This is a genomic window from Caldicellulosiruptor diazotrophicus, from assembly GCF_017347585.1.
In the GTDB taxonomy this organism is placed as follows: Bacteria; Bacillota; Thermoanaerobacteria; order Caldicellulosiruptorales; family Caldicellulosiruptoraceae; genus Caldicellulosiruptor; species Caldicellulosiruptor diazotrophicus.
In genome coordinates this window covers 2,320,515-2,378,185 of sequence record NZ_AP024480.1, presented here as the reverse complement: position 1 = coordinate 2,378,185, position 57,671 = coordinate 2,320,515, and the positions used below count along the sequence as shown (strand labels likewise).

The 57,671-nt window shown below is 34.1% G+C and carries 44 protein-coding genes and 2 pseudogenes (1 of these 46 only partly in view); 30 read left to right on the top strand and 16 right to left on the bottom strand.

Features of this window, described 5'->3' with window-relative positions; genetic code table 11:
• Positions 1-2,890, top strand: partial view of a hypothetical protein gene (locus CaldiYA01_RS11235; RefSeq protein WP_238480530.1) — the 3' portion only. 803 nt of this gene lie to the left of the window's left edge; only the last 2,890 of its 3,693 coding nucleotides appear in the window; the start codon falls outside the window, past its left edge; the stop codon is at positions 2,888-2,890.
• A 208-nt stretch (positions 2,891-3,098) separates the two neighbouring features.
• Positions 3,099-3,236, top strand: coding sequence for a hypothetical protein (locus tag CaldiYA01_RS11230; RefSeq protein WP_207179798.1), 138 nt, complete (start codon positions 3,099-3,101; stop codon positions 3,234-3,236).
• A gap of 61 nt (positions 3,237-3,297) precedes the next feature.
• Here the strand turns inward: CaldiYA01_RS11230 and CaldiYA01_RS11225 are convergent, their stop codons facing one another.
• The 3 genes from CaldiYA01_RS11225 to CaldiYA01_RS11215 form a co-directional block, all read right to left on the bottom strand.
• Complete coding sequence (locus tag CaldiYA01_RS11225; protein ID WP_207179796.1) at positions 3,298-3,633, bottom strand: DUF2752 domain-containing protein; 336 nt, start codon at positions 3,631-3,633, stop codon at positions 3,298-3,300.
• A gap of 16 nt (positions 3,634-3,649) precedes the next feature.
• Positions 3,650-4,042 (bottom strand): DUF4234 domain-containing protein, encoded by a 393-nt coding sequence (locus CaldiYA01_RS11220; protein ID WP_207179794.1) that lies wholly within the window; start codon positions 4,040-4,042, stop codon positions 3,650-3,652.
• A 182-nt stretch (positions 4,043-4,224) separates the two neighbouring features.
• Positions 4,225-5,397, bottom strand: coding sequence for a hypothetical protein (locus CaldiYA01_RS11215; RefSeq protein ID WP_207179792.1), 1,173 nt, complete (start codon positions 5,395-5,397; stop codon positions 4,225-4,227).
• A 355-nt stretch (positions 5,398-5,752) separates the two neighbouring features.
• Between CaldiYA01_RS11215 and CaldiYA01_RS11210 the strand changes: the two genes are divergently transcribed.
• Positions 5,753-6,034: an SHOCT domain-containing protein gene (locus CaldiYA01_RS11210; RefSeq protein ID WP_207179791.1), complete on the top strand. Its 282-nt coding sequence runs from the start codon at positions 5,753-5,755 to the stop codon at positions 6,032-6,034.
• Between the two features lie 71 nt (positions 6,035-6,105).
• On the opposite strand, the gene rbr is transcribed toward CaldiYA01_RS11210, so the two are convergent.
• The 5 genes and pseudogenes from rbr to CaldiYA01_RS11185 all read right to left on the bottom strand — a co-directional run bounded on the left by rbr (position 6,106) and on the right by CaldiYA01_RS11185 (position 10,832).
• The gene (gene rbr / locus CaldiYA01_RS11205; RefSeq protein WP_207179789.1) at positions 6,106-6,642 is read right to left on the bottom strand and encodes a rubrerythrin; all 537 of its coding nucleotides are present in this window, start codon (positions 6,640-6,642) and stop codon (positions 6,106-6,108) included.
• A 24-nt stretch (positions 6,643-6,666) separates the two neighbouring features.
• Entirely contained in the window at positions 6,667-7,077 is a 411-nt protein-coding gene (locus CaldiYA01_RS11200) for a Fur family transcriptional regulator (protein ID WP_207179787.1), read from the bottom strand.
• Positions 7,078-7,252: 175 nt separating this feature from the next.
• A pseudogene (locus CaldiYA01_RS11195) lies at positions 7,253-8,920 on the bottom strand (glycoside hydrolase family 13 protein).
• A gap of 189 nt (positions 8,921-9,109) precedes the next feature.
• Complete coding sequence (locus CaldiYA01_RS11190) at positions 9,110-9,736, bottom strand: glycerol-3-phosphate acyltransferase (protein ID WP_207179785.1); 627 nt, start codon at positions 9,734-9,736, stop codon at positions 9,110-9,112.
• 1 nt (position 9,737) lies between these two features.
• Positions 9,738-10,832, bottom strand: coding sequence for a glycosyltransferase (locus tag CaldiYA01_RS11185; protein WP_207179783.1), 1,095 nt, complete (start codon positions 10,830-10,832; stop codon positions 9,738-9,740).
• Between the two features lie 315 nt (positions 10,833-11,147).
• Here CaldiYA01_RS11185 and CaldiYA01_RS11180 point away from each other — a divergent pair, with 315 nt between their 5' ends.
• Entirely contained in the window at positions 11,148-11,393 is a 246-nt protein-coding gene (locus CaldiYA01_RS11180; protein WP_207179781.1) for a TM1266 family iron-only hydrogenase system putative regulator, read from the top strand.
• A gap of 21 nt (positions 11,394-11,414) precedes the next feature.
• Positions 11,415-12,848: a [FeFe] hydrogenase H-cluster radical SAM maturase HydG gene (gene hydG, locus CaldiYA01_RS11175; protein WP_207179779.1), complete on the top strand. Its 1,434-nt coding sequence runs from the start codon at positions 11,415-11,417 to the stop codon at positions 12,846-12,848.
• 18 nt (positions 12,849-12,866) lie between these two features.
• On the opposite strand, the gene CaldiYA01_RS11170 is transcribed toward hydG, so the two are convergent.
• Positions 12,867-13,253 carry a response regulator gene (locus tag CaldiYA01_RS11170; protein ID WP_207179777.1) on the bottom strand — a complete coding sequence of 129 codons (387 nt, stop codon included), beginning with the start codon at positions 13,251-13,253 and terminating at the stop codon, positions 12,867-12,869.
• A 158-nt stretch (positions 13,254-13,411) separates the two neighbouring features.
• Here CaldiYA01_RS11170 and CaldiYA01_RS11165 point away from each other — a divergent pair, with 158 nt between their 5' ends.
• Positions 13,412-14,134, top strand: a complete 723-nt coding sequence (locus CaldiYA01_RS11165; protein ID WP_207179774.1) for a tRNA1(Val) (adenine(37)-N6)-methyltransferase — start codon at positions 13,412-13,414, stop codon at positions 14,132-14,134.
• Positions 14,131-14,979: a 16S rRNA (cytidine(1402)-2'-O)-methyltransferase gene (gene rsmI, locus CaldiYA01_RS11160; RefSeq protein ID WP_207179772.1), complete on the top strand. Its 849-nt coding sequence runs from the start codon at positions 14,131-14,133 to the stop codon at positions 14,977-14,979. The genes CaldiYA01_RS11165 and rsmI overlap by 4 nt, the downstream gene beginning before the upstream one ends.
• Positions 14,980-15,061: 82 nt before the next feature.
• Here rsmI and CaldiYA01_RS11155 read toward each other — a convergent pair whose 3' ends face one another.
• Positions 15,062-15,304 (bottom strand): AbrB/MazE/SpoVT family DNA-binding domain-containing protein, encoded by a 243-nt coding sequence (locus CaldiYA01_RS11155; RefSeq protein ID WP_011917919.1) that lies wholly within the window; start codon positions 15,302-15,304, stop codon positions 15,062-15,064.
• A 583-nt stretch (positions 15,305-15,887) separates the two neighbouring features.
• On the opposite strand from CaldiYA01_RS11155, the gene CaldiYA01_RS11150 reads away from it, so the two are divergent.
• From CaldiYA01_RS11150 to CaldiYA01_RS11120, 7 genes are read left to right on the top strand one after another with little or no spacing between them, the layout of a single operon-like run.
• The gene (locus tag CaldiYA01_RS11150) at positions 15,888-18,743 is read left to right on the top strand and encodes an extracellular solute-binding protein (RefSeq protein ID WP_408612157.1); all 2,856 of its coding nucleotides are present in this window, start codon (positions 15,888-15,890) and stop codon (positions 18,741-18,743) included.
• Between the two features lie 53 nt (positions 18,744-18,796).
• Positions 18,797-19,690: a carbohydrate ABC transporter permease gene (locus CaldiYA01_RS11145; RefSeq protein WP_207179771.1), complete on the top strand. Its 894-nt coding sequence runs from the start codon at positions 18,797-18,799 to the stop codon at positions 19,688-19,690.
• Positions 19,691-19,726: 36 nt separating this feature from the next.
• The gene (locus tag CaldiYA01_RS11140; protein ID WP_207179769.1) at positions 19,727-20,590 is read left to right on the top strand and encodes a carbohydrate ABC transporter permease; all 864 of its coding nucleotides are present in this window, start codon (positions 19,727-19,729) and stop codon (positions 20,588-20,590) included.
• Positions 20,591-20,617: 27 nt separating this feature from the next.
• Positions 20,618-22,768, top strand: coding sequence for a YIP1 family protein (locus CaldiYA01_RS11135; protein WP_207179767.1), 2,151 nt, complete (start codon positions 20,618-20,620; stop codon positions 22,766-22,768).
• Positions 22,769-22,795: 27 nt separating this feature from the next.
• Positions 22,796-25,000 (top strand): DUF5696 domain-containing protein, encoded by a 2,205-nt coding sequence (locus CaldiYA01_RS11130; RefSeq protein ID WP_207179765.1) that lies wholly within the window; start codon positions 22,796-22,798, stop codon positions 24,998-25,000.
• An 8-nt stretch (positions 25,001-25,008) separates the two neighbouring features.
• Complete coding sequence (locus tag CaldiYA01_RS11125; protein ID WP_207179763.1) at positions 25,009-25,926, top strand: carbohydrate ABC transporter permease; 918 nt, start codon at positions 25,009-25,011, stop codon at positions 25,924-25,926.
• Between the two features lie 45 nt (positions 25,927-25,971).
• Entirely contained in the window at positions 25,972-26,991 is a 1,020-nt protein-coding gene (locus CaldiYA01_RS11120; protein WP_207179759.1) for a carbohydrate ABC transporter permease, read from the top strand.
• A gap of 136 nt (positions 26,992-27,127) precedes the next feature.
• Here CaldiYA01_RS11120 and CaldiYA01_RS12350 read toward each other — a convergent pair.
• A pseudogene (locus CaldiYA01_RS12350) lies at positions 27,128-27,618 on the bottom strand (ISNCY family transposase); the annotation flags it as partial.
• Positions 27,619-27,785: 167 nt separating this feature from the next.
• Here CaldiYA01_RS12350 and CaldiYA01_RS11115 point away from each other — a divergent pair.
• From CaldiYA01_RS11115 to CaldiYA01_RS11070, 10 genes are all read left to right on the top strand, one after another.
• Positions 27,786-29,579 (top strand): ABC transporter substrate-binding protein, encoded by a 1,794-nt coding sequence (locus tag CaldiYA01_RS11115; protein WP_207179757.1) that lies wholly within the window; start codon positions 27,786-27,788, stop codon positions 29,577-29,579.
• A gap of 95 nt (positions 29,580-29,674) precedes the next feature.
• Positions 29,675-31,459 (top strand): ABC transporter substrate-binding protein, encoded by a 1,785-nt coding sequence (locus CaldiYA01_RS11110; protein WP_207179749.1) that lies wholly within the window; start codon positions 29,675-29,677, stop codon positions 31,457-31,459.
• Between the two features lie 100 nt (positions 31,460-31,559).
• Positions 31,560-35,609 carry a family 43 glycosylhydrolase gene (locus CaldiYA01_RS11105; RefSeq protein ID WP_207179740.1) on the top strand — a complete coding sequence of 1,350 codons (4,050 nt, stop codon included), beginning with the start codon at positions 31,560-31,562 and terminating at the stop codon, positions 35,607-35,609.
• 16 nt (positions 35,610-35,625) lie between these two features.
• On the top strand, positions 35,626-37,728 hold the full coding sequence (locus tag CaldiYA01_RS11100) for an endo-1,4-beta-xylanase (RefSeq protein WP_207179738.1): 2,103 nt from the start codon (positions 35,626-35,628) through the stop codon (positions 37,726-37,728).
• 38 nt (positions 37,729-37,766) lie between these two features.
• Positions 37,767-39,272, top strand: coding sequence for a GH39 family glycosyl hydrolase (locus CaldiYA01_RS11095; protein ID WP_127352716.1), 1,506 nt, complete (start codon positions 37,767-37,769; stop codon positions 39,270-39,272).
• Positions 39,273-39,326: 54 nt separating this feature from the next.
• Entirely contained in the window at positions 39,327-40,322 is a 996-nt protein-coding gene (locus CaldiYA01_RS11090; protein WP_238480635.1) for an endo-1,4-beta-xylanase, read from the top strand.
• A 31-nt stretch (positions 40,323-40,353) separates the two neighbouring features.
• The gene (locus CaldiYA01_RS11085) at positions 40,354-41,154 is read left to right on the top strand and encodes an alpha/beta hydrolase (RefSeq protein WP_207179734.1); all 801 of its coding nucleotides are present in this window, start codon (positions 40,354-40,356) and stop codon (positions 41,152-41,154) included.
• A 90-nt stretch (positions 41,155-41,244) separates the two neighbouring features.
• On the top strand, positions 41,245-42,528 hold the full coding sequence (locus CaldiYA01_RS11080; protein WP_207179732.1) for an endo-1,4-beta-xylanase: 1,284 nt from the start codon (positions 41,245-41,247) through the stop codon (positions 42,526-42,528).
• Positions 42,529-42,561: 33 nt separating this feature from the next.
• The gene (locus tag CaldiYA01_RS11075; protein ID WP_207179730.1) at positions 42,562-44,010 is read left to right on the top strand and encodes a GH39 family glycosyl hydrolase; all 1,449 of its coding nucleotides are present in this window, start codon (positions 42,562-42,564) and stop codon (positions 44,008-44,010) included.
• A 177-nt stretch (positions 44,011-44,187) separates the two neighbouring features.
• On the top strand, positions 44,188-45,990 hold the full coding sequence (locus tag CaldiYA01_RS11070; protein ID WP_207179728.1) for a M23 family metallopeptidase: 1,803 nt from the start codon (positions 44,188-44,190) through the stop codon (positions 45,988-45,990).
• 76 nt (positions 45,991-46,066) lie between these two features.
• Here the strand turns inward: CaldiYA01_RS11070 and queC are convergent, their stop codons facing one another.
• Genes queC through CaldiYA01_RS11055 form a run of 3 tightly spaced genes read right to left on the bottom strand, consistent with a single transcriptional unit; the run spans position 46,067 to position 47,548 of the window.
• Positions 46,067-46,732: a 7-cyano-7-deazaguanine synthase QueC gene (queC, locus tag CaldiYA01_RS11065; RefSeq protein WP_207179726.1), complete on the bottom strand. Its 666-nt coding sequence runs from the start codon at positions 46,730-46,732 to the stop codon at positions 46,067-46,069.
• 12 nt (positions 46,733-46,744) lie between these two features.
• On the bottom strand, positions 46,745-47,122 hold the full coding sequence (locus CaldiYA01_RS11060; RefSeq protein WP_207179719.1) for a RidA family protein: 378 nt from the start codon (positions 47,120-47,122) through the stop codon (positions 46,745-46,747).
• Positions 47,123-47,146: 24 nt separating this feature from the next.
• Positions 47,147-47,548, bottom strand: coding sequence for a zinc ribbon domain-containing protein (locus CaldiYA01_RS11055; RefSeq protein ID WP_207179716.1), 402 nt, complete (start codon positions 47,546-47,548; stop codon positions 47,147-47,149).
• 141 nt (positions 47,549-47,689) lie between these two features.
• Between CaldiYA01_RS11055 and CaldiYA01_RS11050 the strand changes: the two genes are divergently transcribed.
• Both CaldiYA01_RS11050 and CaldiYA01_RS11045 read left to right on the top strand, forming a co-directional pair.
• Positions 47,690-47,884: a MoaD/ThiS family protein gene (locus CaldiYA01_RS11050; RefSeq protein WP_207179714.1), complete on the top strand. Its 195-nt coding sequence runs from the start codon at positions 47,690-47,692 to the stop codon at positions 47,882-47,884.
• A 27-nt stretch (positions 47,885-47,911) separates the two neighbouring features.
• Entirely contained in the window at positions 47,912-48,823 is a 912-nt protein-coding gene (locus CaldiYA01_RS11045) for a TIGR00269 family protein (RefSeq protein ID WP_207179712.1), read from the top strand.
• Positions 48,824-49,010: 187 nt separating this feature from the next.
• Here CaldiYA01_RS11045 and CaldiYA01_RS11040 read toward each other — a convergent pair whose 3' ends face one another.
• A complete protein-coding gene (locus CaldiYA01_RS11040; RefSeq protein WP_207179709.1) occupies positions 49,011-51,362 on the bottom strand; it encodes a helix-turn-helix domain-containing protein in 2,352 nt (783 codons plus the stop codon).
• Positions 51,363-51,603: 241 nt separating this feature from the next.
• On the opposite strand from CaldiYA01_RS11040, the gene CaldiYA01_RS11035 reads away from it, so the two are divergent.
• The 4 genes from CaldiYA01_RS11035 (at position 51,604) to CaldiYA01_RS11020 (ending at position 56,886) form a co-directional block, all read left to right on the top strand.
• Entirely contained in the window at positions 51,604-53,196 is a 1,593-nt protein-coding gene (locus tag CaldiYA01_RS11035) for an extracellular solute-binding protein (RefSeq protein ID WP_207179707.1), read from the top strand.
• A gap of 102 nt (positions 53,197-53,298) precedes the next feature.
• The gene (locus CaldiYA01_RS11030; RefSeq protein ID WP_207179698.1) at positions 53,299-54,243 is read left to right on the top strand and encodes an ABC transporter permease; all 945 of its coding nucleotides are present in this window, start codon (positions 53,299-53,301) and stop codon (positions 54,241-54,243) included.
• Positions 54,244-54,272: 29 nt separating this feature from the next.
• Positions 54,273-55,154 (top strand): carbohydrate ABC transporter permease, encoded by an 882-nt coding sequence (locus CaldiYA01_RS11025; RefSeq protein WP_207179696.1) that lies wholly within the window; start codon positions 54,273-54,275, stop codon positions 55,152-55,154.
• Positions 55,138-56,886: a glycoside hydrolase family 2 protein gene (locus CaldiYA01_RS11020; RefSeq protein WP_238480528.1), complete on the top strand. Its 1,749-nt coding sequence runs from the start codon at positions 55,138-55,140 to the stop codon at positions 56,884-56,886. The genes CaldiYA01_RS11025 and CaldiYA01_RS11020 overlap by 17 nt, the downstream gene beginning before the upstream one ends.
• 82 nt (positions 56,887-56,968) lie before the next feature.
• Here CaldiYA01_RS11020 and queE read toward each other — a convergent pair whose 3' ends face one another.
• The gene (gene queE / locus CaldiYA01_RS11015; RefSeq protein ID WP_307729605.1) at positions 56,969-57,655 is read right to left on the bottom strand and encodes a putative 7-carboxy-7-deazaguanine synthase QueE; all 687 of its coding nucleotides are present in this window, start codon (positions 57,653-57,655) and stop codon (positions 56,969-56,971) included.
• Positions 57,656-57,671 lie beyond the last annotated feature (16 nt).

The following is a 57,671-nucleotide window of genomic DNA, read 5'->3' as shown; positions in this document are numbered from 1 at the left end:
TTTTGTTATTGTTATGCTGATTTGTTTCTATTTCTATCAAAGACCAATTAAGATTTTTTACATTGACAATTATTACAAGGGTGTACCGATTCCTAAGGAATATAAAGAAATAAGTCAATATTACTCAAAAGATGGTAAAATATTATGGATACCTTCTATGGACAATATGGTGCTTTCAAACGGCATTTCAGCTTATAGATGGAATATAAACAAGGAAATGCCTGGTTTAATGAAAGCGGTTGGAGATTTTCATGTATATGCATCTTCTAAAAATACAATATTTCAACATGAAAATAATGTAGGAACAATTTCCTATTTTTATTCTTATTTACAACATCTACTGGACAAAGGTGGAACTGACAAGATAGGCAGATTATTAGAGCTTACAGGTTTCAATCAAGTGGCTTATCACAAGGATGTTCAAGATCAAGAAGAAAGGCAAGGGTTTAATCTTTTTATTTTGGGAAAGCAAAAGGAAGTTAAGTTAAGAAAGAAGTTAGGATTTATTTATCTTTACGATGTAAAGAAGAATTCTGATGACGTTCAGGTGAACATATACAATACCAAAGGATTGAATCATTTTGTTCAGCTCTTTGACTTTGAAAATATATTGGGGGCGAAAGGATATAATATAATTTGGTCTCAGGGCAAAAGGGAAAAGTTTGATCTTGAGAAAGTAAATTTAGTAGTAGGTGATAATAGGATTGATATTTTTCAACATATTCTGCCTGAGAAATATATGATTTCACTGTTCGATAAAATAAACACAGGAAATCCATATGTAGGCTGGGCCAAGTCAATGTGCAAGGAGTCAGACTGGTTTTGGATTCACAAAGTGAACAGTTTAAATCGTCTGCCATGGGATTATGATTATGGTGAAGGATTTATATTCACGTATACACCTTATACAGTGGAACTTCCTACATATAAGTTAAATAAAAATGTTGGGGAGCTTATACTCAACTCTAATGATATTGTAAAAACAGATTTTTTTGAAATTGACAAAGAGGAGACTAATTTTAAACTTGAGATTACAAAAGATGTAATGGGCAATAGCATCTTAGCGGCGGAAGTTGCTCCAAAGAAATTTATTGGCAATGTTTTCTGGAAAATTGCAAGGTCAAAACTTATGTCAGTAAAACCTGGATATATAAGTCTTCGAGCAGTGGTTTCAGGTGTAAATGCTGGAAAAGTTCATTTCAAGCTTAAATTTTTCAATGAAAACATGAATGAATTGGGGGTAGTTTATGGGAGTGTTCCCGGAGAAGTAGCTGAGTTCAATAAAGCGCTTATAAATACCAATGCTGTTGTCCCCCCTGCAACAAAGTATATGAGAGTAGAGCTTTGGTTACTTGAAGATCAAAAAACACCGGTATATTTTTGGATACATGACTTTGAGTTGAGATATTTTTCAAGCATTTCATCTAATGAACTGAAAATAAAAGTTCCTTCATATATTAAAGGAAAGTACCACCTTTATGTTAGAGCTCTGGTAAATGAGAATGGAGGAGTGGTTAAAATAAATGATGCCAAAATAAATTTAAAAGGTGATGAGAACCAGTTTAAATGGTTGTATGTTGGTAAATATACCAGAGACACGATTGTTATAAGACCAGAGGAAGGCTTTGTACTGTTAAACCTTCTTTGTGTTTTACCTGATTGGTTTTATAAAAAAATTCAGAGTATGGACTTGAAGAGTAAACAAGCAATTGTATTGTTTAGTAATGAATTTGCATTAGAGGAAGGTTTTAAAATTAAAGGTTTAGAGAATTACTATGTTCATCCAAATTTTGTTGACAGTATGGTGGATGTAGTAGGTAGTGGGATTTATACCAAGAAAATAGATATACTGAGAAACGACAGTTATAGACTGTATTTTGTAGGAAACATTACTAGTAAAGTAGCAATAGTGTTGAAAGACAATGATAATAAAGTTGTAAAATTTGGGTATTTGAAATTTTTAAAATCGATTAATAATAATTTTAATGGCATAAGATTTTACGTTTCGAACAAACCTTATTCATATTTTTTAAGTATTGAAAAAGAAAAAAATCCAAAATGGAGTTCACAGTTATATGGTATTGACCTTGGTTTTCTGAAAAAAGGACAATATACCTTAGAGATAAAGCTTGAAAATGGAATAAAATCTTTAACAGCCCCTGAGGATATTCATGTTTTGCATCCCGAAGAGGTTAAGGTTAATTTAAAAGTAGATGATACTCTTTATATATTGATTTCAAACATTCTCCAAGAATCTGTGACAACTCAAAAAAAAGGAAATAAAATATTTAGCAGTAAGTATTCAGACATATATTCTGATAAGGTAAAATACTGGCTGATATATGGAACAAAACAAATAAAGTCAAAAAAGAACGAATTGTACTATGTAGACTTTGATATTGAAGCAAAAGGAATGGCTGAAGTTAGTGCCAAAATTTTATTTATGGACAAGAATAAAGTTCTTTACGATAGCCAATTTATTGACATATTTAATAATAGAGGACAAAGCATATTTTCACCTAAAAGAGATGGTTTTGTCCAGATAGTATTTTTTGTGCGTAGTAACGGCAAAGAAGATGGTGTGTTTGAATTAAAACAAATTAGGTTACTAGAGGTAAGCAAAATGAACAAATTTTCATCAGTAGTAATATTGCCATATAATGTAGATAATAGTAACAAATTGAATATATTAAAAGAAGCCTATAATCCTCTATGGACAAACAACAGTGAAAAAGCAAAACAAGTAAACATTTTCTTGAATGGTTTTTACACTCAAAGCAGCAAATACATATTTGGTCAAAAAATACAGATAGCTTATGTGTTTGGTTTATTATTGTCAATTGTATATATTGCAATGAATTTATGTGTATTATTAAGGAGGAGAAAATAAATGCACTGTTTAATATGTTAGTAATGACATTTAATAACATGTTATTTTTTTTAACAATCTATTACGACAAAAAAGAGATATATTGCATTAAATTTTTATCTAGGTTGTCGGATTGTAAAATAATATTAAAAAAGATATATTTACATTTTTATTGGAATTTTTTGCACTTACTTTATGTTGAACGGGTTCAATTTGGAGTTAAATTGTGATGCATTTTACAGTTAATTCTCTTGCTGTTATTGTAATCTTGTTTTCTGATTCGGCTAATTTAAACCAAGAAGCTTTACCAATAGAACTTATTTTGTTTTTGATAATTGGAATTATTTTAATTGTACATAGCAATTAAACATTTTCTTTCTGTTAAATCAAGGTCTCAAAATAATTTTAAGATGGGAATAAGATATGTTTTAGTAGAATAGATGCTGTAATAAACGTCCAAGTAGAGAATTTTCTTCAAAATCTAAAGGAGGAACATTAGGAAAGAAAAAGATCATTCGGATTATCCAAACAAAAAGAAAGAGTCTAATAATTATTTTGAGTGATTTATTTTTCCAGACATCAAAATCTTGCTTGGATTTTCTAACTTTAAAAATAGCATATATTAAAGGATATAAAATTACTACCACCCACAACGGGTGGTAGTAAAATGCAGCCAACAAATCTCCTTTTAACACAGCTAATAAAGCTCTTGTCATACCACAACCGGGGCAGGAGATTCCCCATATATTTCGAAACGGACACATTTCATTACTCCTTGTTTTAAAAAGTATTAGTTGTTGAAATAACTGAATCATTTTTGTGACTTTCAAATTCCCACACTTTATTTAGGCTTGCTTGGAGAATCATAGAGCTTATAATTCCAAGCCCCAAGATAGCAAGAATAAGGTTTATAACAGCATTATCTTCTGGAGGCAGACCAGCTTTCTGTTGACATTCAACAGCAATTTTGCTATATTTGTAAATCCAATAAAACCAATAAAGACCACATGTAATTATGCTAAATAAAAGTTCAAGGCCTGGGCTTATAGTTTTCTTTTCCAAATACTGTTGAGTTTCCTTAGAGATTGCATAAATCCAGTATAAGTAATAAATACCCAAAGTAATTATTGAAAATATCAACACACCCACAACAGATCTTTTTTTACCAGGCATAAAAATCCTCCTTTTAATCACAGTATGTAGTTATAAAGAATTATAGCATTTTTTCTTGTCGAAAAAGCGAAAAATATGTCAAATTTTAAGATTTAATTGAGAATAAAACAAAAAAAACGGAGCTGCTTTTTGAAAAAGTTATAGCAGCCCCTTTAATTTTCTGAAAACTTATAAACACAACCCTACATTTTCATTTCTGCTATTGGCAATCCTAGTTTTTTGAATATATTTTCCACATTCTTCTGCATCTTTTCAAAATCTTTTTCAGTCAGCTTTGTCATATCAGCACCTTTTGATATATCAATTTTGGGCACTTTTATGTTTGCATTCAAAGAATTTATAACACCTTTTATGTCAAACATAATCTTAAAATCATTGGAGTCTTTTAAGTAAAAGTATAATCTTTCACCTTTTAAGTTATTCTTATCGTCTATCATCATTCTGTACTGAAGAGTAAAAGGTGGAATCTGAGACTTTACTTCATCAATGGCATAAACAGCACTATTAACAGCTTGAGTATAGTTTTGGTTTACCTGATTTAAGATTTCGCCAATATCTAAATCCTCAGTGTTAAAATCTTCTCCATCAGGTAGCATCTGTGTCTGAATAATTGCTTTTGAATCTTCAAGTATTAGTTTTAAAACTTGAAGTATAAACTCTTTTGTTTTAGCGTCATTTGCTGCTTTTGTTAAAATCGCTTTTATAATTTCTAAGCTTGAGTTTTTGTTAAATTCAAAAATGACTTCGCTACAGCTCTGTTTTTTACCATCGCTGAAGACAACTTCCACTTTTTTGTCAGAAGACTTAACAGCAGCTGCAAGTTTTGGCAAAAGAATTGTGGTATAACTTGCTACTAGCTCTTGAAGCTGTTTATTAGTCCTTACATCAAACAATTTTGTGTATTTCTCAACATCAACTTGAATAGGCATGTTTTTGTTGTCATCGTTGAGTTTTACATACAAGGGTTTGGAATAAATTTGTGGGAAATTGTAAGCAGCCAATTCTTTGTTGACGTAAACAGAACCACTTAAGACTTGTTTGTTATCGTAATACAAACTTAGTACCATATTAGTTTCATAGTTGTAAACATCTGCTATAACCCTTGCTTTTATATACATTTTCTTTAAAAACTCTTCCAATTTCTTATCCTCTGCTGTTGCATTTTTGCCTGCGGAGAATCTAAAATCAATTCTTATTTCTTCATCAACCGTTTTTGCGTTTTGTGCCTGCAGGTAAGCAATTCCCGCCTTGAAAAGAAGCGTAGAATTTGTTTGAGAATATGCAACGGAAGAAATCACAAAACTTAAAGAAACTACAAATGTAATGAGCAGCTTTATTGCTCTCTTTAGTTTCAAAAAAATTACCCCCTCGTGTATTTTTAGGAATTAAATATATGTTAAGTATATCCAAAAAATCTTCTACTGTCAATAATTTTTTGAAATAACAGATAAATACGTCAAAGAATAAATACTAATCACTCAATTTTACTTTATCTACCATATAGATTTTGTATTGGCTTTTTACAAATTTCTTATTTTCCGAATAAATATATATAACAAGAGTTACTAAATCCAAAATTACTTCTAAAACTACCTTTATCACTAAATGAATTTTACACATTTTTTACAATTTAATCATACTTTCTTCATATTAATGGGGTATTATAAATAACGTAAATCACAAGCTATTTGAAAGGAGATGACAATTACAATGATGAGACATTTTTATAACGACTTTGATGGTCTTTGGGGACTTCATATGATAGGAGGTTTTATTGTGGGTATTTTATTTTTAATAGTATTAGTTGTTGTAATAATTTATGCTATTAACAAATTTAGTCAATTGTACATGCAAACAAAGAAAAATAATTTGCAATCTTTTTCACCAGAAGACGAAGCGCTTAAGATTTTAAATATAAGATTTGCAAATGGTGAGATAACTGAAGAGGAGTATGAAAGAAAAAAACGATTAATTCAGAGTAAACAGCTTTAAAAAATTTAAAGGCTGCCACCTGCTATTTTGACCAGTTCAATCCAAGGGCAAGTGGCAGCTTTGAAAAGTTTTTAATAATTATCAGCTCTTAGTTCGAAAAATGACTGTGGATGTTTGCAGGTTGGACATACCTTTGGAGCTTCTTTCCCAACATGCACATAGCCACAGTTTCTGCACTTCCAAACGACAACATCATCTTTTACAAATACCTTACCGTTTTCAACATTTTCAAGGAGTTTTCTATATCTTTCTTCATGTTTTTCTTCAACCTTTGCAACAAATTCAAAAGCAATTGCTATCTCTTCAAATCCTTCTTCTCTTGCAACTTTTGCAAACTCTTTGTACATCTCAGCCCATTCGTAATGTTCGCCTTCTGCAGCAGTTTTGAGGTTTTCTTGGGTGTTGCCAATTCCGTTTAAAAACTTGAAAAATAGCTTTGCGTGTTCCTTTTCATTTTCAGCTGTCTCTTCAAATATCGCAGCAATCTGTTCATATCCTTCTTTTCTTGCCTGTGATGCAAAATAAGTATACTTGTTTCTTGCCTGAGACTCACCAGCAAATGCCGCCCATAAGTTCTTTTCTGTCTGTGTTCCTTTCAAATCTTTCATTTCAAAACTCAACCTCCCAACAACTTAGTTATTTTTATTTTTACAATAAGGGCAGATGCCCTTATAGTAGACATAAATCTCATCAACAACAAATTCAGAAGAAAGAGAAGATTGAATAGAATCTGGTTTTACTGAGAAATCATAAATTTTGCCACAGCTTTTGCATTGAAAATGACCGTGCACTGATGTATCAGCATCAAAGCGTGCAATATTTTCTTCAATTGTAATTATCTGTGCAAGCCCTTTTTCTACAAATAAACTCAAAGTGTTGTACACAGACGTTTTTGAAAGTGTAGGAATCTCAGCAACCAAGCTACTGTAAATTTCATCTACTGTTGGATGAGTTTTGTTGTTCGACAAGTATTCATAAACCTTAAGCCTTATTAGCGATGGTTTTATTCCCTTTTGTAATAACTTGCTTTTTAAAAATGCCAAATCAGAAATTTTTACTTCCCCCTTATAGATTTTATTTTAGATTGTACTTATTACATTTTTATTATATTTTCAATATTGAAATTTGTCAAGAATAATTTTTTTAAAAAGTAAAGAGGGCTGTTGTTTCAAACTTCTTTAACCCTTTTCAAACAGCCCTCTTATAAAGTTCTCCTTTTTATATTTTATATACCCTTGCTTCGAATGGCTTTAAAACGATTTTTTCTTGAATATTATCATCAACCTCATAATTGCTTATTAAAAGTTCAGGTTTTTGAGTGAATATTTCTTTTGGTGCTAAAAACTCACCTTCTTCTTCAGAAAAGTTCATGATAACAAGAAGCCTTTCATCTTCATAGTTTCTTGTATATGCAAAAATCTTTTCATCGTCCTCATAAAGCATTTGTACATCACCATATACAATGACAGGATGCTTTTTTCTAAGTTCAATTAGTTTTTTATAATAGTAAAACACCGAATTTTTATCTTCCAAAGCTTTTTTAACATTTATTTCCTTATAATTTGGATTTACCTTGATCCATGGGGTGCCTTTTGTAAATCCTGCGTTTTCAGAATCATCCCACTGCATTGGTGTTCGTGCATGGTCTCTGCTTCTTTTGTTTAAGATTTCTAAAAGCTCTTCATCTGATTTTCCAAGCTTTTTCATCTCTTTGTACCAGTTGAGTGTTTCAATGTCTCTGAACTCATCAATACTTTCAAACTTGCAGTTTGTCATACCAATCTCTTCGCCTTGGTAAATATAAGGAGTTCCCTGCCATGTGTGAAGCAGGGTTGCTAAAAGCTTTGCAGACTCAACCCTGTACTCTTTGTCGTTTCCAAAGCGTGAGACCATCCTTGGCTGGTCATGGTTGTTAAGGTAAAGCGAATTCCAGCCCTTGTCTTTTAATGCCAAATACCACTTGTACATTATCTTTTTCAAATCAGTGAGTTTCCAAGGCTTTACATTCCACTTGCTGCCGCTGCAGTCCATATCCATGTGCTCAAAATGAAAGAGCATATTAAGCTCATTTCTGTCATACTCTACATACAGCTTTGCAATCTCAGGAGATACAAATGGAGTCTCTCCCACTGTCATTATGTCGTATTTAGAAAGTACTTCTCTGTTCATCTCCTGAAGATATTCATGCACCCTTGGACCGTTGGCATAGTATTTAAAACCTATCAAACCTCCATGATTTTCATCTGAGTCATCTGGCAGTCCTTCAACTTTCGAAATAAGATTAATTACATCCATTCTAAAACCATCTATGCCTTTATCAAGCCACCATTTCATCATTTTGTAAATTTCTTGTCTGACTTTTGGATTGTCCCAATTGAGGTCTGGCTGCTTTACAGCAAAAAGGTGAAGATAATATTCTCCTGTCAGGTCATTGTATTCCCAAGCAGGACCACTGAAAAATGATGTCCAGTTATTAGGAGGCCCTCCATTTTTGCCAGGCCGCCAGAAATAAAAATCTCTGTAAGAATTGTCTTTTGATTTTCTGGACTCCAAAAACCATTTGTGTTCATCAGATGTGTGGTTCACTACAAGGTCCATTACAATTTTAATTCCTCTTTTGTGGGCTTCATTCAAGAGCCTATCAAAATCTTCCATTGTACCAAACTCATCCATGATGTCATAGTAATCACTGATGTCATAACCATTGTCAGCGTTTGGAGATTTGTAGATGGGATTTAGCCAAATGACGTCTACTCCAAGCTCTTGAAGATAATCAAGTTTTTCTATTATTCCTGACAAATCTCCAATTCCATCACCATTTGAGTCATAAAAGCTTCGAGGATAGATTTGATATACAACAGCTTCCTTCTACCACTTTTTTAGCAATGTAAATTCCTGCTCCTTTCAATAAAGTGTGGTATATCAATAGTATAACATAAATTTTACAAAAACAGTAGACATTACTTGCTATACTAAACATTTTCAAGACAAAAGATACTAAACTATTCTTTTGAGGAAAAAAAATTTATCAAAAATTAAGCAAGAAAGCTCCATCTTCTGTAAGATGGAGATGAATTACTTTTTTATTTCATGTTCTTTATCAGTAAGAGAAATATAAAAGGTAGCAAGTTTTTCCCTGTTCTTGTATATCATAACAATCAGATTTAAAAACCACAAAGTAAGAAGATAAACAGAAAAGTTGTTTAAATATAAATATGCACCGACAATTGTAAAACCAAGTACTACCATAAAAGCATCCTCTTGTGTTGTTGTACGGCCACCATGCTTTAGCTTTTTCGCTATTAAAAAGAGCAGGGCAAGTACTACCGCATAGAAGAGAGAAACCCTAAAACGAGTTGTAGCACTCCACACTCCAAATGTAGTTGCAATTGTTTTTCCACCTCTGAACCTTAGAAAAGGTGAAAATGCATGGCCCAAGATGGGTGCAATTGCAGCAGGGATAATATATGACTTTGGCAGGTATCCCTTTTCAACAAAATAAACAAGGGGAAAATAACCTTTTGCAAAATCGAGAAAAACTCCCAAAAGCCCAATTTTAATACCAGCTGCCTGAATTAGGTTAAAAGCTCCTGGATTTCCGTCACCAACCGCTGTTATGTCTTTTTTGAAAAGCTTTCCAAGCCAGTAAGAGAACATTAACGACCCACAAAAGAATTCTAAAAGAGTAATTGCTGCAAGCATCTTACTTTCCTCCTACCTGTACTTGTCTTCCTTTCCACCATACACTTCCTGAAAATTTAACCTGGTAAAATGAATATAAAACTATATAAAGGAAAAAAGCTGTTGATACAAAATGAAAAAGAGGTATTACAATTCCGAAATTCCCTATGTATCGTTGAAGGTAAAGTATCTGAACAAAATAAAGTAAGTATGAAAACAGAAATATTCTAAGCAAATGATGATGAGAAAAAAACAGAAATGGTGTTAAAAACCCAGAAAGCGATAGACCTAAGACCCACAGGGCAATTAAAAATACTGTCTTTTTTTGCAAAAGCTGCATTGAAAGAGCAGCACTCTTTGCAATACCATGAATTTGACTTTTTATACCATTTGGATACATTCTAAACCAGACTGTGTCAATGCCAAGATAATTTTCTATATTGATGTTAAAACTACTCAAGCGTTTGCCAAGGCTCAAATCGTCTGTAATCTTATAGCAGATGCTTTTATGTCCACCTATCTTTTGGTAATCATCACGAAAAAGTGCAATGCATGAACCATAGAGTCCTTTTTGTTTACTTTTTCTCTCATATGGCGAGGTGAAAGCAAAAACACCAAGTATATTAACAATCATACACAGCTTTTCATATAGTCTTTCAGTTTTATGATATGGAATTACAGAAATTGCGCCTTTGGACTTAATTAGCGCTTTGATAATCTTTTCAATGCCATCTTTAGAAAGCCGAACATCGGCATCTAAAAAGATTAGAATTTCTCCTGATGAGTGCAAATATCCATTCCATAAAGCCCAGTTTTTTCCTGTCCAACCGCTTGGAATTGGTGGATTGTCAATTACTTTCACATTAAATCTTTTTGCAATCTCCTTTGTTTTATCTTCAGAAAAATCATTTACAACTATTACTTCGTATGGTTTTAAAGACTGTCTTTTAAGTGAATCAAGCAAGAAAGGAAGGTTTTTTTCTTCATTTCGAGCGGGGATAATAACTGAAACTTTTACATCTGGCAATTCAGTAGTTTCTTCTTGGTCTAAGGAAATTTTTGCAAAGAGAATAAAACCTACTGTCCAACATATTAAAAGTAAAAATAAAACAGTCATTTTGTTCCAACTCCTTTGCTACTATTTTATTGTTTTTAATTTACTATAATTATATCATCATATACTGGTTGTTTGAAATCAAAAAGATAATTTAGTATCTAGGAAGGTTAAAATAGTGTTTTAATTTAGAAAAAAGTATGTTACAATATTAACAAACAGAATATTTAATCCTGACTTAGAGGGCAAAGTAGCCTGATAAGGAGGGGAGTGGATTGGGAAAAGCTAAAATAGAACTTGCATCCACCTCTTTTGGATAAAACTTTGTGGAAAGTCAGGAGAGGTGGATTTATTTTTTGGAGAGGAACGGTGGTAATAATGGAAAGGCGAATTGGCGTTATTGGAATTGTGGTTGAAAACAGAAAAGAGGTGTCAGATAAGCTCAACAAAATCTTAAGCGATCATGGTGATATTATTGTTGGGAGGATGGGTATACCATATAAAGAAAGAGGGCTTTGTGTTATTTCTCTTATAGTTGATGGAACAACTGATGAGATTGGTGCACTCACAGGAAAGCTTGGGAGTTTGCTTGGTGTAAAGGTAAAGAGTGCTCTTACAAAATAAAGAATTGGAGTGTGGTTTTAGATGTTTAAAAAGGACCAGTGGGAAAGATGTGAATTCATAAATGACCAAATGGTTTTTGAAATTCTTGAAAAGGGGAAGAAAAACCTTGATAAGGCAGAGAATATAATTCAAAAAGCATTGAATCTGAATGGGCTTGAACCTCATGAGGTTGCAACCCTTCTTAATATAGAAGATAAAAGTGTTTTAGAAAAGCTTTTTAATGCGGCAAGACAGGTAAAGGAAAGAATTTATGGCAAGAGAATTGTTCTTTTTGCTCCGCTTTACATCAGTAACTTTTGCATAAACAACTGTCGCTACTGCGGATATCACAGGTCAAACACAAAGATGAAAAGAAGAAAGCTTACCATGGATGAGATACGTAAAGAGGTTGAGATAATTGAATCTCTTGGGCACAAAAGAATTGCTCTTGAACTTGGCGAAGACCCAAAAGAAGCGCCAATTGAATATGTCGTAGATGCCATAAATACCATATACTCTGTTTACAAAGAAAAAGGTAATATAAGAAGAGTGAATGTCAACATTGCAGCAACAACAATAGAAGAGTACAGAATACTAAAAGAAGCAAAAATAGGCACTTATGTACTTTTCCAGGAAACATACCACAGGCCAACATATGAATACATGCATCCTGAAGGTCCCAAATCAGATTACGATTGGCATGCGATGGCAATGGACAGAGCTATGCAGGCAGGAATCGACGATGTTGGTTTAGGAGTTTTGTTTGGGCTTTACGATTACAAGTTTGAAGTTGTAGGATTGATTTTACATGCAAAGCATCTTGAAGAAAGGTTTGGAGTAGGACCACATACAATCTCTGTGCCAAGGATTAGACCTGCCGAAGGTGTTGAGGTGACAAAAGAAAGGTATCCTTACCTTGTTTCTGATGATGAGTTTAAAAAGATTGTTGCAATAATTCGACTTGCCGTGCCCTACACTGGCATGATTTTATCTACCCGTGAAAGACCAGGTTTTAGAGAAGAGGTAATTGACCTTGGGATATCGCAAATAAGCGCTGGGTCATGCACAGGTGTTGGTGGCTACACACTTGAATATGAAGGAAAATCCACGGGTGATTTAGATAAAGATCTTGCACAGTTTGAGGTTGAAGATAAGAGAAGTCCTGATGAGGTCATAAGAACTCTTTGCGAGGCAGGTTATATTCCAAGCTACTGCACAGCATGCTACAGGAGAGGAAGAACTGGGGATTTGTTTATGCAATATGCAAAGACAGGTGACATTCAAGACTTTTGTACACCAAATGCGCTTTTAACTTTTATGGAGTATTTGGAAGACTATGGCTCTGAGAAAACAAAAGAGATTGGGCGAAAGATTATATATGAGAGCTTGAATCAAATAAAGGATGAAAAAATGCGTAAAGAAACTGAAAAGAAACTTGAGATGATAAAAAAAGGTGTAAGAGATTTATATTTTTAATACTAATCAAGAATGGGGCTAATGTATAGCCCCATTTTTACTGCTCTGTTCTTGTTTAATTTGGTTCAAAACATGTTCAATTGCTAATTTGGAAAATGGCTTTTTGATGAATTCAAATGCTCCACATCTTTTTGCTTCTTTTTCAATATCTGGCTGAGAGATTGCCGAAATTATTATGACATATGTATCTGGTAAGATATTCTTTATAATTCTTGTTGCAGTAAGTCCGTCAATATCAGGCATTGTTATGTCAAGCGTTATGATATCAGGTTTTAAATCTTCGATTTCTTCAATGAGCTGTGATGCAGATGAAAATTCTGCAATAACGTGATGCCCGAGTGAAGTGAATATCTCTTTTAAAATTTGCCGGATAAACTGGGCGTCGTCAACTATACAAACCTTCATAACAAATCTCCTCTTTTTGAGATTGTCAAATATTTTCAAGGGCACTATAATATATTATAATGCTTTTACTAAAAAAAACAACACTAATTGAATAAAATTTTTTCATCTGAATAATGACTTTGTTAAATTATCAATTTTGCAGGCAAAGAGGTAGAACTATGCTTAGGAAGGAAAATTTAAAGATAGGAAACTATTATATATATCAAGATACAGATTACTTTCTATATGGCACAGATGCTGTTGTATTAAGTGATTTTATCCAGATAAAGAAAAATGATGTTGTAGTAGAATTTGGTACTGGTAATCTTATAATTCCGATTTTGCTTTGGGCAAAAGGTAAAAAATTCAAAAAACTTTATGCGCTGGAGATTCAAAAAGAAGTTTGTGAACTTGCTGTGCTAAACAGAAATATCAATAATCTTCAGGATAAGATTGAGGTGATTAATGCTGATTTAAAAGATGCTCTCAAGATTTTTGGTTCTGAGTTTGCAAATGTAGTATTTACAAATCCGCCTTATCGAAAAGTAAATAGTGGAACCATAAATCCAAATATCAAAAAAGCTATTGCAAGGCATGAAATTATGTATACAATTGAAGATGTTGTGAGAAGTGCAATGCAGATTCTAAAATTTGGTGGGCGTTTTTATATGGTCTACAGAAGTGATAGACTTACAGATGCACTATACTATCTGAGACATTACAAGTTGGAACCAAGCCTTATACGATTTGTTCACCAAAACAAAGTGAAAGAATCTTCGCTTGTATTGATAGAGGCAAAAAAAGGTAAACAGTGTTCATTGGTGGTTGACAAACCGCTATTTATTGATGAAATGGAATATTACCTTGAGACTCAAAATAGCTGTGAGGATGAAACAAAATGATGGGAAAACTCTTTATTGTCGGAACACCAATTGGGAATTTAGATGACATATCAAAACGTGCCATAGACACTTTAAATTCGGTAGACTTTATTGCATGTGAGGATACACGGGTCACTATAAAGCTTTTGAACCATTTTGGGATAAAAAAGAAACTTGTTTCTTTTCATGAGTTTAGCCCAAAAGAAAAAGAAGAGAAAATTATACATGAATTGAAAAGTGGCAAGAAGATTGCCCTTGTGTCTGATGCAGGAATGCCTCTTATTTCAGACCCTGGGTATGAATTGGTAAGAAGGTGCATAAAAGAGGGTATAGAGGTTACAGTGGTGCCAGGTCCTTCTGCTTTTGTATGTGCTTTAGTGGTCTCAGGGCAGAACACATACAGTTTTGTGTTTGAAGGATTTTTGCCCAAAAATAAAAGGGCTAAGAGAGAAAAGCTTGAAAGCTTAAAGTATGAAAAGCGTACTCTTATATTTTATGAGGCACCTCACAAGCTTTTGGATACGCTTTCTCAGATGGCTGAAATTTTTGGAGTGGACAGAGAGATAAGTATTGTTAAAGAAATAACAAAGATGCATGAGAGCATTATGCTCACAACTTTGGGCAATGCAGTAGAATTCTTTAAGCAAAGTCCTCCAAAGGGTGAATATGTGCTTGTTGTGAGAGGCTATGAAGATTCTAAAGAGAAAATACAAGATGACAATGCTGAACTTATAAAAGAAAGGCTCAAAGAAAAGCTTTTGCAAGGATTTTCCAAAAAAGAGGCAACAAAGATGGTGGCGGAGGAGCTGAATTTGTCTAAGAACAAAGTATATAAGATTATGATTGAAAGCAATGAGTTTAAATGAAAATGAAAAAGAATAGAGGGCAGAATAAATTTTTCTGCCCTCTATTCTTGTAGTGTTGGTCTATCTATCTTCTTTTTCTAAATTAGCTCTTTTTGAGTTCTTCCATGCAGTCTTTGCAGATATTCTTGCCCTTGTAGTAGATGACATCCTTTGCATTTCCACAGAAAATACAAGCTGGCTCATACTTTCTGAGGATTATTTTGTCGCCATCAACAAAGATTTCAAGAGCATCCTTCTCAGCAATGTCAAGTGTTCTTCTAAGTTCAATAGGAAGAACTATTCTGCCAAGTTCGTCAACCTTTCTTACAACGCCTGTTGATTTCATTTCAAATCTTCCTCCTTTCAACAAATTTCGACATTTTTCTTACATTGCTATTATACCATCGTTACAATTTTATGTCAAGGATTTTTTAAATCTTTTTACAATAAATTTTATTCAAGCAAACAATAGCTTTTGTAGGGTTTATGTGTTCAAAAAAGATACGCTGCTTGTTTTCTTTTTTTATACTAAAATTCGATTAAATCAGTATTTATTATATGATACAGATTAATAAAGAACAAGAAAATATAGACTGGGAATAATGTTTTAAACGATAATTAATAAATTTTCGACACGATTCGACAGATTAGAAACGGTATCAAATTTTGAAATGGGTAATTTTAACGTTAGATCTTAGGTGCAACTTGTTCACATACAAGTTTTTAATAAAATACTCACAAAAAATATTGACTAGTAAACGCTTACGATATATTATATAAACAAAAGAAAGCCAATTTTTAATATATTCAATTTTGAAAAAGGTTACAAACCAATTTACATGAAGATTTTATAGGTTAAATTGCCCAATTTCTTAATAAATAAAGTTTGGGCAAAATTGCGTATAAATGTATCGAAGGAGATGATAGATTTGTCTGGATTTTTAACAATTCTGAAAAGGATAAAAATTATTGTATATTTACTAATCACATTACTCATGTTACTCTGTAAAGTCTCAGTATTTGCTTCAAGTGAAATACCTACTCTTCAAGATTACCTAAAAAAAGTGGGGAAGAATATTAATAGACCTAAAAAAGAAATTAAAATTGAAGCAATTAATTATACAGGTTCAAATAATGCAAGTGTCAGAAAAGTATTACAATTCTATGGTGAAAAAGATGTGCTTTTGTGGGAAAAAGAAGGTGGATGGTTAGAGTGGACTGTAAATATTCCGGAAGATGGATTTTATAATATGGCTCTTCTCTATTATCCTTTGTCAGGTAAAGGGCTGGGAATAGAATTTAGCGTATTTATTGATGGAAAAATTCCTTATAAAGAAGCCCAAAAAGTTACATTTCCAAGAGTATGGAAGGATACAACAGGAATTAGGAAAGATAAAAAAGGCAATGATTTGAGACCAAAATGTGATGAACACCCGCAATGGCAAAAAATTGATTTTATAGATACTGAGGGTTTCTATAACAAGGCTTTACCGTTCTATTTTACAAAAGGCGAACATAAAATTAGACTTGTTAGTATCAGAGAGCCTGTTGCTTTAAAGCAATTGATTATATATAATGGTGGGGCGTTACCTACTTATAATGAGTACATATCAAAAAATTATGGGAAAAATTCAAAAAATGTGTTTATTAAAATTCAAGGTGAAAAGACATATCTAAAATCTGATCCAATTTTATATCCAACATATGACAGAACTGATCCTGCAACGGAGCCTTATCATGTTTCTAAAATAAGACTTAACACAATAGGTCAGTGGAATTGGCGTTATCCAGGGATGTGGATGAGTTGGATTTTTGAAGTTCCGCAAGAAGGTTATTACAAAATTACAATAAAAGCCAGACAAAATTTTGTCCGAGGCTTGTCTGTTCATAGGAAGTTATATATTGACGGGAAAATTCCTTTCAAAGAAGCTGAAGATATTGAATTTCCATATAGCATAAGTTGGTATATGAAAACAATAGGTAAGAAGAATCAACCATATCTTATATATTTAACAAAAGGTGTTCATGAATTAAAGTTAGAATCAACTTTGGGAGCTTTTTCGGAAATTTTAAGTAGAGTCGAAAGTACAACGATAGACCTTAATAGTTTATACAGAAAGATAATAATGATTACGGGAACGTCACCTGATTTGTATCGTGACTATTTCCTTGAAGAACAGATACCAGGGCTTGTTAGTTCATTAAAAAGACTAAGCAGTGAGCTGGAAGAAGAAGCAGCTATGTTTGAAAGACTTGCAGGGCAAAAAGGTGGGGAAGCTGAGTTTTTAAGAAGGGTTGCGCTTCAGCTGAGAAGTATGGCTGAAGACACTGATACAATACCAGGAAGACTGACAAACTTTAGAGACAATTTAAGTGGATTATCATCGTGGCTTGCATACAGAAGAGATCAGCCCTTAGAGATAGATTATATTTTGATTACATCACCGGAAACAAAATTACCGTCACCAACAGCTTCTATTGGAAGTAAAATTGTAAATTCAATAAAAGCATTTTTGTATTCCTTTGTTGAAGATTATAACAACGTAGGTGAAGTGTATCAGGGTCAAAAGGTTATTAAAGTTTGGGTTGGCGGCGGTCGTGATCAGGCACAGATTATAAGAGATCTAATCAATGATTCTTTTACACCACAGACAGGAATTAAAGTAAATGTTAGCCTTGTTCAAGCAGGACTAGTTGAAGCAATACTTGCAGGAAAAGGTCCAGATGTAGTTTTAACAGTTTCAAGGGCACAACCAGTAAATTTAGCTGCACGTGGTGCACTTGTTGATTTGAGCAAATTTAAAGATTTTAATGAAATTAAAAAAAGGTTTGCTAAAACTGCTTTAGTTCCATATACGTATAATGGCGGTGTATATGGGCTTCCAGTTACTCAGGATTTTTATATGATGTTTTACAGAAAAGACATCTTAAAAGAGCTAAATATTGAATTGCCACAAACATGGGATGATATGTACAAAGTCATAGCAAAGCTTCAGAGATATAATCTTCAGGTTGGTCTTCCGTATCAAAGGATTGACGCTCTTGAAGCAATTGATGCAGGGCTTGGTGCAAGAAATCTCTTTCCTACATTGTTGCTTCAGTTTGGTGGAAACTTTTATGACAAAACAAAAACACGAACACTCTTGGATAGCCCAGAAGCTATAGCCGCATTTAAGACTTGGACAGATTTTTACACAAAGTATAATCTTCCTTTGATATATGACTTTTACAACAGATTCAGAACAGGTGAGATGCCACTTGGAATAGCACCATATACCACGTATAACCTGTTATCGACAGCTGCGCCTGAAATTCGAAATGAGTGGGGAATGGCACCAATACCTGGGGTAAAAAAGCCAAACGGCGAAATTGACCGCTCAACAGGTGGGTCAGGCACAGCATGTATTATATTAAAGAAGAGCCGAAATAAAGAGGCATGCTGGGAGTTTTTGAAATGGTGGACCTCTGACGAAGTTCAAACACAGTTTGGAAAAGAGCTTGAGATGCTGATGGGTACTGCTGCAAGGTACAATACAGCAAATTTGAGAGCTTTTCAAAGACTTCCGTGGAACAAAGAGGAGATAGAAAATTTAGAGACACAGTGGAAATATGTAAAAGAAATAGAGGAAGTTCCAGGAAGCTATTACATTACAAGAAGTATAGACAGTGCATTTTCAGCTGTTGTTTATCAGGGGATAAATCCAAGAGAAAGTATGTGGAAATATACAAAAGAAATAAATGATGAGCTTGAAAGAAAGAGGATAGAGCTTAGTTTGAATAAATAATCGAAAAAACTATTTCAGTGATTTTCATAATTCCATGAAGGGAGATTTTATAAATGAGCTTGATTGAAGATATAAAAAAGAACAAAGCAAGTTATTTAATGATAGCTCCATATGTGTTGTTATTTACAATATTTACATTGATTCCAGTTATAAGCTCTATATTTCTAAGTTTTACAAATTACAATATGCTTCAGCCACCCAAATGGGTTGGATGGTCAAATTACATAAGGCTGTTTCTAAATGACAAAATATTTTTAAAAGTTCTCAGAAATACGTTAATATTTGCATTTTTGACAGGACCGCTTAGCTATTTTATGTCTTTTTTTCTTGCATGGTTTATAAGTGAGTTCAATCCGAAGTTGAGAGCATTTTTAACACTTGTATTTTATTCACCGTCACTTGCTGGAAATGTGTTTTTCATATGGTCGTTTATATTCAGTGGTGATGTTTATGGACTTATAAATGGATGGGCGATGAAACTGGGGATTATAGATGAGCCTATTAACTGGCTTCAGGACCCGAATTACATTTTATGGGTAATTATAATAGTTCAGCTTTGGCTTAGTATGGGTGCTGGATTTTTGGCATTTGTTGCAGGCTTTCAGAATCTTGATAGAGAGCTATTTGAAGCAGGAGCAATTGACGGTATAAAAAACAGATTTCAAGAACTTTGGTACATTACAATCCCGCAGATGGCGCCACAGCTTTTGTTTGGGGCTGTAATGCAAATAGGTGCATCATTTGGTGTTAGCACAGTTGTTATGGCACTTGGGGGGCTGCCGACAAGGGAGTACAGTGCAGACACTGTTGTGACTTATCTTATTGACTATGGGACTGTGAGGTTTGAAATGGGCTATGCATCAGCAATTGCTGTAATCCTCTTTATTGCGATGCTTTTGACTAACAAGGTTATTGCATCGATTTTGAGAAGGTACTCTTATGATTAAATATAGTTGCAAATTTCAAAAAAGTGGGTGAAATCAATGAGCAAAAGAGCAACATTGGTCTGGAGAAAACAAAACAGGAGTTTAGCTGGTAATCTTGTCATATTTGCTATCCTGACGATTTTAGGCGTATTTATGGCATTGCCGCTTGTTTATACGATAGTCAACGCATTCAAGCCATTTGATGAAATCTTTATTTTCCCCCCACGGCTATATGTACGGCGTCCTACACTTGATAACTTTGTCTTACTGTTTCAACTTGCAACGAACATGTGGGTGCCTTTTTCAAGATATGTTTTCAACAGCTTATTTATATGCATTGTTGGCACAGTTGGTCATATTTTCATTGCATCGCTTGCTGCTTATCCGCTTGCCAAGCATCAATTTGCGGCAAAGAGGATTATAAATGAGATAATAGTTCTTGCACTGCTTTTTACACCGCAGGTTACATATATTCCTCTTTATATAATTATGTCTAACTTAAAGCTTATTGATACTTATGGAGCACTGATTTTTCCTGCTTGGCAAATGACTCTGGGGCTATTTCTAATGAGACAGTTCATGACCCAGATTCCTGATGCACTTTTAGAAGCTGCCAAGATTGATGGGGCAAATGAATTGAAAATCTGGTGGCGAATAGTTATGCCCAATGTCAAGCCAGCATGGCTTACTCTAATGATTTTGTCTTTTCAGCAATTATGGAATCAAACAGGCGGTTCGTTTATATTCAGTGAGAGCCTCAAACCATTGCCTACGCTTATGTCCCAGATAGCAGCAGCAGGTATTGCACGTGCTGGAGTTGGAGCAGCAGTTGCATTGGTGCTGATGATACCTCCTATAGTGCTTTTCATAATTTCGCAGAGCAGTGTTATGGAAACCATGGTGAACGCAGGTATAAAATAGGGATTCTTATTAAACAATATGTAAATTATGAAAGCAAAGGTGAGGGCAGTGAAAGTTGAAAAAAAGAGAATAAAAATGACAATAGCACTGATATTACTAATAGGTTTGCTATTTCAGATACTTGGCAGTGCAAAGGTTTATGCATACATAATTGAAGATATGAGAGAGGTTCCATATTACCAATATAACTATGACGTATATCTCCATGAAATCCCAAGCGCAGCTGGGTATTATCCGGTTAAAGTTATAAAGGGAGATGATATTGGGGTTGGAGAATTTAAAAATCCCACAGATGTGTATGTTGATGACAATAACATGATATATATTATGGATAGTGGAAATAAACGTTTGGTAATATGTGATCAGAATTTTAAGCTTAAAAAAGTTATTAACAAGTTTTTTGATACAAATGGAGAAGTACAAATTGCAGAACCAGAAGGAATTTTTGTTGATAAAAATGGTTTGATTTATATATGCGACAAAGGCTCAAAACTGGTTTGGATAATAAATCAGGAAGGAAAAGTAATTAGAACTATCGAAAAGCCTGTTTCTGATTTAAAAGCTGCTCAAAAGGACTTTGTGCCGTTTAAAGTTGTCGTAGACAATGCAGGAGTTATCTATGTACTTTCTTTGGGAAGTTTTGAAGGCGCATATATGTTTGACCAGAATGGGAGTTTTTTAGGATTTTATGGAAGCAACAAAGTTATTGTAACATGGCAGCTTTTAGTCGACAAGTTCTGGAAAAGCATACTCACAAAAGAACAAAAATCGTCTATGGTACGCTATTTACCAACAGAGTGTACTAGTATCGACATAGGTAAAGATGGGTTTATATATACCACTTCTAACCTTACGGATGTTAGCCAGGGCGAGATAAGGAAATTAAATTACTTAGGTGAAAATATACTTTGGTACAAAAAGCAAGGCCAAACACGAGATTTTGGTGACATTCCAAAGTATTATGGGAAGGAACTGGAAGATACATATTTTATAGATATTGATGTTACAAAAGATGGTTTTATAAGTGCACTTGACTATGAGCGAGGAAGGATATTTCAATATGACCAAAACGCAAACTTGCTTTTTATATGCGGCGGGAAAGGAGACCAAGTTGGAACGTTTAGAGACCCAGTTGCTATAGATAGTATTAATAACACTTTACTTGTACTTGATAAACTTAAAGGGTCGATTACAGTTTTTGAAGAAACTTTGTTAGGAAAATTAGTCCACAAGGCAACTTTACTTTACAATGACGGCAAGTATGAGGAGGCAAAACGTTTATGGGAACAGGTTCACAAAATGGATTTTAACTTTGCACTTGCACAGGTTGGATTGGGAAAGGCTCTTCTGAGGATGAACAAGTTTGAAGATGCAATGTATTATTTTAGACTTGCAAATGACAAAGATGGTTATTCTGAAGCAAAAGAAAATTTAAGAAATGACTTTTTGAAAAAAAACTTTGGTGTCCTTGCAACGCTATTTATAATTCTTATCATAGCAATATATGTAGCATTCAAAAAATTTAGGAAACCTATTACAGCCGAAGAAATATTGACAAAGAAAATTAGCAAGTACAAATACCCAATACATACGATGCTGCATCCTTTCAGAGGATTTGAAGAATTAAAAGAAGAAAGGAAAGGTTCAATAGGGCTTTCATTGCTAATAGTATTTTTCTTCTTTCTTGTAGCTGTGATAAATAGGCAATATACCGGGTTTATATTCAACCCGTACAGACAAGACAAAATTAACATAATATCGCTGTTTTCAAGTACAGTTGGAATATTCTTCTTCTGGGTACTTTCAAACTGGATGGTAACAACCCTAATGGAAGGCGAGGGGAAGTTCGAAGAAGTATGGATATTCTCAGCATATTCATTAGTGCCTTACATTATATGCACAATAATTGCTGTGATTATGAGCCAGTTTATGATAGCTGATGAAGCAATGTTCATAAACTTCGTGAAGATGCTCGGCACGCTGTGGACAGCTGTGTGTTTATTTAATGCGACAAAAGCAGTTCATCAGTTTTCAGCTGGTAAAACAGTAGGTGCTATGATTACTAGTGCCATCGGTGTTGGAATTATATTATTCATAATAGTCCTAATGTTAACACTTTTTGGTCAGCTTATCGACTTTATAGTAAATATTTACAGCGAAATGTTGCTCAGAATGTAGTCTTGCATTCAAAGGAGGCAATTTAAATTGATTATCAAAAAAATCAGTAGAAAAGTGGTTTTAGCAATTTTGGCTTTAAGTTTAATATTAAGTCAGGTAATAATTAGTGTACCAAGTTATGGTGATGGTATTTCGTATACAAAGATTGCTGAAAACCAGAGATTTGTTTTGTATGTAAGCCCAAAGTACGGATACATCAAAGTGTTTGACAAACTAACAAAAACAACCTGGTTTAGCAACCCGGAAAACTGGCGAGACGATCCAATTGCAGCAGGAAGCATGAGGACACAGCTTGCATCGCAGCTTGTTATAAAGTATGCGTATATGGAATCATACTCAACACAAACAGCTAACAGTTATGCAGGCTCGGCAATGAAAAAAGGCTTGAAAGTTCAAAGAATAAAAAATGGATACATAGTAAAATACTGGTTCAAAAAAGAAGGATTTGAGATACCAATTGCAGTTACTCTTAATGATGATTATTTAAATGTTGACATTCTTGTTAACCAGATTAGGGAGACAAAAACTGAGAAGTATAGACTTGTTTCCATACAACTTCTGCCGTTTTTTGCGGCAGGGAGCACAAGCGACAAGGGTTATATAGTTGTCCCTGATGGCTGCGGTGCTGTTATAAGCTTTAATAACAAAAAAGGAAATGAAGAATATACACAGAGGATATATGGTCCTGACTATGCAATGGTGCGTGAACCCAATGTATATGTAACACAATATGCAAGACTTCCTGTGTTTGGTATTAAAAAGAATGATGAAGGGATTTTGGCTATTGCGACCAAAGGTGATTCAAAAGCAATTGTGAATGCATACACAAGCGGTTCACGAAACAGTTACAATCAGGCGTATTTTGAGTTTATTGTTAGAGAACAGGATAGCATAACCTTCAGAGAAAAACAATGGAACGAAGAGACGTTTAATGTTTTTGAAGATAAAATTCCGTCACAAGACAAATACTCGGTAAGATACTACTTCTTAGAAAAAGGCAAATCTGATTACTTAGCAATGGCTGAGAAATACAGAGAGTATTTAATAAAAGAAAAGGGATTGAAGAAAACAAAACAAGATAAAGCACCTGTGTATTTAGAACTCTACGGAGCTGTTAAGAAAGTAAAGTATATTGTTGGTCTGCCAAGGAATGTAACATTGCCACTAACAACGTTTAAAGATGCTCAAGAAATTGTTAAAAATGTAAAAAAACTGGGCATAAATGATATTGTAATAAAGTTTACTGGCTGGTACAGAAATGGAGTATACTATGACATGCCACTTTCTGTAAGACCTGAAAGTGTCCTTGGTGGCAAAAGAGAACTTGACAGAATGCTAGATTACTTTAAACGAAATGGTATTAGAACATATCTTGATGTTGACTTTGTAACATTTAGGAAAGGATCTCTGTTCTATCCGGTAAATGTTGTTTCAACGAAATCGATGAAAAAAACACCTGCAAAACTAATAAGATACTCTCCGGCGACGTGTTATGCCGATGATGACTATCCGGTAATGTTTGCTGCATCACCTGTTTATGTAAGCAGGTTTGTTGACAAGTTTTTAAAAGCTAATTTGAGCTATGTAAACTCCTTGTCAGTTTCATCACTGTCAAAAATGCTTTATTCAGACTTTGGAGCTAGAGAAATTAATAGGTTGAAAACGCAGGAGATATTTAAAAAGACTTTAAAAGATCTCATGAAAAAGCATTCTAATATTTTACTTACAGAACCCAATATGTACTTAGTTGCAAATAGTACAGAGATTGTAGACGTACCAATACAGAGCAGCAAGTTTGCGATAGAAGACTATGAGATACCATTCTATCAAATGGTATTGCGTGGTTATATTCCTTACAGCACACCATCGATAAATGACTATACAGCTGACTGGTACTGGAAGCTGAAGGTGCTTGAGACAGGCTCGTATATAAAATTTACATGGACTGCACGAAATGAAGATGAATTAAAAGAAACGCTATGTGACTATTTATACTCATCAAACTATAAACTCTGGCTAAACGACCTGAAAAAGGTTTATAAAGAAATATATCCGATGTTGAATCAGATAAAGGGTAAAAAATTTGTATCACATACACTCATCAAAAATGGCGTCGTGAAGGTTGAGTATGAGGGAGGAACACAGATACTGATCAACTACACTCCAATAGACCAAAATGCAGACGGTATTTTGGTCAAAGCTAGGAGTTTTAAAGTAATTAACAAGAGGTGAAAACTAAAATGGCAAGAGTTGACTTAAAAAACCTTCTGGGTAAAAAGAAGTTTACTCTGAGACAAAGAGAAGCAATGTATGGTAGGCTATTCATTCTTCCATGGCTAATTGGTCTTGTAGTTTTCTTTATAATACCATTTATAAATTCGGTCTACTACACTTTTCACAAGCTAAGCTTTGGGGACAATGGCCTTGAGTTTACGTATATTGGTTTGGAAAATTACATCTATGCGTTTACCAAAGACCCAGATTATGTAAAGAGGCTTACTTCATCAATTACAAATATGTTATATGAAGTTCCAATTGTTATAGTATTTAGCATATTTGTTGCGTATTTGCTAAAAGATGAGTTCAGAGGGAGGACATATGCTAGAACAATATTTTTCTTCCCGGTTATTATAGCATCGGGCGTTGTGATCACAGTTTTAAAAGAAAATGTACTTGGTAGCGGTTCGAGTATGGTTGCATCGGCCACAACTATTTTCAGAGCTGAAAATTTAAGAGCTGTGATGATAAATGCAGGTATTCCAAGATGGTTCAGCATGTATGTTGTTGATATAGTCAACAAGATATTTGACCTTACCTGGAGATCAGGTGTTCAGATACTTTTGATACTTGCTGCGCTTCACAATATTCCAAAAAGCTTCTATGAAGTTGCAATAATTGAAGGGGCAACAGAGTGGGAAAAGTTCTGGAAGATAACTTTTCCCATGATATCACCAACAGTGTATGTGGCAATAATATATTCAATAATTGACTACTTTACTGACTATGGCAATCAGGTTATGAGAATGGTGGTCACACAGGCCAACAATGGAAGGTTCGAATATAGCAGCACTCTTGCAATAGTATACTTTGTGGTCGTGATGATAATCATTTTAATTGTGAACAGAATTATAGGTAGGCGTGTGGTTTATTTGAGCTAAAAAATGATTGTTCATAACTAATTTTTCAAAGTGAGGCGGATAACAATGAAAAATGTAAAGTCATTGAAGCTAACTCAGATAAGCAAAGGTATAAGGATAGATGAGGTTACAAAGTCAGTTGCAAAGAAAAATTTACTAAAAGTTTTAAAAAATTTGTTCCTATACACATTCATAGTTTGCATGAGCTATATTCTACTCTATCCTGTGTTATTTCTAATAAGTAACGCATTCAGAGCTAAGGAAGATCTGTTTGATCCGAGTGTTATCTGGATACCGAAGCATATCACACTTGCGAATTTTGAGTATGCTAATTTGCTTTTGTCATATCCGACAGCAATAAAGAATACACTCATAATGCTTATACCATCGGTTATAATACAAACCTTTATATGCATGATGGTAGGCTATGGATTTGCAAGGTTCAGATTTCCTGAAAGAGAGGTTCTTTTTGGGATACTGTTATTTACAATCATAGTACCAATTCAAACGATAATCGTACCTCTGTATGTCAAGTTCAGGTATTTTGATTTTCTCCACATAGGAAAGCTGATAGGATTGTTTACCGGAAAACCGCTGACAATTAACCTTTTAGATACACCTTGGCCGTTTTATATACTAAACCTTTTTGGTATGGGCATAAGATCAAGCTTGTATATATTTGTATTCAGACAATTTTTTAGAAACATGCCAACAGAGCTTGAAGAGGCAGCCAAAATAGATGGTTGTGGACCATTTTCAACATTTATCAGAATAATGGTTCCTAATGCAACAGGTGCGATTATTACTGTAATGCTATTCACAATTGTGTGGCATTGGAATGATTATTACGTCTCTGCAATGTTTAACAATGAAAATCTTCCGGTCTCTGTGATGTTAACAGTTTTGAACACACGCATGAGCATGCTTCAGGCAGCTCAGGGATTTTCGTCAGATGATATATACCTTTTGGGTTCAACTGTGCTTGAAGCAGGGTGTTTGATGGTAATGCTGCCTTTGATAATTATGTATATCATTGGTCAGAGATATTTCACCGAAAGTATTGAGCGAACAGGTATTGTGGGTTAAAGACGGCAATAACCTTCCGTTGATATCGAAAAACGGGAGGTTGCGATACTAAAATAATAAATCAATAACATTTTGCAAAATGGGTGGTGAGTGATGGCTATAAGAGGTTAAATAGAAATTAAATACAAGATTAAAAGAATTGAGGGTTATTTTCACGGACTTTGGGTTCAAGGCTAGTAGTATCTAAGATAAGAGTAGAAGTAGCATCTGGGCAATGCTCATAAGCAATGTTATGAGCATGATGTGCGAGATTATTGAATAATTTTTCGATCTCAAGAACGAAAATTTTTCCGAATCGAAATAAAGTAGATATAGAAGTCCTTTATTAAGGTTACAGAAAGTGCGAAGTTCGTAGGATTTGAATAATACAGCAGGAATCTGAGTTAGTATGTTGAGTTTAAGGATTTTTTGGATGAAGAGAGCACAAAGTAAGGACTCTAAAGAGAAAGATTTATGTTTACCCAAGAATTTATAGTATGCATTGTAGAAAGATTCAGGGATAAAATCGGAGAGATTGATAAATTTTTCGAACAAGCCCAAAAGGCTTTCAGGCTGATTAAGAACCGAAGCCTTTATATGGGAATAGAGATCTAAGAAAGAGAGGTGTGTAGGTTTGTTTTTGAACAATTTAGACCCCTCCTCATAGTAGTAAAATTGTTTTATATACACATATTTTACTACAACTATGATGGGAGACCAGACTTTTTTGATTTAATTCAAGTGCTTGATAACGCTCATATTCAGCGTTTCTGCAAATGGCTAAAATAATAAATCAAAAAAGGAGGTAAAAAGGAATGAAAACACGAAAATTTTCAAACAAAGTTCTTGCGATTTTAGTGACTTTTTCACTGATATTGTCGCTATTTGTAGTCACAAGCAAGGAAATCCAAAAAGTAGAGGCATCAACCAAACTAGGTGATATTCTGTTCCTGAGACCTGATTTTTCTGAAAACAATTTAAAAGGAACAGATCGTGGAAGCAAAGTTATGGCGTTAGCGGTTAAGGAATATCAAGAAAAGTATGGTGGAAAGGTAAAATTTGTATTTGCGGATTACAACGGATGGAGAACAAAGCTGTTAGCAATGGCAGCAGCAGGTACTCCAGTTGATGTTATTTCTGTGTGGGAGACTGACATACCATCGTTTTACACACGTGGCTTGATTCAAGCAGTTGACAATTATGTCAATTTAAAAGCACAATATTTTGATAAGAATGCTATGGAGAACTTTAAATACAAAGGCAGGCACTATGCAGTTGTCGGCAAAGGAGCAAGTGTTCCATGGGGTGTTATATATAACAAAGATCTTATGCTTGAAGAAGGAATTGATGAAAGTGAAATGCCATATGAACTTTTCAAACGCGGCAGATGGAACTGGGATACATTTGAGAAACTTGCAAAGAAGCTAACTGCAGATACTAATAAAGATGGCAAAATTGACAGGTATGGTGTAACATTCTGGAATGGCATGGTATTGGCGTATTTTAATGGAACACCTTTTGTTGGGATAGATAAAAACGGAAATGTAAAATTGAATTTTGACAGTGCAGCACTCCAAAGAGCACTCAACTTCTATAGGAAGGGCGTTAAGGAAGGTTGGTTGACAACAGACTGGAACATTGTTTCATCCGGTATGAAAAAGAGACAAACAGCAATGTTGGTAGGACCTTACTATAAGTTTGACCAGGATAGAAGAGACTGTGATGACGAGATATTGTTTGCACCCCAGCCATTTGGACCAGATAACAAAAACAAATATTATCACTTTGTTTTGGGTATAGCATGGGCAATAGGAAAAGGATGTAAGAATCCAGCTGGTGCAGGGAAATTCATTGAACTAATGCACGAAGCAGACCAAAAAGTTCCTCAAGACCCCGCACCGCCGCTACCGAAAGAGGTAACAGAAGCTGTCAATGTAATGTCTAAAAAACCCTTCTACTTCTATGCAGCAGATTCATACCTGCTGACTGTAATTCCAAGGTGGCAAATATTAGGTGCTATCGAAAGTTCTGATTCTGTTGCAGCAGGTTTGGCAAGCTTAAGACCGAGAGCTGAAAAGGCTATTAAGGAGACTTTCTATGGAACTGGTACAAAACCTGTAATTCGCGAATTCAAGCCGTTTGCAATTAATTTCGAAAGTGGAAAGTTGGATATAATCAAAGTATATGATCCAAACAAGAAGTCAGTTAAACTTACAGTTGTGTCTGGCAAAGAGGCTATTAAAGGCAAATCACTTAAAGTGATATGGGATGCATCTAAAGATGGTAGTGAAGTATATGTAATAACAAATCCGGACAAGATAAAAGTCTATGGCTGGCACGACTACAAGATAAGCTTTGACGTTAAAGTTATGAAGAACGTAAAACCGGACAGTACAAAAGTTGTATGTTCAATACTCAGTGAACCTAAGGTGGGTGCAACATCTTACGGTAGTGTATCAAAGAATATTGATAGAGGGCAGGTTGTATACAAAGTAGAAGGCAATATTACAAATATTCAGGACAACTCAGACAAGATGTGCCTAAGGATTGGTATCCAAAACGGTGGAGACTTTATAATCGACAACATAAAAGTTGAAGAGCTAAAGTAAGATCAAAATTGATATGGAGGCAACGAGGGCATGCTCTTTGAGTATGCCCTGGGGTAAAAAAATATTCTAAAGTGAAAGGGGGAAAGTTTAAGATTATGCAAAAGAGTTTCAAAAAAGTCATTGCTTTCATGGTGATTGTTGGGTTTGTTATTTCATTATTTGCTGTGGTTGGTGAGCTACCACAGAAGGCAGAAGCGTCTGCAAAATATGGTAACATTTCATTCTTAAGACCTGGTTATTCAAAGGAAAGCTTGAAGAGTAAGGACTTGTTTGACAAAGCAGTTGCCAGAGCAATCAATGCATACGAGAAAAACTTCGGCGGTAAAGTAAACATCGTGTATTCAGACTGGGTCAACTGGAATACAAAGATCATAGCACGAATGGCAGCAGGCGATCCTATTGATGTCATCTTTGGAAGTGACGGTACCTTCCCAAGATACTATCTGCAGGGTATTGTTCAGCCGATTGACAACTATGTTGATCTCAAAGCGCCATATCTTAACAAAACAGCTATGGACCTTATCTTTAAGTACAACGGCAAATACTATCTTGCAAGCCAGAAGGGTTCAAATGTGCCAATACTCTGCATATACAACAAGGACCTCTTGTTAGAGGAAGGAATCGACGAAGATGAAATGCCGCTTTCACTTTATAAAGCAGGAAAGTGGAACTGGGATACATTCGAAAAACTTGCTAAGAAACTTGCAGCTGATACAAACAAAGACGGTAAGATTGACAGATACGGTGTAAACCTCTGGTCTCCGACATATCTTGTATATGCAAACGGAACTTCCTTTGTAACAATTGACAAGAACGGAAAAGGAAAACTGAACTTTGACGACCCTGCACTTCAGAGAGCACTCAACTTCTACAAGAAGGGTAAAAAAGAAGGCTGGCTTATGGATGATTGGGATATTACAGTGTCCGGTTTGAAAAAGAGACAGACAGCAATGCTTATTGCACCACTTTACAAGTATGACCAGGACAAGAAAGAAGTTGAGGATGAATTGGAGGCAGCACCACTACCACTTGGACCAGACAACAAGAAGAAGGTATATATATTCCACGCAGATGGTTATGGTATCAGCAAGGGTGCAAAGAATCCGCGTGGCGCAGGTAAGTTCATTAACCTCATACTTGAGAATGTGCAGAAGTATCATGACGATGTGAATATGTCAAAGAGATCAAAGTTCATATTTGACATTGTTAGCGATATGGCTAAAAAGCCATTCTATCCATCCTCACCTGACTCACTAATTGGAATGCCATGGTGGGAGCTGTTTGGACCAGTTAACAGCCAGGATTCTGTTGCATCAGCTCTTGCAAGCTTGAAACCACAGGCTGAAAAGAACGTAAGAGAGGCATCTACGGGCACTGCAACAAAGATTGTGTACAGGCCATTCAAGCCATTTACAATTAACTTTGACGATGGAAAGATAGACACGTTCAAGTCACTTGATCCTAACAAGAAAACTGTTAAGCTTTCAATTGCAACAGGCAAAGAAGCTATAAAGGGTAAGTCATTAAAAGTTACATGGGACAAGGCTAAAGATGGTGCCGAAATCTATGTAGTAACAGTACCTGAGAAGGTCAAGATATATGGCTGGCACGATTATAAAGTAAGTTTCGAAGTTAAAGTTTTGAAAGCACCCAAGGCAGGCAAGACCACAATAGTTTGTTCAATATTGAGTGAGCCAAAGCCAGGTGCAACATCGTATGGTAGCATTTCTACAGCTATTGACAAAGCTCAGACAGTATATAAAGTAGAAGGTAACATAACAAATATTCCAGACAACTCAGATAAAATGTCCTTGCGAATTGGAATACAAGAGGGCGTCGACTTTGTAATTGACAATATTAAAGTTGAAGAACTTGAATAAGAATAGTCTTTTTGTAGGGCATGCTCCAAGATTATTGGGGCATGCCTCAATAATTAATTTTTTATTTTTAAATAGATTAACAAAGAGGGTATTGAGAAACATGCTAAAAAGGCCAATTAGATATAATGTAAGAAAATCAATGATAATTATTCTTTTTGTAATATTTGCTACATTTGCATATCCATATATAAGACCAGCTGACAAAGTTAACTGCTTTAGTAATCAACAAGGAGGATTCAAATTGCAAAAAGAAAATATTACAATTTCCTCTAACCCAATAATCTTAGCCGATATTCCTGACCCTGATATCATCAGAGTGGGAAATGATTACTACATGGTTAGTACAACTATGCATATGACTCCAGGAGTGCCAATAATGCACTCAACAGACCTTGTTAATTGGAGAATAATAGGCTATATTTATGACAGATTAGAAGACAATGATGCACATAATTTAAAAAAAGGGATGAATATTTATGGCAAAGGACAATGGGCTCCGTGTATTCGCTACTATAAAGGAAAGTTTTATGTTTTATTTGGAGCATTAGATACTGGCAAGACATATCTCTTTAATTCAAAAAATATTACAGGTCCTTGGGAAAGAGTTGAATTTAACGAATATTTACATGACCCTTCTCTTTTGTTTGATGATAACGGCAAAGCCTACATAATCTATGGTGGCTCGGAGATAAGAGTTAAGGAACTCACGCCTGATTTGAAAGCAATCAACCCTAAGGGAATAAACAAGGTTATAATAAAATCAAAAATAGATGGGTTGGAAGAAGGGTCACATGCATATAAGATAAATGGCAAATATTACATAACAACAATTCGATGGAAAAAGGGTGGAATAAGAGAAGAGTGTGTATACAGAGCCGACAAGATTGATGGTCCATACGAAGGAAGAGTTGTACTTAGTGATACTTTAGGTTATAAGAACAACGGAGTTGCCCAGGGTGGATTAATTGATACACCGGACGGAAAATGGTACGCAATGCTATTTCAAGACCATGATGCAGTTGGGCGTGTTCCTGTTCTTGTACCTGTAAAGTGGGAAAATGGATGGCCAGTATTTGGCGATGAAAAAGGGAAAGTACCACTTAAATTTGTAAAGCCAGGGCAGAGTAGCTTTGAGACAGAAGTAGTAAAAAGCGATGAATTTTATCAAGAAAAAGTTGAATCTAATCCAAGAAAATTTGAGGTTATCAGAAATGCGGAGATAACAAAGGATGTTGAATTAGTCATTAATAATAATTTTGCCAAAGGCACAATAGGATGGAAAGGAAGAGAAGGAGCAAAGCTTGAGGTTGTAAGGGAAGGCAGCAAGAATATAATCCAGGTGTATAATAGAACTGGTCCCAGGTCTGGCATTCAACAGAATTTAACAGGTAGAGTAGAAAAAGGGAAAAAGTATAAAGCAGTGTTTAGAGTCAAATATGTTAAAGGTCCTGATACAAAGGAGTTCATTTTAACTGCGAAGATAACCTCAAACGGTAAGGAAAGCTACCAGGAGCTTATAAAGGGTTTTGCAAATAGAAATAAATGGACATCTATATCTGGAACATTTACAATTGATCAAGATATAGAAACCGTTTACTTATTTATACAAACTCCTGTAACTGAAAAACCAGATAAAAATAAGGATTTGATAGATTACTACGTAGAATATGTTTCGGTAAAAGAGGTTTTGGCTGCACAAAAAGAATCAGAAGATGTAGCACCAAATGGTTCTGTATTGGATTTGACATGGCAGTGGAACCATAACCCAGACAATTCTAAGTGGTCTTTATTAGAAAGAAAAGGTTTTCTTAGATTAAAAACATGCAATGTAGTAAGTGATATACAACAAGCACGAAATACACTTACTCAGCGAACTCTTGGACCAAAATGTTCTGGATGGATATTGATGGATGTAAGAAATATGAAAGATGGTGATTATGCTGGACTTGCTGCTTTTCAAAAAGAGTATGGCTTTATTGGCGTAAAAAAACAAGGTGAAGAATTTTATATTGTAATGGTCGAAAAAGGCAAAGAAGTAGAATACACAAAACTTCAACAGTTAATGGTTTATTTAAAAATAGATTTTGACTTTGAAATAGATAAAGCGTATTTTTATTACAGTTACAATGGAATAAATTGGATAAAATTTGGTTCAGATTTAACGATGCGCTATACTATCCCACACTTTATAGGCTATAGGTTTGCAATATTCAATTTTGCTACTAAACAAACTGGCGGTTATGTAGATATCGATTTCTTTAAATTTTCAAGCAAGCTCACAGGGGAAAAAACTGAAGAGGATTTGAAAGCCTATCTTAAGGAAGATATCATTGAACTTAGTAATGACATCGATAAAAACTATGAATTAACAGTTTCGCTAAATAGCTTACCAAAGGGCAAGAAAGCTACACAAATCAATATACTTCTGAAATTTCCTTGGGAGCTTGATGTTCTTGAGGCTCTTGTTGCTGATAAGCGGATTAAAAATGCAGTTGTTTTAGTTGAGAAGAAAGGTAGTGATCAAGCATTAATAAATATTAAGAATATTGATACTGAGGCATTAGACAATGACAATAGATGGATAGATTTAGTTAATATTAAATTAAAGCAAAGAGAGAAATTAACAGAATCTTTTTGTGATGAGATTAGAATTCAATCATTAACTGTAAATTGTGAAAAAGAAAAGATCAACTATAGGAGTGAAAGTGCAGTGACGAAAGTAAAATTTGTAGCACCGAAAAACCCTATTGGGAAAATTCCCACAAATGCAAATCCGTTAATAGCTCACAAGTTTGGCGCTGACCCTGCAGTTTTAGTCTATAAAGACAGGGTTTACATATATCTTACTAATGATATTTTAGAGTATGATGATAATGGCAACATTAAGGATAACACATATAGTAAAATAAACAAAATTACCATAATCTCTTCGGATGACCTTGTTAATTGGACAGACCATGGAGAGATTGAAGTAGCCGGTCCAAACGGTATTGCTAAATGGGCAACTCAATCGTGGGCACCGAGCATAGCTTACAAGAAGACAAATGGAAAAGATAAGTTTTTCCTTTATTTTGCTAATAATGCAAGTGGTATAGGAGTTTTAACATCAGACACTCCAGTAGGTCCTTGGGTGGATCCTATCGGAAGGCCTTTGATTTCAAGGTCAACACCAGGTGTTGAAGGGGTTGTATGGCTGTTTGATCCTGCAGTCTTTGTAGATGATGATGGCAAGGCATATATTTATTTTGGTGGAGGAGTTCCACAGGGCCAGGATGCTATGCCAAACACTGCACGTGTTATGCAGCTTGGCAGTGACATGATAAGCGTTGTTGGTAGTGCTGTTACTATTCCGGCACCCTTCATGTTTGAAGACTCTGGGATAAACAAGATTGGCAATACCTATTACTATTCCTACTGTACAAACTTCTACAGCGGAGCAAGACCGCAAGGCAGTCCGCCTGCTGGTGTAATTGCATACATGACAAGCAAAAGTCCAATGGGACCGTGGGAATACAAGGGGGTTATACTTAAAAATCCTGGCAACTTCTTTGGGGTTGGTGGAAATAACCATCACCAGTTGTTTGAATTTAATGGCAAGTGGTATATAGCATACCATGCACAGACCCTCGCAAAGGATATGGGGGTTGCGAAAGGTTACAGGTCACCGCATATAAACCAGGTGGAAATTGAAAACGGTAAAATAAAAGAAGTAATTGCCGACTACAGAGGAATAGCTCAGGTGAAAAATTTTGACCCATACAGAATGGTTGAGGCAGAGACATTTGCATGGTGTGCAGGAATTTCGACAAAGAAAGCAAATGGGAGCAATAGTATGTGTTTAACAGATATAGACAGTGGAGATTGGATTGCGCTTTCTAAGGTTGACTTTGGAAATGTAGGTCCGCAGAAATTTGAGGCGATGGTTTCTAACATCAACGGGAAAGGCTATATAGAAATCAAGATAGACTCGGTTGATGGCAGAACAATTGCAGTTGCAGAGGTTTTGCCACAAAATAGTTCTACTTCGCAGTGGGTCAAAATAGAAGCAAAGGTTGAAAATGTAACAGGTGTACATGATTTGTATTTTGTGTTCAAAGGAGAAAAAGAAAGCAACTTGTTTGATATGGATTGCTGGAGATTTGTAAAGTAAAAGGAGGCCGAGAAGCATGGGAAAAAGTGCGTATAAGATTGTGATACCTTTGACTGTGGCTATTGTTCTTATCATATCAAGTGTCTTTTCACTAATATACCCGGTGGTACCAGGCGCAATAGCTCAGACAGCGTCTGTGACAACAGTAAATTTTGAAGGCAAAGATACATTCACTTTCTTTGCATATGGCAATGCCAAAATAGCAACAGAACAAATTTCAGCGATAGAAGGGAAAAAGAGCATCAAGGTCACAAACAGAAAATCCATATGGGACAGCCTCGCAATAGACGTAAAGGATGTCTTGAAAAGAGGCAAGACATGGGTGATATCAAGTTATATAAAGCACGTTGGCAAAAAGCCAATAGCATTTTCCATAACGGCTTTATATGATGACGGCAAGGGTTTAAAATACATTCAGCTTGGCGAAAAAATAGTAATGCCAAGCAAATGGGGAAAAATCGCTGTAAAATGGAAGCCAATACTGAAAAATCCAGCAAATTTGATAATAGCAATTCATCCAACAGTTGATAAGACAACCGCGTATAATGTAGACAATATTCAGATAATGACCGAGGAAGCTTATCTATCACAAGCTATAGTATATAAGGACACATTTGAAAATAATACCACTAACTGGCAGCCAAGGGGCGAGAGTGTGAAGATAAAATTAGACAGTTCAAAGTTTCATGAGGGTAACAAAAGCCTTTATGTATCTGGTCGCACAGCCTTCTGGCACGGAGCGAAAATTCCAGTAATCAAACATGTTACGCCGGGCAAACGCTACAGATTCAGTATATGGGTATACCACACATCACTTGATTTGAAAAGATTCTCCATTCTGGTTCAAAGGAAAATGGTTAATGAAGCTCAATACAGGTATGACTGGATAACTTCTAAAGAAGTTGCCGGGGATGGCTGGGAAGAAATAAGCGGAAGTTACGTTGTGCCTGATAACGATAAAATAGAAGAACTTGAATTTTACATTGAATCTCCGGATCCAACTCTTTCTTTCTGGGTTGATGACTTTACAATATCTGATACCATGAAATTGCAACAGCCAAATTATGATCTGCCTTCTTTGAAAGAAAAGTACAAAGACGACTTTAAAGTGGGTGTAGCAATTGGATATGGCGAGCTTATGAATAGCATTGACAAACAGTTTATAAAAAAGCATTTCAATAGCATTACACCTGGTAATGAGATGAAACCGGAAAGCCTTCTTAGAGGGCCTGACAAATATGATTTTACAATAGCAGATGCTTTTGTTGAGTTTGCAACTAAGAATAACATCAGTATTCGCGGACACACACTTGTGTGGCACAATCAAACCCCAGACTGGTTTTTCAAAGATTCCAACGGGAACTTTTTGAAAAAGGATGAGCTTTTAAAGAGACTGAAAAAGCATATATATACAGTTGTTGGGAGATATAAAGGCAAGATATACGCATGGGATGTTGTGAACGAAGCTATAGATGAAACTCAGCCAGATGGGTATAGAAGATCGAACTGGTACAACATTTGTGGTCCAGTGTATATCGAAAAAGCATTTATATGGGCGCATGAGGCAGACCCTCAAGCCAAGCTTTTTTACAACGATTACAACACCGAGGTACCGCAGAAGAGGATGTTTATATACAACATGATTAAAAAGATGAAGTCTAAAGGTATTCCTATTCACGGTGTAGGGCTTCAGTGTCATATAAATGTCGACAGTCCGTCTGTTGAAGAAATTGAAGAAACAATAAAACTGTTCAGTACAATTCCGGGGCTTGAGATTCAGATTACAGAGCTTGACATGAGCTTTTATCAATGGGGTTCTTCTATTTACTATGTTGAACCGTCCAGAGAGATGCTGCTGAGGCAAGCAAAGAAGTATTATGAACTGTTTAATCTATTTAAAAAATACAAAAAAATAATCAAGAGTGTTACATTCTGGGGGCTCAAAGATGACTATTCATGGCTCAGGGGAGTTTTCAACAAGCCAGATTTTCCGCTTTTGTTTGATGAACATTATGATGGCAAACCAGCTTTCTGGGCACTGATAGATTACTCAGTAGTACCACAAAATATAAATCTGCCTGCACCACCGGCTATTCCTAAATTGAATACGAAGAAATAACCCAAAGGTCAGAATATGATTGAATGGGGGAAGGTATAGTGACGAATATAAAGATTGAGAAAGGCAAGCAAATAGGCATATTTCCAGATAAATGGAAGTTTTGTGTTGGTAGCGGTCGAATAGGTCTTGCATTGCAAAAGGAGTATATAGATGCTCTTTCATATGTAAAAAAACACATAGATTTTAAATATATAAGAGCTCATGGGCTGCTGCATGATGATGTAGGTATTTACCGTGAAGATATAATTGATGGCAATGAAGTTCCATTTTACAATTTCACGTATATTGACAGAATATATGACTCATTTTTAGAACTTGGCATACGACCGTTTGTTGAAATTGGGTTCATGCCATCAAAACTTGCATCTGGTACTCAGACAGTATTTTACTGGAGGGGTAATGTTACCCCTCCTAAGGACTATGGTAAGTGGGAAAAGTTAATCAAAAGTGTTGTAAAGCATTTTATAGACAGATATGGCGAAAAAGAGGTTATTCAGTGGCCATTTGAAATCTGGAACGAACCTAATTTGAATGTATTCTGGAAGGATGCAAACCAGGCAGAATACTTCAAATTATATGAAGTTACAGCAAAAGCCATAAAAGAAGTAAATGAGAATATAAAAGTGGGTGGACCGGCAATCTGTGGCGGTTCCGATTATTGGATTGATGATTTTTTGCACTTTTGCTACAAGAATAAAGTACCGGTAGATTTTTTAACACGACATGCGTACACAGGTAAGCCTCCACAGTACACACCACATTTTGTATACCAGGATGTGCATCCAATTGAATATATGCTAAGCGAGTTTAAAAATGTCAGAGAAAAGGTAAGGAATTCGCCGTTTCCGGACCTTCCGATACACATAACCGAATTCAACAGTTCGTACCATCCGCTGTGTCCGATACATGATACACCATTTAATGCTGCGTATTTGGCAAGAGTACTGAGTGAAGCTGGTGATTACGTGGATTCTTTTTCGTATTGGACATTTAGCGATGTGTTCGAGGAAGCAGATGTTCCAAGGGCAATCTTTCATGGAGGTTTTGGCCTTGTTGCATTTAATAATATTCCAAAACCAGTTTTTCATATGTTTACCTTCTTTAATGCTATGGGAAACAAGATACTCTATAGAGATGAACATATATTAATAACGGAAAGAGAAAATGGTACAATTGCCATAGTTGCATGGAATGAAGTTATGAAAAAAGAGGAAGCAACTGATAAAAAATATAAGATAGAAATACCTGTAGATTATAATGATGTATTTATAAAGCAAAAACTAATAGACGAAGAAAACGGGAATCCATGGCGTACTTGGATTCAAATGGGCAGACCCAGGTATCCCACAAAAGAACAAATAGAAACATTAAGAGAGGTAGCAAAGCCTAAAATAAGTACATTTAGAATGATGGCAGAAAATGGTTATATTACCCTTGAATTTACGCTAAGTAAAAATGCTGTGGTGCTTTTTGAGATAAGCAAGGTTGTAGATGAATCAGATACTTATATAGGACTTGACGATAGTAAAATACCGGGTTATTAGTTGCTTTATAAAATAAAAGGAATGAGGTGTTTAATTGTGGGCGAAAATTTAGAGATGCTAAACTTATCATTAGCAAAAACATACAAAGATTACTTTAAAATAGGTGCTGCAGTAACTGCGAAAGATTTAGAAGGAGTTCATAGGGAGATTCTTTTGAAGCATTTCAATAGCCTCACACCAGAAAATGCTATGAAGTTTGAAAATATTCATCCAGAAGAGCAGAGGTATGATTTTGAAGAGGTTGACAGGATAAGAAGCTTTGCAATAGAGAATAACATGAAGATGAGAGGACATACATTTGTCTGGCATAATCAAACTCCAGGGTGGGTGTTTTTAGATAAGAATGGGGAAGAAGCCTCAAAAGAATTAGTTATTGAAAGGCTAAGAGGGCATATAAAAAGTTTGTGTGAGAGATACAAGGATGTAGTATATGCGTGGGATGTGGTGAACGAAGCAGTAGAAGATAAAACAGAAAAGCTTTTACGAGAATCAAACTGGAGAAAAATTATTGGAGATGATTATCTTAAAATAGCTTTTGAGATAGCAAGAGAATATGCAGGAGATGCAAAGTTATTTTATAACGATTATAACAATGAAATGCCTTATAAATTAGAAAAAACCTACAAAGTTCTAAAAGAGCTTTTAGAAAGAGGTACTCCAATAGATGGAATTGGTATACAAGCACACTGGAATATATGGGATAAAAATCTTGTTAGTAATTTAAAAAAGGCAATAGAAGTATATGCTTCCTTAGGTTTAGAAATTCATATTACAGAACTTGACATTTCAGTATTTGAGTTTGAAGATAAGAGGACTGACTTGTTTGAACCAACCCCGGAAATGCTTGAACTACAAGCAAAAGTATATGAAGATGTATTTGCGGTTTTTCGAGAATATAAAGATGTAATAACTTCTGTTACATTATGGGGTATTAGCGACAGACACACATGGAAAGATAACTTTCCTGTAAAGGGTCGAAAAGATTGGCCTCTCTTATTCGATGTAAATGTAAAACCAAAAGAAGCCTTGTACAGGATATTAAGATTTTAAAGATTTTTTAACGAAGAAAGGGGTTCTTTTAATGACCATCATGCAAATCAACTTTTATTCAAAGATGTTGAAGAAGAACACAACAATTTTGGCTATTTTACCCGTAGATAAACCAGATAAGAAGTTCCAAAAAGATGTTGATGGTGAAAATTTTAAAACATTATATCTTTTGCATGGCTATGCTGGTAACTACATGGATTGGTTGTGTGGAACCCGAATTGTTGAATTATCAATGCGATATAATGTTGCTGTGTTTCTGCCATCAGGTGAAAATAGTTTTTATTTAGATGATGAAGAAAAGGAAGAATATTTTGGTGAATTTGTGGGAAATGAAATTATAGAATTTACAAGAAACGTTTTTCCTATTCCTCAAAAAAGAGAAAAAACTTTTATTGGTGGTTTATCAATGGGAGGTTACGGTGCTCTTAGAAATGGACTCAAATATAATAAGAATTTTGTAGGTATAATAGCTTTATCATCAGCACTAATAATTCATAAGATTGCAGGCATTCCTAAGGATTATAGAAATGCTTATGCAAGTTATAACTATTATAGACGAGTATTTGGAGACCTAAACTCTTTAATAGGTAGCGATAAAGACATAAATGCCTTAGTTACTAAGCTAAAACAAGAAAAAGGTAGTATTCCAAAAATATACATGGCATGTGGCAAGGATGACTTTTTGGTTCAAGAAAACAGAGATTTATTTAATTTTTTGAAAAATGAAGGTATAGACGTGATTTATGTGGAAGACGAAGGTGGACATGATTGGGATTTTTGGAACAAATATATTGCAAATGCTTTTGAGTGGATGAGTAAAGTTTCTGACTAAGTCTTCACGTATCTTGTTTTAAGTTTTACAAATAGATTTGGGGGTGAATAGGTTTTTTTAACTCTATTTTATTGAGGAGGAGGATGAAAAATGAAAAAAAAGTGGACAAATTTCTTGTCAATTTTAGTTATATGCATTGCAATGGTTTTCTTTTTTACTTCGTGTACTATTCAGTCTGCTATAGAGCAGAAGAAAAGTGTTGAGGAACTCTTGGGCAAAATAGGTGAGAGTGAGGACAAAATAAATTCAAGGGGGCAACCAGCAACAATGAAAGAGAATGAAGTTGAAGATTATGCTTTAAAAGATGTATATAAGGATTATTTCCTGGTTGGAGCAGCAATTAATGGCTATTCTGTTGAAACTGCTGCTATCAATCACCCTGGTATGGTTGCAATTTTAGAGAAACACTTTAACAGTACTACACTCTCTAATTTGATGAAGCCCCAATACCTTTTAGATTATGAAGCTACAAAAGCAAGTAAAGATGGAATGCCAGTGTGCAAATTTGACAGCTGCATACCTGCTTTACAATTTTGTAAAGAATATGGCATAAAAATGAGAGGACATGTGTTAGTATGGCATAATCAGACGCCAGAATGGTTTTTCCACAAAGACTATGATGTATCGAAACCACTTGTAGATGCTGCTACTATGGAACGCCGGTTGGAAAGTTATATCAAACAGGTAATTGAATTTTGTCAAAAAAATTATCCCGGTGTTGTCTATTGCTGGGATGTTGTTAACGAAGCTATACTTGATGATGGTTCATGGAGAGAAACCAATAATAATTGGTATACCATTATGAAAGAAAAGTATGTGGAAAAGGCATTTTATTATGCAAGAAAATATGCCAAAAAAGATGTTGCCCTGTTTTACAATGATTACAATGTTTTTCTCCCTGCAAAGAGAGAAGCAATTTATAATCTTGCTCAGAAACTTAAAGAAAAAGGATTGATTGACGGGTTGGGTCTTCAACCTACAGTAGGCTTGAATTATCCTGAATTAGATTCTGATGATATAGATTCATTCAAAACGACATTAGAAACATTTGCAAAACTTGGCTTACAAATTCATATTACTGAGTTAAATTTTGAAATAAAGGGAGATGAGAGCAATCGTACTCCTGAAAATCTCAAAAAACAAGCAGATAGGTATTACGAAATGATGAAGTTATTATTGAAGGAAGATACTGATAATGGTGGGCTCTGCAACATAACTTGTGTTACTGTTTTTGGTATCTGTGACGATTATCCTCTATATAAAAATTTTAAACAGTGCATGTATCTTTGGGATAAAAATTGCAATCCTAAACCTTGTTTTTACTCATTTCTCCAAGCAGGTTTAGACTGGAAGGCGTCTTTATTAAGCAAATAAGAATGGACAACACTTATAGAGAGGAGGAAAATAATGAAAATAACTATTAATTATGGAAAGAAACTTGGCAAAATAAATAAATTTTGGGCAAAATGTGTTGGAAGCTGTCATGCAACAACTGCATTAAGAGAAGACTGGCGAAAGCAATTAAAAAAATGTCGTGATGAACTTGGTTTTGAGTATGTTCGATTTCACGGTTGGTTGAATGATGATATGAGTGTTTGTTTTAGGAATGATGATGGGCTACTTTCATTTTCATTCTTCAACATAGATTCTATAATTGATTTTCTTTTGGAGATAGGTATGAAACCATTTATTGAACTAAGCTTTATGCCAGAAGCGTTAGCATCAGGTACAAAGACAGTTTTCCATTACAAAGGAAATATAACGCCGCCGAAATCTTATGAAGAATGGGGTCAGCTTATTGCGGAGTTAGCAAGGCATCTTATTAGCAGATATGGGAAAAATGAAGTAAGAGAATGGTTTTTTGAGGTATGGAACGAACCAAATCTAAAGGATTTCTTCTGGGCAGGAACAATGGAAGAATATTTTGAACTTTACAAATATGCTGCTTTTGCAATAAAGAAAGTGGACTCCGAACTAAAGGTTGGTGGACCAGCTACTGCAATCGATGCATGGATACCTGAACTAAAAAATTTTTGTACAAAAAATGGTGTTCCAATAGATTTTATTTCAACGCATCAATATCCAACAGATTTAGCATTTAGTACAAGTTCAAATATGGAAGAGGCTATGGCAAAAGCAAAGAGAGGTGAATTAGCAGAGAGGGTAAAAAAGGCTTTAGAGGAAGCATATCCATTGCCTGTTTACTACACTGAATGGAATAACTCTCCAAGTCCTCGAGATTCATATCACGACATACCTTACGATGCTGCTTTTATTGTAAAAACAATAATTGACATTATAGATTTACCACTTGGGTGTTATTCTTATTGGACATTTACAGATATTTTTGAAGAATGTGGACAGAGTTCATTACCTTTTCATGGGGGATTCGGGCTTCTAAATATTCATGGTATACCAAAACCATCCTATAGAGCATTTCAAATTTTAAATAAATTGAGCGGAGAGAGGATTGAGATAGAGTTTGAAGATAAAAGTCCAACCATTGATTGTATAGCTGTCCAGAATGACAGAGAGATAGTACTCGTGATCTCAAACCATAATGTTCCGTTGTCTCCTATTGATACCGAAAATATAAAAGTTGTTTTAAAAGGTATTAAGGATTGCCGAGAAGTTTTTGTTGAGAGAATAGATGAACATAATACCAATCCAAAAAGAGTATGGCTTGAAATGGGCAGTCCTGCGTATCTCAATAGAGAACAGATTGAGGAGTTGACAAAAGCATCAGAACTGAAAAAAGAGAAAATTTCGTGGGGGACTGTAAATAATAATGAAGTTACATTTGATTTGATTGTCTTACCTCACTCAGTTGTGGCTGTTACAATTAAGAATGGTTAGTAAAAATGTCAGTCGAGTAAAGCAATTTTGCATGTTTCTTTCAATTTTTGGTTTTGACATCTCAAACAATGTCAATTAAAATAAAAGTATAGTATTTTGCATATTCAACATAGTATAAATTATATAGAAGGGTAATTTAAATACCCTTTTATTTTTTGTTAATTAGGGGGTGTTCTTGTGGCCAAGAACCATACAAAATCTAAGACATCTGCCACAGCCACCGTTTTAGACCAGAAAAAAGCTAAGTTTGTCCCTAAAATAATTGAAGATAATTTGAGCAGTAAACAGAAAGACAATCAAACGAACAAATGGGCGAATAAAAAAATTGGACTGGCAGATGAAGAAAAACATAATGAGAAAAAGACTATTAAAGTTGAAAAAAACAGTCAAAGTTTACATATATCATTTGTCGATTTAACTAAACAAATTAAATCAAAGTTTGTACAGAAATTAAAATTGATAAAAGACAATATACGAGCAAGAATATTTAAATCTGTTCAAAAAAGTCAGAAACCTTTAAAGTCCAATGTTCAAGATGAATTTATCTTTTTATCTTATAAGTACAGAAAAAGTCCATTAAAAGAGCTTTTTGAAGAGATAGTAAGACTTATTATTGGACTTAAATACATTGGCAATATCAGACAATCAAAAGAAAACATGCTGAAACTTAAAATATTTTCGACCTTAGCTTTGATGTTTCTTATGGTATTTATAATAAACAGAATGCCAACAACTTATCAAAAAGCTTATGCAGTTATACTCAATGGAAGTATTGTAGGGTACGTAAAGGACAAAATGGAAGTGCAAAGGCTTTTTGGTAGTTTGAAAGAAGAAATCTCAATAAAACATGGGACAGATGAGTTTGTTTTTCAAAACAAGCCACAGCTTAAGGAAATTCCGCCCGGTCTGTACAAAAATACGAGTTTAGATAGTCTCAAAAACACTATAATAGAAAAAGGTGTTGTTCTTGTAAAAAGGTATGCGCTGTTTGTAAATTCAAAAGCTTATTTAATCTTTGACAATCCGAATGTTCCTCAGAATATTTTGAATAAGCTAAAAATTATTTACTATAAAAAGGATGCAAAGTATGCAAAGTTCTTAGAAAAAGTGGAGATAAAACCTGTTTATGTTAAAACAGATATTAAGGTTGTAACAGAGGACCAGGCGTTAAATAAAATAATGTTTGGCAAAGATGAAGTCATTGAATATACAATCAAAGAAGGGGATACACTCTGGGATTTAGCAAGAAAATACAATATCTCTGTTGATGATATTTTTGCATCAAACCCAGGACTTACCGAAAAGATAATGCCAGGGCAAAGGATAAAACTTTCTCAAATGACACCACTTGTAAATGTTGTTCTTGAAAAAGAAGTTGAGTTTGTAGATACTCTGCCAAAAGAAGTTAAAACAATAAAATCAGATAAATACTACACTACACAAACTATAGTAAAACAGGAAGGTAAAAACGGCAAAGCAAAAATAAAAGCAAAGATTGTATATTTAAATGGACTTGAGTATGATAGACAGATAATTTCTCAGCAGGTGCTTGAAAAACCTGTGGATAGAATTGTAGTTATTGGGACTAAAAAGCCACCGAGATATTTTGCAACAGGAAGATTTTCATTTCCAACATGGGGTGTGCTGACTTCACGATTTGGCTACAGAGGAAGAGAATTTCATGAGGGGATAGACATTGCTGTTCCGTGGGGGTCAAATGTATATGCAGCAGACGGTGGTATTGTTGAATTTGTTGGATGGCTTGGTGGCTATGGCAAGCTGATTATAATAAATCATCAAAATGGATACAAGACATACTACGGTCATCTTAGCAGGTTTTTGGTAAGCCCAGGACAGAAAGTTGCAAAAGGGCAGCTTATTGCCAAAAGCGGGTCAACCGGTAGAAGTACAGGTCCTCATCTTCATTTTGAGGTGAGGAAAAATGGCGTACCACAAAATCCGCTTATGTATCTGCGCTAATAAAGGAATTTCAAGTACAAGTATAAAAAAAAGGCTGGTTGATGCTTCAAAAAAGCGACAAACCAGCCTTTTATTTTTACCAGTCAATTTCAATTTTATATTCAATTGGGTCTTTCACGCCCACTTTTTTGAAAGCTTCAATTCGCTCTGTGCATGTTCCGCACCTGCCACAGGCTTTTTGACCACCTTTGTAACATGACCAGGTTAAACTGTAATCTACCCCAAGTTCAAGTCCTCTTTTTAGAATATCCTCTTTTTTCATATCAACATAAGGTGCTTCAAGCTCAAGGCCTATATAGTCAGCAAGATATAGTGCATTTTTCATTGCCTCAACAAACTCTTTGCGACAGTCAGGGTATATAGGATGATCACCTGCATGTGCGCCATAAAACAGCTTTTTTGCCCCAAGCGATATAGCATATGCTGCAGAAATAGAAAGCAAAACCATGTTCCTGTTTGGAACAACTGTCTGTTTCATGGTGCTGTCGGTGTAATATCCCTCTGGCACATCCCAGTCAGGCGTTGTGAGTGCAGATGGTGCAAGATCTGCAAAAAATGAGATATCAACAATCTTGTGATGGATGGATAAAAGACTGCATGTCTTTTTTGCAAACTCAAGCTCTTTTGAATGTTTTTGTCCGTACAAAAAACTTATTGCAAAGACTTCATAGCCTTGACTTTTAACATCATAAAGAAGTGTTGTAGAGTCCATTCCGCCAGATAACACTACAACTGCTTTCATTTTTAAAGTTTTTCACTCCTTTGCAGCGATAACATCGACTTCTATAAGAGCACCTGGCAAAAGCTTTGCCTCAATGGTTGTTCTTGCAGGGAAATTCTGCGTAAAGATTGTGGAGTAAACTTCGTTAAACTTTGCAAAATCCTCAAGTGAGGACAAGTATACATTTACTTTGACAACATCTTCAAAAGAAAATCCAGCATCTTTCAAAATAGCTTCAATGTTCTTAAAAACAAGCTGTGTTTGAATTTTAATATCGTCACCCTCTATTTTTCCAGACATTGGGTTTATGGCAAGCTGTCCTGAGACAAAAAGAAGATTTCCAACCTGCACAGCATGCGAATACGGTCCAACAGGTTTTGGAGCATCATTTGAAACTATATATTTTTTCATTATAAATCACTCTCCTTGAAAAATTTATTCAAGTTTGTTGCCACAATAAGGACAGTACAAAAAAGTCTTTGAAACTCTTCTTTGACAGTTTGGACAAAAATCAAACCTTTCATCCTCAAATCCATACGAAGGTTCAAATTTTCTAAAGAGTTCAACGTCGGCAAGAGTGATTGGGGTGTCAATTCCACGTTCAAGGTCTTTAGCAAGCCGCTGATTTGTAATTATATAAATTCGATTACAGCAGCTTGTTTGCAAAAAATACCTAACATTCCACCTGAAAAGTGGGATAAAGAAAAAATGAAAATAATTATAAACTTTAAGCAAAGTATGGTTTCCTTTTCTTGTGCAAAAAGGGCAAACTGTCACATCTATCTGCCGTATAGCTTTTGCTTTCTCTTCAATGCCAAATATACCTATAAAAAACATTCTTAATATATCCAGCTCCTCATAAAACATTACTCTTTTTGTATTTTATCATTTTAGGTTTTGATTTTAAAGATTTGTGATATAATTTTATTGCAACTTATAAAGTGCACATCAAGATTTGTAAGGATGGTGAATGCAAAGGTGAAGGTAGTATTTGTGGGTAAAAATAAAGAACTTGAACTAAAAGGGCCAAAGACAGTAATAAATTTAGCTAAAGAACTTAATATAACCTTGGAGGCAAACGTGCTTATCAGAAATGGTGAGATAGTTGCACCTGATGATATTTTAAATGATGAAGACACAATTGAGGTTATCTCAGCTGTTTCAGGTGGTTAGGAGTTTTGAAAGGAGCTGAAAAAGGTTTTGAAGTGTGTAAGATGTAAAGCAAAAGGCATAATTTATCTCAAACGCCACAATGCAGCTTTTTGCCAGGATTGTTTTTTATATTACTACAAAAATCAGGTAAAGAAAAATATAAAAAGGTACAAGATGTTTGACAAAAAGGATAAGATTTTGGTGGTAATTTCCGGCGGGAAAGACAGCATGGCTCTATGGCATGTGTTGGCAAATGAAGGGTACAGTGTTACAGGAATGTATATAAACCTTGGAATTGGCCAGTATTCTGACAAATCGCAGCAGGTTGTAGAAAGCTTTGCACAAAAAAGCGGTCTTGAGCTTATTGTAAAAGATATTAAAAAAGAGTATGGGCTTGACATATACAAACTTTCAAAGCTTTTAAAAAGAAGCACATGTTCCATTTGCGGTTCAATAAAAAGATACCTCTTTAATAAAGTAGCATATGATGGCGGGTTTTCAGTTGTTGCAACAGGTCACAACCTTGACGATGAAGCAGCAACGCTTTTAGGAAACGTTCTTTCATGGGAAGAAGGATATCTTGCAAGACAGTCGCCTGTGCTCGAGTCTACTCATCAAAAGCTTGTAAAAAAAGTAAAGCCGCTTTATACTCTTACAGAGCGTGAAAACTTGTTTTATGTTCTTATAAACAAAATTGAATTTTTGCACGATGAATGTCCGCACGCAACTGGTGCAAGGTCAATTCTGTACAAAGAGGTTTTGAACAGGCTTGAAGAAGAAAGTCCAGGGACAAAACAGCGTTTTATCACAAGCTTTTTAGAAAAGGGCAGGAAGCATTTTCAAGATGTCTATGAAAAGATTGAACTTAAAGAGTGCATCAGCTGCGGACAAGTTACAACAACAGAAATATGTTCATTCTGCAGATTTGCTCAGATTTTAAAGCAAAATAAAGAGGTTTAATTGAAAGATTAAAGTGGAAATTTATTTAGTGCAGATAAGAAATAAGAGCGTAAAGGGGACAAAACTTAGGCAGAAGTCGATTTATACTACAAGTATCATATTGTATGGAGTAGTTGTTAATGATAATAAAAGAGGGGATAAATAACAATACCTATCCCCTCTTTTTGTTTTTTAAACAGTACCAAGATTACTTTTTATTAGAGATAATTCTAAATTTTGCAGGAGAAATTCCCACTCTTTTTTTAAAAGCATTAATAAAGTTTGTTGGGTAATAATAGCCTACCTTTTGAGCTATTTCATTTATTGATAAGTTTGAGTTTAATAATAAATATTTAGCTTTTTCAATTCGAATATTAATTATATATTCACTTAACTTTTGACCAGTAGCTTCTTTAAAGACTGAAGAAAGATACTGGGGAGAAATTTGAAATTCCTCAGCTATTGAAGTTAAAGATAGATTAGGATTTGAATAGTTTTCATTTATATATTCGATTATTTTTTCTACAGAAATTTTCCGACTTAACGTGAGGTTGTACTTTTCAACATATTCGGTTATCTGTCCAAACATTTGTTTTATTTTGTAAAAAAAATTCTGAATTGTTTCATTATTTGTTTGTGAAATAACTTTTTCTTCTAAGTAATCTTTTAAATTTTCTGAGGGGTCGTAATTAATTAGTTTACAAGCATTTTCAAATATGATTACTATCTGTATGCACAAAACCTTCGCTTCAATTGGTGTAAGCTCGGTTTTTTGAATAATTTTTTCATATATCAATTCTAAAAGATTCTCAACAGCTAATTTATCACCTTTTAACACTGCATCATAAATCTTATTTTCAATTTCAGATGAAATAAATATATTTTTCTTCAGGTAGTGATGTTTAGGAAGATTATCAAATGAATATATTTTAAAATTGCCTGCAACAAACTTATATTTTAGAGCAGCTTCAGCTTCTTTGTAACAGTCAGAAATTGAATTAATACCAGATTTAATTGAGCTAACACCTATAGTTATGTGCATATTAAAGTTTTGTTCTAAAAAGAACTTTGCATGTTCAAGCATTCTTAATATTTCAGAGATTTCAGATTTATCATTTGTCAGGTTTAAAACTATTGCAAACAAATCAGACGATAAAATGATATTAAAACATTTATTGCTGTTTGTGGAAAGTATCTCACCAAAAACGTTAAAAACTATAAATCGCAAAAGTTCATGGTTCAAAGATATCTTTGTTGATAGTTCATTTATATTATTTACCTCTATTAGTATTACACAAAAATATTCTGAGATAAAATTGAGTTGATATCTTTTATATTCATTTTTATCTATCATTAGTATGTTGCCTTTTAGAAGATTTTCTATAAAAGAATATTGAATTATAGGTAAGATATCATTTAATTGACGTTTAAGGACTTCCTCTTCCTTAACTAACATTTGGGCAATCTCTTTAAGCATGAGAGATTCTTTTTTCTTCAATAATTGTATATTTTTATAAACATTTAGCTTTCTAAATAGTATATCTTTTATTTCACTAACAGGATGATAACTTTTTTGGCTAAGTATTACTATAAGCGGAATCCCAGTTATAATCGATACAAAGATAAAAAGCAAAAAATAAAATCTGAAAAAAGAAAGTTCTCTGAAAAAGATATTAGAAGGTATAAATATTATATATTTCCAATAATGCTTATCAACAACATAAAAACATTTCCAAATTTTCCCATTATATTTGATTTGGGTAATATTGTTAATATTATTTACAGGAAAATTTAGATGATAAACTATAGGTAACAAATTTGGATTGTTATTATAGCTAACTATTATATCTCCATTTGAGTTTATTATAAAAATGTTATTCTGCTTGTATATAGAAATATCTTTAAGAAAATTTACCAGCTTGTCGTAATCTAAAAGAACAAAAAGTGTAGCTTTAGATTTATCAAATTGCCAGTTATCCAGAGTATGAAGGTAAACTATGCAGGATTTCTTTTTATTACCTAAATATTTATTGAAATTAAAGAATATGGGTTTAGAAAAATAGTTGTAATTGTTACTTGAAAGTAATTTAAACCATAAGTTACGTTTAATACTAATTGGTTCGGCAAAGTAATTAAAAAATAGTTCTACAGATTCGAAGAAGTTAGGTGTAATTACAATTTTGTCACGAGGCAAATATATACCAATTTCAATTAAAAATGGATTTGTATAATGGAATTTCAATTCGTTACAAAAATCACGAATTTCGAATATTATTTTATCCTTGTTTTCTAATGGTTTTGAATTTAGAAAAATTGAAAGATAAAAAGGACTTCGATTAATTGATTGTTGGATTAAATCCAAAGGTTTAATTATCTCATCATATATTCTCAAAGGGAGTTGGTTTAATAAAGATTCAGTATAATTGTATAGGTTTTTTTCAGAAACTTTATAAGTTATGAAGTATGTATAAATTCCTGCTAAGAAAATAATAGTAAAGATAATTATGTATGAAATTACTATTCTTACATAAATGTCTTTGCTAAATAATCTATTAAACATTTATAAACGTCACCTCTTTGTTTTCTATATTTACTATAATACAGTGAAAAGTATCTATCCACAATAATCTACTAAGAAATATTAAAAATTCATAAGCAAAGCGAAAAATTAATAAGGGAATAATTGTTAGAAAACAGCAACTAAAATATGAAAGTTTAATTATTCATAATTGACAAAAGTTAATGTTCAAACTAAAGTTAATTAGTGAAAAACATAAAAACAAAAAAGGAGTGGTTTTTAAATGAAAAGACACAAAATGATTTCAAAAACTGTAATGTTAATTTTATTGTTAAGCTTAATTTTATTAAACACTTTACCTAATTTGTCAGCCTTAGGTGCCACAAAAAGTACTAAGCCAACATTAACTTATTGGGTTAATTTAAGTGGGCGAATAGGGGCACACTATCAGAATTATTCTCAATTGCCTTTGTATCAAATGATAATGAAAAAATTTAATGTCAATATTCAATTTCTGCATCCACCTCAAGGCGGTGAAACTGAGCAATTTAATTTGATAATAGCAACAAGGCAACTTCCAGATATTATGGAAGCTTCTTGGGAAGGATATCCTGGAGGAGTTTACAAAGCTATTGAGGACAGAATAATAATTAAACTCAATCCTTATTTAGAAAAATACGCGCCCAATCTTAAAAAATTTTTGGATTCAAGACCAGATATAAAAAAGATGATGACTTTAGATGATGGAACTGTGTATAACTTTCCATTTATCCGTGGCGATAGAATACTCTGTATTTTTTACGGACCAATGATAAGAAGGGATTGGTTGAAAAAGCTCAATCTTCAAGTTCCAGAAACAGTAGATGATTGGTATAAAATGTTGGTGACGTTTAAGAACAATAAAAATAAACTGCCAGGTGTAAAAACACCTTTTTATCCATTTAGTATATTAGCATATGGAACAAATAATGGTAATCCACGTCGTACGTTTGATTATTGTGGATTTTTAGTAGGTGCTTGGGGCTTCAAGACAGATTTTTATGTTGAAAATGGTAAAGTTAAATTCGGTGCATTGCATCCAAATTTTAAGGATTTCATTGCTGTATTGCAAAAATGGTGGAGAGAAGGATTAATCGATCCAGACATAATAACAACGAATAACTCCGGTATAGAAGCAAAGATTTTAAATAATCAAGTTGCTTCTTTCCTTGGTCTCATTGGTGGGAATATGGGGACATTCTTAGCAAACAAGAAAGGAACTGAATTTGATTTAATAGGTGTACCATACCCTGTTCTTAAAAGAGGACAAACACCTGAATTTAGTCAAATGGATTTTTATTATAGAAACTACGGAGCTGCAATAACAACCGCATGTAAAAATATTCCTTTAGCAATGAAAATCTTAGATTGGGCTTATAGCAAGGAAGGACATATGGCATATAACTATGGCATTCTTGGGAAAACATATAACATCATAAAAGGCAAGATATACTATACAGACCTTATCTTAAGAGATTCACAAGGTCCTGTTTCTGCAATATCTAAATATACACGTTCTCAAGTAGATGGTCCTTTTATTCAGGCTAAGGAATTTGTCGAACAAACTCGTCTTCCACAACAAGTAGAGGCAGCCCAAAATTATGCAAAGTCTAAAAATGATAAATGGCTTCCTCCTCTTTCGTTGACAACAGATGAGGCACAAAAGTTAAGTAACATAATGAATACAATTAACACCTATTATGATGAGACGTTTTCAAAACTAATTACAGGTAAGTCAAATGACATACAAGGTTTGGTGAAAACACTTAAGAAAATGCGAATAGAGGAAGCAATAAAAATATATCAAATAGCTTATGACAGATATGTTAAAAGATAAATTTAATGCACCACAGGCTTACCTAAGAAAGGTGGCCTGTGGTGAAACAAAATATTGTTCTGTTTTTAGACAATGCAAATTGCCAAGGAGGAAATAGATATTATGAAGATATCAAACAAAACAAAAGTAAATTTTTATGATTTTATAAAAGATTTGAAACGAAACAAAAATCTTTATTTTATGATTTTGCCTATACTTTTGTACTATTTGGTATTTCATTATATTCCAATGTATGGTCTCCAAATAGCTTTTAAAGATTTTTCACCTGCAAAAGGCATAATAGGAAGTCCATGGGTAGGATTAGAAAAATTCAAAGAGTTTTTTGTGTATGATAGTTTCTATGTTTGGAGGATTATTCGAAATACAATTTTAATAAACGTGTATGACATTGTTTTTGGTTTTCCGGCGCCAATCATTTTTGCGTTGTTATTGAACGAAATAAAAAATAGTTTTTACAAAAGGACGCTTCAAACTATTAGTTATATGCCTCATTTTATATCGACAGTTGTAATAGTTGGTATTATCTTAGACTTTTTTTCAAGAGACGGACTGGTAAATTATATTTTAAAGACCTTAGGAATAGTCAAAGAACCAATTGCTTTTATGTCAGAGCCAGGGTGGTTCAGACCATTATATGTTGGTTCTGGGATATGGCAAAATCTTGGATGGGGTTCAATAATTTATTTAGCAGCAATTTCTAATATTGACTCTCAGCTCTATGAAGCAGCAATTATTGATGGTGCTGGCAGATTAAAACAAGCATTGTATATTACATTGCCGGGAATAATGCCTACAATAATCATAATGTTTATTTTGAGAGTGGGTAGCATTATGAATGTAGGTTTTGAAAAAGTATTTTTAATGTATAATCCGTTGGTCTATGAAACAGCTGATGTCATTTCTACATATGTTTATCGAAAAGGTCTTTTAGAAATGGACTATGGTTATGGTGCAGCGGTAGGTCTTTTCAATTCAGTTGTAAATTTTGGATTTGTAATTTTGACAAACTATATCAGTAGAAAATTTACAGAAACCTCGTTATGGTAATAATTGAAATGGAGGGAAGAGAGTAAATTATGAAAAAAAGGAGTATTAGTGAAGCATTATTTGATATAATGAATTATATGTTTTTGGGAGTTTTATGTTTTTCTATGCTATATCCAATGATATATGTAATATTCGCTTCTTTAAGTGATCCTATAAAAATTATGGCATATAGAGGACCGCTTTTAAAGCCAATTGATTTTTCTTTAAAAGCTTACAAACTTCTCTTGGATTATCCAATGATTTGGATAGGATATAGAAACACTATTATATACGTTGTATTGGGAACTACTATTAATATGTTGCTCACTACAATAGGCGGATATGTTCTTTCAAGAAAAAATTTAAAACTAAAAAATCCAATAATGTTTTTTATTGTGTTTACAATGTATTTTAGCGGTGGTATGATACCAACATATGTAGTAATAGAATCTTTAGGTTTAGTTGACACAATATGGGCAATGATATTACCAGGAGCAGTCTCTACAATGAACTTGATAATAATGAGAACTGGTTTCCAAACTGTACCTGAAAGTTTAGAAGAATCAGCAAGGATAGATGGGGCAAATGATTGGGTTATACTTTTTAAAATTATGATTCCACTTACTATGCCAACAATTGCTGTTATGATACTTTTTTATGCCGTAGGACATTGGAACTCTTTTTTTAATGCTATATTATATTTAAGAAAAAGAGAACTTTATCCTCTGCAGCTTGTCCTAAGAGAGATTTTAATTATGAGTGATACTATGTATATGCAAACAGGAGTATCTGATGCAGAAGATAGATTAGCGTTAACAAGACTTATTAAATACGCAGCGATAGTAGTTTCTACAGTTCCTATATTGTGTCTGTACCCATTTCTGCAAAAATACTTTGTTAAAGGAGTCTTAATTGGTGCAATCAAAGAATAATAAAATAAACTTGTATTATAGTGAAGGAAAGGTGAAAACTATGGTTAGATTATTTACTCAACATAAAATTAGAAGACAAAAAGAGTTAGAAGGATTTTGGGATTTTGCTATATTAGAAGACAGAGAAAATATATTTAATAAAAGTTTTACGCACAAAATGTGGGTACCGGGATGTTGGGAGACATATCCTGAATTTTCTAACTATAGAGGAAAAGCTTTGTACAAAACTATAATAGAATGCGATAATAATACAAATTTAAGGCTTATTTTTAAAGGTGTGAGTCATACAGCAGAAGTTTATTTTGATAATATTAAAGTTGCAAATCATTATAATGCTTATACTCAATTTGACACAATCATAAAAAATGTGGAAAAAGGTAAGCATGAACTACTTGTATTGGTTGATAATTCATTTTCAAATGATTCAGTTCTTCATATTCCTAATGATTATTTTACATATGGTGGAATAATCCGGCCAGTAGTAATGGAAGAAATAGAAGATATATTTATCGAAAGATTAGAATTTTCACCTACATGGATTAAAGATAATACATGGGCTGCAGAAATTTCTATTTACGTAAGAAATGTTTCGAGTAAAGAGTTTACTATAAAAGTAAAGGGTAATTTAGATGATTATGAATTAGATTTTGGTATCTGGAATGTTAGAGAAAATCAATTGATTAAGATAACAAAAAGATTTGAATTTAATGATGTAAAAGTTTGGAGCTCGGAAAATCCCCACCTTTATTTATTGAATGTAAGATTATGGAATGAAGATGACAAATGTATAGATGATTTGATCGAAAGAGTTGGATTCAGAGAGGTAAAAATAAAATCAAATAGGATTTACTTAAATGGCAAACCTGTTTTTTTTAAAGGATTTAATCGTCATGAAGATCATCCAGACTATGGGTGTGCACTCCCGTTGCAAATAATGGTAAAAGATATAATGCTCATAAAACAAAGTGGTGCTAACATGATAAGAACAAGTCATTATCCGAATGATGAAAGATTTTTAGATTTATGTGATGAATTTGGAATCTATGTTTGGGAAGAAAATCATGCAAGAGGATTAACTTTGCAGCATATGCAAAATCCAAATTTCGATATTCAATGTGAAAATTGTAATAGAGAAATGGTTTTGAATCATTACAATCATCCATCAATTGTTATTTGGGGTATTTTAAATGAATGTGCGAGTCAAACTCCCGAAGGAAGAGAAAAATATAAAAAACAAATCGAACAAATTAAGGGAATGGATAAAACAAGACCAATAACTTTTGCAAGCTGTATGCATTTTTCAGATTTGTGTTTGGACCTTGTTGATATTGTTTCTATGAATGTGTATTCGGGATGGTATGAAGATAGAGACACAAATGAATTTTTTGATAAATTATATTCTTGGATTCAACAAGCAGGTGGGGCAGGAAAACCGATTATTATTAGCGAATTTGGAGCAGAAGGGCTTTATGGTTTTAGAGATCCCTTTTCAAGAGTTAAGTGGTCTGAAGAAAGACAAGCTGATATATTAGAAGACAATCTAATAGTATACTTAAACAGAGAAGAAATATCAGGAGCATTAATTTGGCAGTTTTGTGATTGTAAAGTAACTGAAGAAGGAAAAGTCTTTTTAGGACGTGCCAGAACAAAGAATAATAAAGGTGTGTTTGATGAGTATCGCCGTCCAAAAATAGCTTATGACATCGTGAAAAGATTTTTTAGCCAAAAGTAAGGTTAAAAATATAAGTCCCTATGCGATGAGTATTAAATTAATCGTCGCATAGGGTCAAATATTATATAAAACATAAAAATATTTAAACACCTTTGATTTTATCAGACCATATAATTTTATGTATCTGAAGCTGCACTCTTGTATCAAAAAGCTTGTTTTCAATAAGAAATTTTACAATTTCAGCTGGTTTTATCATTCCAAAAACAGGGCTGAAAAAGATATTGCACCTTGGCTTGAAGGTCTTTATTATTCTTTCCGCACTTTTTAAATCTTCATATGTGCCAACAACAAACTTGAGCACATCTTTTTTACCAAGAAAGTTGATATTGTCAACAATCATCCTGTCTTCCATACCACTTGACGGGCATTTGTAGTCCATGGTGATAATAGCATCTCTCGGCACATGCTTTATGCTGACAGAACCGTTTGTTTCGACGTTGACCTCAAACCCTTCACTTATTAATCTATCTATTAATAAGTAAATATAAGGTTGTATAAGAGGCTCTCCACCAGTGAGCGTAACTTTTTTAATTTCTGTTGAAGCAATAAAGTTCATGAGATTATCAACATCAATTTCTTCATATTCTGGATTTTCATTTGCGTACTTTGTATCACACCAAGAACAACTGAGATTACATCCTGCAAACCGCACAAACACGGCAGGATATCCACTTCTTATGCCTTCCCCTTCGATACTTACAAATTTTTCCACTACATTAAATTTGATAGTATTTTCGTTCTTAATGGTTTGAGCCGACAATGATACCATCACCCTTTTTGAAATC

Coding starts and splice junctions, on each gene's coding strand:
- CaldiYA01_RS11230 (WP_207179798.1), top strand. CDS start 3,099: ATGCATTTTACAGTTAATTCTCTTGCTGTTATTGTAATCTTGTTTTCT.
- CaldiYA01_RS11225 (WP_207179796.1), bottom strand. CDS start 3,633: ATGTGTCCGTTTCGAAATATATGGGGAATCTCCTGCCCCGGTTGTGGT.
- CaldiYA01_RS11220 (WP_207179794.1), bottom strand. CDS start 4,042: ATGCCTGGTAAAAAAAGATCTGTTGTGGGTGTGTTGATATTTTCAATA.
- CaldiYA01_RS11210 (WP_207179791.1), top strand. CDS start 5,753: ATGATGAGACATTTTTATAACGACTTTGATGGTCTTTGGGGACTTCAT.
- rbr (WP_207179789.1), bottom strand. CDS start 6,642: ATGAAAGATTTGAAAGGAACACAGACAGAAAAGAACTTATGGGCGGCA.
- CaldiYA01_RS11190 (WP_207179785.1), bottom strand. CDS start 9,736: ATGCTTGCAGCAATTACTCTTTTAGAATTCTTTTGTGGGTCGTTAATG.
- CaldiYA01_RS11185 (WP_207179783.1), bottom strand. CDS start 10,832: ATGACTGTTTTATTTTTACTTTTAATATGTTGGACAGTAGGTTTTATT.
- CaldiYA01_RS11180 (WP_207179781.1), top strand. CDS start 11,148: ATGGAAAGGCGAATTGGCGTTATTGGAATTGTGGTTGAAAACAGAAAA.
- hydG (WP_207179779.1), top strand. CDS start 11,415: ATGTTTAAAAAGGACCAGTGGGAAAGATGTGAATTCATAAATGACCAA.
- CaldiYA01_RS11170 (WP_207179777.1), bottom strand. CDS start 13,253: ATGAAGGTTTGTATAGTTGACGACGCCCAGTTTATCCGGCAAATTTTA.
- CaldiYA01_RS11165 (WP_207179774.1), top strand. CDS start 13,412: ATGCTTAGGAAGGAAAATTTAAAGATAGGAAACTATTATATATATCAA.
- rsmI (WP_207179772.1), top strand. CDS start 14,131: ATGATGGGAAAACTCTTTATTGTCGGAACACCAATTGGGAATTTAGAT.
- CaldiYA01_RS11155 (WP_011917919.1), bottom strand. CDS start 15,304: ATGAAATCAACAGGCGTTGTAAGAAAGGTTGACGAACTTGGCAGAATA.
- CaldiYA01_RS11145 (WP_207179771.1), top strand. CDS start 18,797: ATGAGCTTGATTGAAGATATAAAAAAGAACAAAGCAAGTTATTTAATG.
- CaldiYA01_RS11140 (WP_207179769.1), top strand. CDS start 19,727: ATGAGCAAAAGAGCAACATTGGTCTGGAGAAAACAAAACAGGAGTTTA.
- CaldiYA01_RS11135 (WP_207179767.1), top strand. CDS start 20,618: ATGAAAGCAAAGGTGAGGGCAGTGAAAGTTGAAAAAAAGAGAATAAAA.
- CaldiYA01_RS11125 (WP_207179763.1), top strand. CDS start 25,009: ATGGCAAGAGTTGACTTAAAAAACCTTCTGGGTAAAAAGAAGTTTACT.
- CaldiYA01_RS11120 (WP_207179759.1), top strand. CDS start 25,972: ATGAAAAATGTAAAGTCATTGAAGCTAACTCAGATAAGCAAAGGTATA.
- CaldiYA01_RS11115 (WP_207179757.1), top strand. CDS start 27,786: ATGAAAACACGAAAATTTTCAAACAAAGTTCTTGCGATTTTAGTGACT.
- CaldiYA01_RS11110 (WP_207179749.1), top strand. CDS start 29,675: ATGCAAAAGAGTTTCAAAAAAGTCATTGCTTTCATGGTGATTGTTGGG.
- CaldiYA01_RS11105 (WP_207179740.1), top strand. CDS start 31,560: ATGCTAAAAAGGCCAATTAGATATAATGTAAGAAAATCAATGATAATT.
- CaldiYA01_RS11100 (WP_207179738.1), top strand. CDS start 35,626: ATGGGAAAAAGTGCGTATAAGATTGTGATACCTTTGACTGTGGCTATT.
- CaldiYA01_RS11090 (WP_238480635.1), top strand. CDS start 39,327: ATGCTAAACTTATCATTAGCAAAAACATACAAAGATTACTTTAAAATA.
- CaldiYA01_RS11085 (WP_207179734.1), top strand. CDS start 40,354: ATGACCATCATGCAAATCAACTTTTATTCAAAGATGTTGAAGAAGAAC.
- CaldiYA01_RS11080 (WP_207179732.1), top strand. CDS start 41,245: ATGAAAAAAAAGTGGACAAATTTCTTGTCAATTTTAGTTATATGCATT.
- CaldiYA01_RS11075 (WP_207179730.1), top strand. CDS start 42,562: ATGAAAATAACTATTAATTATGGAAAGAAACTTGGCAAAATAAATAAA.
- queC (WP_207179726.1), bottom strand. CDS start 46,732: ATGAAAGCAGTTGTAGTGTTATCTGGCGGAATGGACTCTACAACACTT.
- CaldiYA01_RS11060 (WP_207179719.1), bottom strand. CDS start 47,122: ATGAAAAAATATATAGTTTCAAATGATGCTCCAAAACCTGTTGGACCG.
- CaldiYA01_RS11055 (WP_207179716.1), bottom strand. CDS start 47,548: ATGTTTTTTATAGGTATATTTGGCATTGAAGAGAAAGCAAAAGCTATA.
- CaldiYA01_RS11040 (WP_207179709.1), bottom strand. CDS start 51,362: ATGTTTAATAGATTATTTAGCAAAGACATTTATGTAAGAATAGTAATT.
- CaldiYA01_RS11035 (WP_207179707.1), top strand. CDS start 51,604: ATGAAAAGACACAAAATGATTTCAAAAACTGTAATGTTAATTTTATTG.
- CaldiYA01_RS11030 (WP_207179698.1), top strand. CDS start 53,299: ATGAAGATATCAAACAAAACAAAAGTAAATTTTTATGATTTTATAAAA.
- CaldiYA01_RS11025 (WP_207179696.1), top strand. CDS start 54,273: ATGAAAAAAAGGAGTATTAGTGAAGCATTATTTGATATAATGAATTAT.
- queE (WP_307729605.1), bottom strand. CDS start 57,655: ATGGTATCATTGTCGGCTCAAACCATTAAGAACGAAAATACTATCAAA.